The following is a 57,348-nucleotide window of genomic DNA, read 5'->3' as shown; positions in this document are numbered from 1 at the left end:
TAGAAACTGTAAACGATGAACTCAAGAACATCTGTCAAGTCGAACATTCCAGACATAGGTCTTTCGAAAACTTCATCACCAACCTTATTTCAGGATTGATTGCCTACTCCTTCTTCCCCAAAAAGCCTGCAATCAAATATCAACCCGTCAAAACAAGCCAATTAGCCGCTTTTTAAAATCGAACTCAGGTTGATAAGCATTCTCCTTGGCGGAGTGGCTGGGTTTATCCTTTCGCTGTTTGCTGAGGGTGGCATCATAGCGAAAGTCGGGTTCAACTTGCTGGCCATCACCTGGCTGCTTACCTCCTGGTTGGCTTACAGCAGCATACGAAATCGAGACATTGAAGCCCACCGGCACTGGATGATCAGGAGCTATGCAGCCTGCTGTGCCGCTATTGCGCTCAGGATGATTTTACCCTTTGAGCTAGCAGTACTTCAAATGGACTTCAACACTGCCTATCAAATTGTGGCCTGGGCCTGCTGGGTACCGAATATGATATTGGCAGAGATGTATATCAGGAGTCAAAAGCAAGTGCAATTCGCCTGACGGGAACCGCAGCACCTGTTGATTAATCATCAAATCCCCTGCGGGAGCTAGAAGTGCATAGTATGGGAGAACTCCATAACTCTGCCACGGAGCGAAGGAAGGCAGTTGGTTGCTTATAAAAAAGCAAAAGGTCCAAGCCTATCCGACTGGAGAAGCCCGGCCTGGCGGGACGCATTGAACCAGTTTTGCTTTTTTATTTAGCCAAACAGTAACTTCTACCTGCCATATGGGACAGCCAGTTTGGCTCTGATGGAAAGCTCGACTCTGATGGAATCCCAGGAATTCCATTTTGATATTAGTAGGCCCTTACTGCCACTCCCCTCATGAAGTTGATGAAGGCCCGATTCACCACTCCGTTGCCGCCTGGAGTTGGATAGTCGCCTGTGAAATACCAGTCGCCTGAATGACCTGGAATAGCTTTATGCAGGTTGGGTACGGTCTGGTACAACACCTCTACTTCCGCCTTCAGCGTTTTTGGCTTTACTATCTCAGAAATCTTTTCAGAAATCTGATCGTCAGTAAACGGATCGTACAATTCTTTTACAAAGTTGGGAGCTTCCTTATTATCCGCATGCATCACGCATTTTTCGTACACCTCGTCCAGCAAATGCTCTTTGCTATAGTCTTCCAATAGCTTCAACACTGCCCTGAAAGCGATGAAGTCCTTCATCTTGCTCATGTCGATGCCATAACAATCTGGAAAACGGATTTGAGGGGCAGAAGACACCACCACAATTTTCTTTGGCTCCAGCCTGTCGAGCAAAGTCAAAATGCTTTTCTCAAGCGTGGTGCCTCTCACGATACTGTCGTCAATCACCACCAGCGTATCTACCTTTTTCTTTACCACCTCATAGGTAGTATCATAAACGTTCGCTACAAGATCATCACGGTGCTGGTCGTCGGTAATAAAAGTACGCAGCTTGGCATCTTTGATCACCAGCTTTTCCACCCTTGGCCTGAACGACAGAATTTCTTCCAGCTTCCTGGGGTCGGTGATCTTCTCTTTCAAAATCACTTTCTTCCTTTGCTTGATCAGGTATTTCTCCATACCCGCCATCAGCCCAAGAAATGCAGTTTCAGCGGTATTTGGGATATAACTGAAAACTGTGTTTTGCAAATCGTGGTCAATGGCCTTCAGTACCTGAGGCACCAGTAGCTCGCCCAGCATTTTTCTTTCCTGGTAAATATCAGGGTCGGAGCCCCGGCTAAAGTAGATGCGCTCGAAAGAGCATGACTTCTTCGGCAGTTTTTTGATAAACTTTTCTTCCCGGTAGCTTCCATCCTTCTCGATGATCAACGCACTGCCGGGTTCTATCTCCTTAATATCAGAATAGTTGACACCAAAAGCAGTTTTGATGGCAGGCTTCTCTGAGGCCACCACCACCACTTCGTCGTCGGCATAGTAGTAGGCGGGTCTGATACCCGCAGGATCCCGGGCCACAAACGCCGAGCCGTGCCCAATAAGGCCCGCCATGGCATAGCCACCGTCAAAGTCTTTGCATGAGCGCTTCAATACCCTTTTCAGGTCGAGCTTCTCTTCTATGATATCAGTAATTTCCTGGTTGCTGAAATCGTCTTTGTACTTATCAAAAAGCAGCTGGTTTTCTTCATCAAGGAAATGGCCCATTTTCTCCATTACCGTTACCGTGTCGGTCTTCTCCTTGGGGTGCTGCCCAAGCTCGATCAGCTTTTTAAAAAGCTCATCCACGTTGGTCATATTGAAATTTCCGGCCACCACCAGGTTGCGGCTTCTCCAGTTATTCTGGCGCAAAAATGGGTGACACTTTTCTATACTATTGACGCCGTGCGTGCCATACCTCAGGTGCCCCAGCCAAAGCTCACCGGTAAATCCATAGTTCTTTTTCAGCCATTCAGCATCGAAGTATTTCTCTCCGCCCTCTCTCTCGGCCTTCTTGTACTTCTTCATCACCTTGTCGAAAATCAGAGAAACAGCTTGATTTTCGATAGACCGGTATCGGCTGATATACCTGTAGCCGGGCTCAATATTTATTTTGATATTGGCTACCCCGGCACCATCCTGCCCTCTGTTGTGCTGCTTTTCCATCAGCAGATAGAGCTTGCTGGCTCCGTAGGCCGGCGACTGGTACTTATCAATATAATATTGAAGAGGTTTTCTGAGCCTGATGAGCGCTATACCGCACTCGTGTTTAATTTGATCACTCATAATTGGGTTACCGGGAAGGGTATTTGCTGAATTACTTGGATTAAACTGTCAGGCTTTAAAAAAAAGAACACCAGCATAAAAACAAGAAGGCAAGCCGTCATGATCTGGCCTGCCGTAAGTGTTTCCATTTCGGAAGTGTCTTTTTCCTCCACCTTCAAAAACATGAAGTAGGGTATCTTTAAGTAATAAAATAGTGCAACCACAGTGTTTCCTGCTGCTATCAGGAGAACAATTAACAACAAACTCCCCGAAGAAGTTTGCCATTCGTTCCAAAGTGATGAAAAAATGTAAAGCTTTCCGGTAAACCCAGCCAGCGGGGGAAAGCCCACCAGCGACATCATGGCGACCAGAAATGCGACGGCAAGGAAAGAATGTTTTTTACCAAGACCCTTGTAGTCATTGAAAGAGAACTTTTGCTCCCTTTCCATATGATCTACCAGATAAAAGGCCAAGTAATTCATAAAGAGATAAATGAAGATGTAAAAGTAAAAACTTGTTACCGCAAATCCATCATTTATAGCAATTGGTAATACTAAAAATCCTGCCTGAGCTATCGACGAGTACGCCAGCATCCGTCGCACGTTGCTCTGGTTCAATGCCGCCATATTGCCAAAAACAATAGAAACGCTGGCCATAAAAATCAAAAACTGACTGTAACTGCTAACCGCCGAAAAGCCTTCTGTGAGCCTTAGAAGCACAACCAGGCCGCCGATTTTAGGCACTACAGAAAAAATGGCCGCTACAGGCACTGGAGCGGTTTGGTAAATATCCGGCGTCCAAAGGTGCATGGGAAACAGAGCGATCTTGAAGAAAATGCCCATCAACAGGAGTACTATCGAAAACAAGGCCAGTGGTTCGCTGGCTTGTTGTAGCTGTGTGAAAAAAGCTTCTGTAGTAAATGCCAGTGACCCGGTGAGGCCATATAGCAAGGAGATGCCATACAACATCAGGCCGCTGGCGAATGCCCCAAACAACAAATACTTGATCCCTGCCTCAAAGTTGAGTTTTTTGAACCCAAACACCGTAAGAATATAACCGCTGATCGAGGTAAGTTCAAGCCCCAGGTATACTGAAAGCAATGTAGTGCTGCTCACCATGAGCATGCCACCCAATGCAAGCGAAAGAAGCATATAGTAGTATTCGGTCCGAAGCTGCAGGCCGGTTCCAAAAAGAAGGGTGAGCGCCAGGGCAAGAAGAATAATGGCTTTGGAAAACAATGCATGCCGGTCGGCTACCAGCTGCCCGGAAAATAGCAAGCCTCCATCAGGCATTTGCACCCACAAAGGCAAAATGAGCCACAGCGCTACGAATGCAAAAAGCATCGAAAGCACCAGCAACAATAACGGCCGCTTGCCCGATGTGATCAGGTCAACTATAAGAAGTAGTATTATTCCAGCACCGATTGCTAACTCAGGCCCCACCTGATTGAGGCTTCCCAGGGCTTCCAGCAACTGAAACGATAGGCCTTCCTTGTGCATAGTTAGCTGCCTTCTGAATTAAGTGACTGGATGATGGTATTTCCATTTTCGAAAACCAGCTCTTTTAGCTGGTTAATGCTTCCGTTCATTAAGTCGAGAAGGAAATGAGGAAAAATACCAAGCAAAAGCACGATAAAAATCAATGGTATGAACATCAGCCACTCCCGGTTGGTAAGTTCGGTCAGCATATCCTTCCAGGCCACCTCCCTAAGCGCTAACCTGCCGTAGAACATGCGCTGTAGCGTCCAGAGGTAGTAAGCAGCGGAAAGCACCAGGCCAAAGGTGGCCAGCACGGCCATCCATTGTGGCACCTGACCATTGATGGACGAGGACTGAAAAGCACCAAGGAAAACCAGCAGTTCACCAATAAAACCAGAAAGGCCAGGTAGGCCCAGAGAAGCAAAGAAGAAGAAGACCGTAACAGCTGTAAAATAGGGCATTTTCTCTGCCAGGCCGCTGTAGTTCTCTATCATTCTGTCGTGCGTACGGTCGTAGAGCACTCCAGCAATCAGGAAGAGTGCCGCTGAAATGAACCCGTGGCTCACCATTTGAAATACAGCACCAGCATATCCTTCAGTGGTACCGGCGGCGATCCCCAGCAGCACGAAACCCATATGGGAAACAGAAGAGTAAGCGATCAACTTTTTTAAATCGGACTGGGCCATGGCATTGAATCCCCCGTAGATAATGGCTATCACCCCTAAGAAACCTACCCACCAGGAGTAGTCCAGCGCCGCTTCCGGAAAAATGGGATAGGCTGTCCTCAATAACCCATAGCCTCCAATCTTCAGCAAGATGCCCGCCAGCACAACCGACACAGGCGTAGGTGCTTCCACGTGGGCATCAGGTAACCACGTGTGAAAAGGAACGGCTGGTAGCTTGATAATGAAGCCAACGAAAAGGAATAAAAACGCCAGCGATCGAATAGATACGCCTCCCCACTCCTTGAGGTAGCTTGGATCCAAAATGCTTCCTGCAATAAAGTTGGCGGGGTCGCTCATGTGCAGAAGATTGAAAGTCCTGACCAGCCTGCCATCAGCTAATATCTCGGTTGGATCAGACACCGAGATATAAAGGCCTATCATGGCGACCAGGATCAGCACTGAGCCAACCAGCGTATATAAAAAGAATTTTATCGACGCATATTCTCTCCTGATACCTCCCCAAATACCGATAAGGAAGTACATGGGCAAGAGCATAAATTCGAAGAAAATGTAGAAGAGAAAAAAGTCGAGGGCCACAAAGCAACCAATAATGGAACTGCTCAACAGCAGGTACAAGGCAAAATAGCCTTTCTCCTGTTTGGTGATCGACCACGAGCTGATCATGCCTATTACCAAAATGAGTGTGGACATCCACAGCAGCGGCACACTCAGTCCATCAACGCCGAGCAGGTAGTCGATAGACAACACGCCCCAGCTTCCCAAGTCCATAGTGATCCAATCTGCTTTTTCCACAAATTGAAAGCTTTCAATGGAATAGCTTCCGCTGCTTTCTGGAGATTGGTAAAACTGAAACAGCAGGATACTGCTGCCTGCCAGCTGCAATAGCACCGCTCCCAATGATATCCATCGAATGGCAGTGGCTTGCCTGTCTTTCATCAGTAACACTATCAGCGCTCCTGCAACAGGTGTCCATATAATTAGCGATAACAGATAGTTCATCATTGGCTTACTTAATCAAGATCCAGGTAACGACCAACAAGGTGAAAAATAATGACCACGCAATGTATTTCTGCACAGCTCCTCCCTGGAAAGATCGTGCAATGTTACCAAAAAATTCAGTGATTCGAACCGTTAGCAGTACCAGGCCATCCACCACTTTCTTATCAAACCACCCTACTACTACCGAGGCTACCACCATCAAAACACCTGTCAAATTGATCAGGGGATCTATCACTCGCCGATCAGCCCAGGATGACGCTTTCGTTAGTTGGTTGAAAGAATAGACAACCGTTTGATCATACAGCTCGTTGAGGTACCAATTATTAAAAGACAACTCACTCCAAAAACCAGGCTTCGTTGTCGTTTCTTCAAGTTCTGCAATAGTCTGATGTTCATCTTCGTCGTACATCACGTACCCCAGGCCGACGCCCGTGAGAGAAGCCAATATCGAAATAATAGCTATTGTCTTATGCGGAATCTCGTTGGTAGTCTCAAGATAAAGGCCAGAAATGGTGGAACGGCCAGTGGCTACCAGATCCATCAGCCAACTGCCTTGTCCGAAGGGGTTCCAGTTGAACCAAATCCAAAGACTGCCTCCCGCCAATACCATTAAAGGAATGGTGATCAGTTTGCCATTTTCTGTCAGGCCGCTCTTCTCGCCCAATCCTGGTGTTTTATTGCTTCCGAAAAAAACCAGCATGACCAGCCGACTCATATAAAAGGCCGTTAGGAACGCACTGAACAGCGCAAGTATTGGCACCAACCATCTTACCCCACCCTCGGCTGAGGCCCATGAAAAGGCTTTTGTAATAATCGCATCCTTTGACAGAAAACCTGAGAACATAGGAATGCCCGAAATGGCCAATGCGAGTAAAAGGAAAACCAGAAAGGTGGTAGGCATATATTTTTTGATGCCCCCCATCAGCCGCATGTCCTGCGCATCGAAGTGGGCGTGGGTTTCATGAGCAAAACGGTGCATAGCATGGATAATACTGCCTGCGGCGAGAAAAAGTCCTGCCTTGAATGCTGCATGAGTGGCCAAATGGAAGAGGCCTTCCTCTCTCCCACCAACCCCGAGCGCCAGCACCATGAACCCTAGTTGTGAGATGGTGGAGAAAGCCAGTACCTTCTTGATGTCATATTGAGAAATGGCTGCCACAGCACCCATCACAGCAGTGATGGCACCAATAAAAGCCACTATAAACAGAGCAGGTGGTGTAAAGAGGAAAAATACCCTTGCGACAAAGTAAATCCCCGCCGCCACCATGGTAGCAGCGTGAATGAGAGCAGATACTGGTGTGGGGCCTTCCATAGCGTCTGGCAGCCACACCTGCAAAGGAAACTGTGCAGACTTGCCTACCGCCCCACCTAAGAGGCAAATGGAAATTACCGTGAACATAAACGGTGACGAGGTTATCAACTCACCATTCCTTTCAAAATTAAAGACCTCTCCTTTCCATTGCACCGCATCCACCATCGTCTGTAGCTCACTGATGCTTAGTGTTCTAAAAATGGCATAGATCAAACAGATACCTATCAGAAAACCAAGATCGCCTACCCGGTTGACAAGAAAAGCCTTAAAGGAAGCAAGGGCGGCCGACTCCTTTTTGTACCAAAACCCAATGAGGAAGTATGAAGAAGTGCCCACCAACTCCCAAAAACAAAAAATCAATAGTAAACTGTCGGACAACACTATACCCAGCATGGAAAAGGTAAACAAACCGAGACAGGCGAAATAGCGGTTTTTCCCCGGGTCATCCTTCATGTATTCCAGCGAGTACACATGCACGAGCAAAGACACCGTGTTGACAATGACCAGCAAGAGCTGTGTAATACCTGAAAGAGCCAGTGAAAACGAGAATTCGGTAGTCCCCACCTTCCACCATGAAAGAGAGAGCAACGACTCGGGAACACCAAAGTTGATGCCGAAAATAAGCCACGACAAAAGGGTGCTAACCGCCAGGAGTGAAGTGGAAAATTTTCCCAGGCCACTCTTTCTTTTTCGCCACAACACCAGCCCTATTACAAATGACAGCAAAGGTAGCAGCCACAAGACAGCTATGGCACTCCAAATCCATATGTTGGTAGGTTGCTGTTCCATCTATTCTTCCACCAGGCTGCTTATTTCGTCGAGATTAGTCGTATGATATGTTCTGTAAAGCTTCAATATAATTGCCAGCGCCAACGCCGTTTCGGCAGCGGCAATAGTAATCACCACGAGGGCAAAAAACTGACCATCGAGCCTTTCAGGGTACAAGGCGTTGAAATAGACAAAGTTGATATTGGCAGAATTGAACACAAGTTCCACTCCTATCAGTACGGCAATCACATTCTGTCGGGTGAGCACCAGGGCCACACCAGCCGAGAAAACGAAGGCGGATAGTAAAATGTAAATAGAGTTACCCATGTCCCTCCCCTTTGAACCGTGCGATTGTGGCGGCACCCACCAGCGCCACAAGCAGTAATACTCCTACAATTTCGAACAGAATGAAATAATCTGTGAGGATGGCCATTCCCAGGCGCTGTATGGCATGAGGTGCCGCAACGATTTCCGTAGTTTGAAACCCTTGTGTAAGGTACACGATACTAGCGAAAAGTGCTACAGAAAATAATACCCCCAACACTGTTCGGTTAAGCTGAGTTAGTATCGGCTGACCAGCTACCCTATTGGTGAGCATGATACCGAAAACAAGTAGAATCAATACACCCCCGATGTAAATCATAAGCTGCGTGACTGCCACGAAATCGGCCTGTGCCAAAACAAACAATCCTGCCACGCCCAAAAACGTCAGCACCAAAAGAAAGGCCGCATAAAGCAGGTTTCTGGTGACAAGGATTCCCAGCACAGAAAGCACTACGAGTGCCGCAAAAATATAGTGAATAATACCAATGTCCATCAGTCGTCTTTTTTCGGTTTCATGATGGGCTTGGGCCTGAACACAGGTTTTTTAGCTTCCTCCGGTTTTTTCTCTTCCTCGCCCTCCTGAGGCTCAGGTTTCTTCATCACAGGTTTCATGACAGGCATTTTGGGCTTCATTACCGGTTTCTTGGCTGCATTCGGCGACGACTCCCCACCGGTGTCAGCCTTTGGTGTCGCCTTTTCTTCCTCCTCAGCACTCTTTGGTGTTACGGGTTTCATCACCGGCATCTTCGGTCGGAAAACTGGTTTTTTTTGAGCTTCTGAAGCAGTTTGAGATACCTCTTCGCCGGCGTCGGGCTCTTTTTTGGGCATCTGCGGCTTTATCGCCGGCATTTTTGGTCTGAACACCGGCTTGGCTGAAGCGGCTGCTCCTGATGTTTCGGCAGTGCTGGCCTCTTTCGGCTGTCCCTGCTGCTTGGCTAGCTGCATTTCCTCAAAGGCCTTTTTCTTCTCGAGAATCTCCAACGGTGTCATTTCCGCAAAAGCAAAATTATGCTCCTTTACAGAAAAAGTACTGAAATCATACTCGCTGGTCATGGTGAGGCACTCCGTGGGGCATACTGTGGTGCAGAGTCCGCAGAAGCAACACTTGGCCATGTCGATATCGAACTTAGCAGCGTAAATGCGTTTGGAGGTGCCGTCCGAAGTCTTTCCTATTTCCTCCACTGCCCGCACTGGTTCTATGTCTATGCAATTGACCGGGCAAATCTTGGCACACTTGTCACACACAATACAGTCATCAATTTCATTGTGGAGCTTGTATCTTCCATTATCGGGCACGGGCAGCTTTTCCTTTGGGTACTGCAGGGTCACCAGTCCTTCTCCCTCCCTGAAATAATTGTCTTTAGCCACGGAGCCCAAAGCCCACTTTCCCGTCGATTTTTTCAGATGTCGGATAGAAAGTTGCAACCCTTCCAGCAAGGTCTGGGTGCTGGTTTTTATATCCGACCAATAAGTAGTTTTTTCGTCTCTCATGCGATCATCCATAATCTCCAGATTCCACATAACAAAAGCAAGAGGATAGATGCCGGGGTGAGGTATTTCCAGCTCAGGTTCATGAGTTGGTCGATACGCAAACGGGGGTAGGTCCACCTGATCCACATGTGCATAAACATGCCAATAAGGGCTTTCGACAATAGCCAAAACACTCCCCAAATATAGCTCATGAAGGAGCCTGGAGCCCCTGTTGTCCAGTCTGCCAGCTTCACCACGCCCATATTGGGTAGTGGCGTATTCCATGCCCCAAAGAACAAAATAGCTGCCAGCATACTCACCAGCATCATCATGCCATATTCCGCCAGCATAAAAAAGGCCCACCTGAATCCCGAATATTCTGTGTGGTAACCAGCGATCAATTCTGATTCTGCTTCCGGCAGGTCAAAAGGTGCCCGATTGCATTCTGCCAGCGAGGCAATAAAGAAAATGACAAATACCGGTATGAGCAACGGTGCCTGCACAATGTTCCAGGCAAAAACACCTCCCCATTGGCTTACATCCATAGACTTCACCACACCGAACAAATAGACTGCGTTGGGTGACTGAAGCCCTTGTGATAATGAGATTTCCTGCAAATCGAGTGACTGTGTGATCATGACAACACACAGGACTGAGAGGCCCAGCGGCACTTCATAGGAAATAATTTGAGCGACCGACCGAAGTGCTCCAAACAAAGAAAACTTGCTGTTGGACCCCCATCCGGCCATCAAAATACCAAGAACGTCGAGAGAAATGATAGCCAGCAGATAGAAAACGCCAATTTCAAGGCCTGCTCCATCCCAGGCTCCACTTAGTGGTATCACAGCAAAGCCAGAAAATACAGCGGTAAATATGATGACAGGGGCCAGCTTGAAAAGCTTCCAGTCGGCGGCGGCTGGCACTATATCCTCTTTTTGGATGAGCTTAACGATGTCGGCCGTGGTTTGTAGAATGCCGAACTTCCCGGTTTCCATGGGCCCCATTCTGTCCTGAATAAAGGCAGAAATCTTCCGTTCCGCATAAATGCCGAGCACAGCGTTGGTGAGAATGAGCGGTAAAAAGAAGAGAAAAGTGGTCATAGGGTGCTGGTTTCTCCGGTTATGCGAATATAAGATGAAGAGATGAGTAATCCTTATGAATCAAAGATGGGTTGGCTAAATCTGTAGTCTTGGCACATGTTCGGACTGCGTAGCTGTTTTATGATGAAAACGATATCCTTTTGGTGTCTCTCGAAGAGGACGCTGAAAGGGTTGGCTGGCGTTAGTGACTTTTTATTAACCCCCCTCAATGTTCCCGCCGGAGACCTCAAAGGGGACTCTCTTCTATACAAACTTATCATGAAAACGATATCCTTTTGGTGTCTCTCGAAGAGGACACTGAAAGGGTTGGCTAGCGTTAGTGACTTTTGGAACAGACTCTCAGGAAAGATTGAAGTGATGTCGCCAACTCCCTCNCTCTCGAAGAGGACGCTGAAAGGGTTGGCTGGCGTTAGTGACTTTTTATTAACCCCCCTCAATGTTCCCGCCGGAGACCTCAAAGGGGACTCTCTTCTATACAAACTTATCATGAAAACGATATCCTTTTGGTGTCTCTCGAAGAGGACACTGAAAGGGTTGGCTAGCGTTAGTGACTTTTGGAACAGACTCTCAGGAAAGATTGAAGTGATGTCGCCAACTCCCTCAGGGTCCCGGGACGGAGACCCCAAGGGGATTCTTTTCCAAATAAGCTTATCGTGAAAACAATATCCTTTTGGTGTCTCTCGAAGAGGACACTGAAAGGGTTGGCTAGCGTTAGTGACTTTTGGAACAGATTCTCAGGAAAGATTGAAGTGATGTCGCCAACTCCCTCAGGGTCCCTGCGGAGACCCCAAAGGGAAGCTTTTCCAAAGAAACTTATAATGAAAACGATATCCTTTACTAACTCCCTCAGGGTCCCTGACGGAGACCCCAAGGGGATTGCGCTACCCAGAGAACCTGGAGGAGACCCCAAGGCTCCTACTGGTTGTGCTAACTCCCTCACGGCACCTGGCGGAGACCACAAGGGGATGCTTTTTCCCAAACAAGCCTATGATGAAAACGATAGCCTTTTGGTGTCTCTCAAAGAGGACACTGAAAGGGTTGGTTAGCGTTAGTGACTTTTGGAACAGACTCTCAGGAAAGATTGAAGTGATGTCGCCAACTCCCTCAGGGTCCCTGCGGAGACCCCAAGGGGATTCTTTTCCAAATAAGCTTATCGTGAAAACGATAGCCTTTCGGTGTCTCTCGAAGAGGACACTGAAAGGGTTGAGTGGCAATGAAATCACTGCCAAGAACTCAAATGAATTCCCGGTAGTGCCTTATGTGAGAATTATTCTCCCCTAATTCATAAAAACTCGCACTGGAATACGGATAGAGTACCCAATCGTCCACCAACTTCCATTTCCCTTTAACAGGGTTCTTATGAATGTAATCTAACTTAGTCTCAACCATTTCTCTATTGAAACAAAGTTTACCATCAAACGAGGGTATGAACACCACATGTTTACTGCCTCGCACCATCTCCCTTTTAGAACGACCACTTTCCAGCTTAATCAACAGATCATCCGAATTTTGCTCCTTCAGCTTCTTAATAATTTCGTAAGCAAGAAAACGCTTTCCATTTGCAACAAGTTGATTGATGGTCTTTTCCGAATTCTCATCAACATATATCAATCCATGAAAGTGATTTGGCATGATAACATATCCTAGTAGACAAGCCTTTTGACTTACCAGATACTCAAACCACTTATTGAAGTGCATATAACAGGATGTCTCATGGATCAATGGCAACCACTGAAAGCATGTGAATGTGACGAAATATATCGCATTGCTGTCCGGAAGTGTTCGATGGATCGACATTAGCTCAAAATAAGTGTTTTTAAAACAATGAGCAAGTGGAGAAAAAAAGCAAAAACGACTCCCTCAGTATCCCTGACGGAGACCCCAAAGAGAAGCTTTTCCAAACAAACTTATCATGAAAACGATATCCTTTTGGTGTCTCTCGAAGAGGACACTGAAAGGGTTGGCTAGCGTTAGTGACTTTTGGAACAGACTCTCAGGAAAGATTGAAGTGATGTCGCCAACTCCCTCAGGGTCCCGGGACGGAGACCCCAAGGGGATTCTTTTCCAAATAAGCTTATCGTGAAAACAATATCCTTTTGGGATCTCTCGAAGAGGACAAATCTGTAGTCTTGGCACATGTTTGGACTGCGCAGCTGATTTATCATGAAAACGACAGCCTTTTGGTGTCTCTCGCAGAGGGCACTGAAAGCGTTGGATAAACTGTGGTTGTGCCGACTCCCTCAGGGTCCCTGGCGGAGACCCCAAGGGGATGCTTTTCTAAACAAGCTTATCATGAAAACGATAGCCTTTTGGTGTCTCTCGAAGAGGACACTGAAAGGGTTGGATCAAACATGGTCGTGCTAACTCCCTCAGGGTCCCGGGACGGAGACCCCAAGGGGATTCTTTTCCAAATAAGCTTATCGTGAAAACGATAGCCTTTTGGTGTCTCTCGAAGAGGACAAATCTGTAGTCTTGGCACATGTTTGGACTGCGCAGCTGATTTATCATGAAAACGACAGCCTTTTGGTGTCTCTCGAAGAGGACACTGAAAGGGTTGGGTTGGACAGAATATCAGGGTCTATGGCGGAGACCCCAAAGGCTCCTACTCCCAGAGATCAAACTTTTCCAACCTCACCTCCTCACCGAAGAACAGTCGGGTGGTTCCCTCAAAAGAAGCTGTGTAGTCCGACACAAAGAACTGGTTTTCCTGAGTCCGGCTAGCCGCCTTCAGATTATGAAGCTCCAAAAACCCCTTCAAAGCCCTGGCAACTGTCACCGAAGAATCGATTACCTGCACTTTTCCATTATAGTAGGCTTCCACCTCCTTTTTAATCAATGGATAGTGCGTGCAACCTAAAATCAACGCCGATATGTCGGACAGCATTGCCGACGATAGATACTGCTCAATGATGTCATGACTGATGCGGTTGTGCAGAAAGCCTTCTTCTATCATGGGAACGAGCAACGGCGTTGCCAGCGCTTTGCACTGATTTTTATTGCCCAGGCTTTCAATCTTTTGCTGGTACACGTCACTTTGTACGGTAGCCTTAGTCCCTATCAGACCAATGGATGCATCAACGTAGGTTTCCCGCACGTAGTCTACCACCGGGTCGATCACGTTAAATACCTGGGCTTTTTTGCCAGCATACTCTTTCACCAGGTCGTAGGCTGCAGCACTGGCTGAGTTGCAGGCAATCAGAATAAGCTTACACCCCCGCTGAATGAGGAAATCGGTAATGCGAACACTATAGGCCTGAATAGCCGCCACAGACTTCTCGCCATAAGGGAGGTGGGCTGTGTCGCCGAAGTAAATGAGCTGCTCGTCAGGCAGTAGGTCTTTAACGGCACGGGCAACGGTAAGGCCTCCTATGCCGCTGTCGAAGATACCAATGGGTGAAGATGAGCGCATGATGCAATTTTGACGCAATATGGGTTTTCTCGGGATGAGTTCATTGAGGAATAGAGAAGAATTTGAGGAGGTTGGGGACTGAAGCGTTGAGGAGGCTGAAGGGGTTGAACAGGTTTATTCCACCAAAGCCGCAGACATGGAGCAAACAAACTTTGCGGCCGGCGCCAGCAGGCCTTCGACTTTGCGAGAGACAAAAAGAAGAAACTCCAACCACCACAGAGAGAGGGAGAGCCACAGAGAAAGAGTCCCGTAGGGACGGAATGTGGGTAACACCAACGGTGGCAACCTGCAACAAGGCTAAAAGTGCCGTAGGTACGACATATAAAAACAACAATACAACCGTGGAGCCACTAATCCCCATGAGGGGGAAAACACCAAGGCGCAAAGAAAAAGAGGAAGGTTGAACCCTTGATGAAGTGTTTCAAGGTGCGTGAAGGCACGGCACCTTAACCTCATGGTGCGTAAGACGGAGCAAGAAAGCTTTACGGCATGCCCAGGCAGACTTGCGGCGTTGTGTGAGATAAAAAAGAAGCTACGAAAAAGTATCTCAAGGTGTGTGAAGACACGACAACTTAACCTTTGGGTGCGTGACGGCGACGTACCCTAACCTACAGCCAAAAAAATCCCGACAGGTGTTGACCCATCGGGATTGCAAGTAAAGAGGTGAGTAATTTAAATTGAAATATCAAGGTAAAAAGACTACCGGACACTTCAAAGATAATTATTAGCTTAGCGTGTCAGCGCCATCAAAAGATCATGCTCAGTAATGATGTGCACTTTGTTCGCTTCATCTCTCACCAAAAGCGCCTTATTGTCTTTGTTGATGAGAGAAGAAAGCACATCGACTGTGTTGTCCATGCCAACAAATTGGAAAGACGGATCCATTACCTCACTTACAGGCTTGTCTTTGATGCTCGGATCCTGGATCAAGCTATTTAGCAGCTTAGTCTCGTGCACACTACCTACAAAATGATCTTTATCCGCCACTGGAAGCTGTGAAATGCCATCAATATTGAAAACTCCGATCACATCGCCCACTTTCATATTCTTGTTGACTGTCGTCAGCTTAGTATAGCCATTGCGGCGCTTGATAATGTCTCTGGCAGTAGCAAATATCCTCTCTTCCAGAAACCCATGGTTGCGCATCCATGCATCGTTGTACACCTTCCCCAGATAGCGAGTGCCGTGGTCTGGCAGTATGATCACCATCACGTCGCCGTCTTTCAAATGCTCTTTTGCGTATTCAAGCGCACCGTATGCAGCCGAGCCACACGACCAGCCCACGAAAAGCCCTTCTTCTCTGGCTAATCGCCGTGTCATGATGGCAGCATCCTTGTCTGTTACTTTCACAAAGTGGTCGATGGTTGAGAAATCAACATTCTTGGGCAAGATGTCCTCCCCAATACCTTCAGTGAGGTAAGGATACACCTCGTTGGAATCAAAAATGCCAGTCTCTTTGTATTTTTTGAACACTGACCCGTAGGTATCAATACCTACTGTGACAATGTCAGCCTTTTGCTCTTTCAGGTATTTGCTGGTACCGCTAATGGTTCCTCCTGTGCCGACGCCAGCAGCATAATGCGTTATTTTACCGGCTGTGTCTTTCCAAATCTCCGGTCCAGTTGACTCATAGTGAGCCTTGTAGTTGGAAAGATTGTCGTACTGATTGGGGTAAAGTGAGTTTGGAATCTCCTTGTTGAGCTTTTTTGCCACAGAGTAGTACGACCGTGGGTCCTCAGGTTCTACATTGGTGGGGCAAACGACCACTTCCGCCCCTACGGCTCTCAGGATGTCTATTTTTTCCTGCGACTGCTTGTCGGCCATGGTAAAGATGCAGCGATAACCTTTGGCGATGGCAACCAGCGCAAGGCCCATGCCCGTGTTCCCGCTCGTGCCTTCTATGATAGTGCCTCCGGGCTTGAGCAGGCCTTCCTTCTCCGCATCTTCGATCATTTTCAATGCAATCCTGTCCTTCACAGAGTTACCAGGATTCATGTATTCGACCTTCACCAGGATGGTACCTTTTATGCCTGCCGATACCTTGTTTAGCTTCACCAATGGGGTGTTTCCTATGGTCTCAACGATATGGTTATAGTAGTTCATCAATTTTGGATTTGTTAAACAAAGTTAGGCAAAACTCATCGGGTTGCGAAAAAGAAATCGGTAACAAATGGTTAAATTGGATAGCGGCACGTGCTGTCTGCGCATTCTTTATATTTGCACACAGAAGCAACGAACATGCGACAAACTTTGACTATAGCCGTGGACTTTGACGGCACCATTGTAGAACATGCTTATCCGAAAATCGGCAAACCCATCCTGTTTGCCGTCGAGACACTCAAAGCGCTGCAAAATCGCAATCACCGGCTAGTGCTTTGGACAATAAGGGAAGGCAAGTATCTGGAAGACGCCATTGCTTACTGTAAAAACCAGGGCCTTACTTTTTATGCAGTTAATGAGACTTTCCCCGGAGAAGGATTTGAAGAAGGACAAAGTCGAAAAGTGAATGTTGATCTATTTATCGACGACCGTAATGTTGGCGGACTTCCTCCCTGGGGTGAAATATGGAAGATGATTGAAGGGGATGAGATGGAAATGGCAAAGGAGGCTTCAAAGAAGGGATTTTTACAACGGATTTTTGGCGGCTAAGCAGGTAGAGCCAAAGTAGCACTATATCCTTTCGGTGTCTCTCGAAGAGGACGCTGAAAGGCTTGGATCAAACATGGTCGTGCTAACTCCCCCAGGGTCCCTGGCGGAGACCCCAAGGGGATGCTTTTCTAAACAAACTTATCATGAAAACGATAGCCTTTTGGTGTCTCTCGAAGAGGACGCTGAAAGGGTTGGATCAAACATGGTCGTGCTAACTCCCTCAGGGTCCCTGGCGGAGACCCCAAGGGGAAGCTTTTCTAAACAAGCTTATCATGAAACGATATCCTTTCGGTGTCTCTCGAAGAGGACACTGAAAGGCTTGGATCAAACATGGTCGTGCTAACTCCCTCAGTGCTCTGGCGGAGAGCCCAAGGGTAAGTTTTGTGAAAGCATTAGGTGAAAGACGAGCAAAGAATGCCGTTACTACACAAAAAAAGGCCAGCACTGCGCTGACCTTTCATTCTAATATTCTTGTATAACTAGTCGCCTTTTATCTCCTGCGGCCTACTTTATAGTTGCCTCTATATCTTGAGGAAGCACTTCTTCGGCGGCCTCTTGGCTCAAAGCGAAGATTTACTTTTAGTGAAACGATAGGGCCGGTAATTGACACCGTTTCCACCGTGAAGCTGTTAGGATCTTCCGTAACCGTCGAAAAGGCCTGCTTGTAGCTCCCGATTGGGAATCTGCCTTCAAGCCCAACATCTATATAGTTGGTTACATTGTAAGATACACCTACAAGGGGGTAAAACGAATTCGCCCTCCCTGTATCGGAGCCCTCTTCATCGAGGCCTGTGTTGGCACTCCTTTTATAGGTTCGTTGGATAAAGTTGATCGAAGCACCAGCGCCCACATACGGAAAAATTTTGTCTTTGGCGAGTGTCTGAAATTCATACAAAAAATCAAGAGAAACGGGCATAATCTTGATCTTCAGGTACTCTTCCCTACTGAGTCCGCCAAGGTTGATGGGGTCAGATTGGTCGCTGGTGGAGAACTGGCCCACCGAAAGCCTGCCAAAATAACTATCGTACACCCGGAAACCAACACCTCCACCATAGTACAAACCTCCACCCAGCTTCATATCGAAACCTGTTAGATAGGAGTCATTGTTCCAATAGCCCAGGGAAGGCTTATAGTATCCCCCTTCCACATTGAGGTAGGTAAGAGAGGCCTGTCCAAAGGCAACTTGCCCGGCAAAAATAAAAAGCACTAGTAAGGCTGGTATAAATCCACGCATACATTTAAAAGTAAGTGGTTTCAATATCTTCTTATCCATTTCAAATCTAACATCAATCGCCGCCTGAAGCACCGCCTTGATTGTGACACGTATTTAAGCCGTCATTCAGCCTATCTGTAGCTTCCTTAATAGCAGCATTTCTTTTGGTGTTTGCCTCATTGGTCATCGTGGTTTTGGCGGCCGCCGCTTTTGCAAGGTTAGCTGCCAGCTGGTTCGAAATGGCCGTCAATTCGAGATTCAGCAGCAATGTGCTATTATATAAGTTAATGGCGTACATCAACGTATTCAAAATGTTCAATAATTCTACCTCAGCCGGTGTAAAAACAGTGGAGCTGGCTATGCTGGCTGCGAAAGCATCATATTGTGACCTAAAGAATAGGTTTCTCTCCGTGTAGCGGGTGTTTGCCGCTGCGATGCTCGTTGTGCGTAGAGCAATGGCTGCTTGAATATTTTCCGAATCTTTGTTACTAACCAACACTAGCTGAGCATTGTAGGCTGAATCGATTTCAGCTACAGTAGTGTTATACGCCCGTCGTGCTGCTGCTTCGCAATCAAGCTCTAAAGCATTTACTGCAAATACTTTCGTTTCAATCAACGGCACAGTAATTTCCAATAAACGGCCTCCATCGTTCAATACCCGGCCCCCAGTGGGCAATGTCATGGTTGGCACAAGCGGAGCTAGCTGAGGGTATTCTTTCAAAAGACCCTGAATAGTTGCAATCAATGATATCAGGTTACTGTTGGGGTCGCTCACTCCATCCTTTACTTGTGTGGGCAGCGAGTTGACATTCAAGCCTTTGATGGCATTCTTTTGAGAGGTTGAGAGCGCCTGTGTCAATGTTGTGAGCTGGTCACGGACAGCAGCGAGAGCTGCAGGATTGGTATTAACGTTTGCCAGGTTGTTACCAAATGAGGTTTGCCCGTCTGTATTCATGGCACCCGGAGTGATGTCATCGGGTGTTACATCTTCCAATGTCACGTCACCCACATCAATCCCCCCTGATGGGAACTCATAATCAAAATTGGGCACGGGGCCTACGATCTGCTGCTCGCAGTCCGAAAAAATGAGCAGCATCGCCACCAATACCGACCCCTTTAAAAGTATTCGTTTCATTGACTTTGAATTTTGACCCCAACCGACACCCCTCGATGAAGAACAATTGGTTGAGCCAGTTGATAATAACAACTTTCAATGCGCAATTTACTAGTAATTTGCTTCTTAAGTTGCAATCTTATCGGATAAATTATAATATTTTAAGTAATGATAATAAATGATTTTTAATAAAAGAAGGATGCAAAGCCCTAAGTGACCTGTCTGTTTGCCGGTACTTCATCAGGCTTTCTCCATCGTTTTGGTTGCGGAGATACTCATAGGTGAACAAAAACTGATTGGCGGGCCGCACCTGAACGTATTTGTTTCTATAGAATGCCTTTGGAAAAAGTGGCATCGCCCATTGGACGCCCCCATTGAAGCCCCTGGCAGAGGCTGTCATATACAGTCCCATCTCGTTGTTGCCAAACTGACGAAACAATTCTATGCGAGAACCATAGTCTTCATAGAGAAACCGTTCGAAGGAAACCTTCGTCCAGAGGTCGTGTTGTGGAAAGGAATGCATCCACCACACCCCCCCGCTTACATACTCTAGTGGCTCCCGGTACAGCACCCGCTCATCGTAGGCATAGGAGGCCGATAAATTAACAACCACCCCGAAATAGTTCCTCCCAGCTCTGATTACGTAGTCTGCGCTTGCTCCATACTGTCTGTTGAGGAACGTACCGGCAGAGGCGACGAAAAGGTGGTTGGGAACAAAAGATTTGGTATAACTCAGGCTGACCTGCCCCGGCCTGCTGCTGAAGCCCAGCCTGCGCTCGAAGTCGTTTTGAATGGGGAAGATCCACTGCACATCGGCGCTGAGGCCAAAAGGCAACAAATAATTGATTTTGGGGGCTAGTGCCAGTTGCGTACGAAATATATCGAACTCGTCACCAAATTCAGCAAAAACCACCGGGGCTATGGAGATATCCAGCTTATAAGGCCATCCGCCGGCAACCGATGGCTTTGTTCTTCTCAACGATCTATCATCTTTCGTAGCAGCCGTCACATTGCCTCCGCTCAGGGTTGTCCATGGGCTGCCGTACCACATGAGCGTGAGGGCTACCGTGTCCGATTTCACCACCCAATCAGGCAGCTCATTGAGCAGCACCACCGGATTGCGGTGCAGACGGTACTCTAACGTATAATGTCCTCTTCCCTGCTCGTCTTTGAAATATTGAATGTTCTCCGCACCTTTGGTTTGCAACAGCTCTCTGAGTGAATCAGCAGGCTGAGCAAGCGCCTCCGAAAAGGCAAAGAGCATAACCAACCCTATTGTGATAAAAATATTGCTTCCCAAAAGGCGCATGAAAATTGGATTTCTACTCACAAGTATACTGCTTTTTGCAGGAACCCTGCGCCCCTGTCGGGCACAATTTACCCTTACGGGGCAATCTGGCAACTTCCTTGTGCCGGAAGCCCGGGTGATTGGAGATAAAAAAATTGCCTTTGGCAGCAGCTTCAACCCACAAAAAGAGGCCCTCATTCTCTATCCCAGCAGACGAGGGACACACGAAATTCACAACTTTGTTACCCTTGGTTTCCTCCCATTTATGGAGCTTACGTTCAACCTCACTCCTATCATTGATGCTCCCTTAGACTATGGCATAGGTGATCGATCCGGGAGCATGAGATTCCTACTCAAAAAAGAGACCGGTAAGTTTCCAGCTTTGCTTTTTGGAATGTATATCCCGCTGGGCACGAGCAATTTTGTCGATTCCAACTTTATTACAGGCACTAAGCATTTCAATTTAGGTGGCAAGGAGCTCACCCTGTCAGCAGGGGTTGGTATTCCCTGGGTAGTGAGAACGCTGATATTCACAGGATTTGATTCGATCGATATTGTAAGAAAAGAGAATGATTACCAGGTAGGCTTTTTTGGTTCAGCCAGGGTGCCATTATCAAGCTTTTTGCTAGTCTCGGCAGAGTACGAATCCCGCAATGTGAATGTGGGTCTGATGGGGAAGCTTTTTAATGACAAGTGTTTCGCCAAATTGTATACCCTTAACTTCAAAACTGTTGGTTTTGGGGTGAGTTATAGTGGGACGGTGAAGTGAGAGGATGGTTAATGGTTAATGGTTAATGGTTAATGGTTAATGAACCAACGATGGTCCCCTGTTAGCGTTTCTTGAAGGGAAGGCGGAAGGCAATCGGAAAGTAGCAGGAAGGAAAGAGGGGTCTGAATACGGAACACCGGAGACAGGCATCGGTACGGCTAGTACACCTATTTCGCTGAGACGCCAGACGCCGACGAGAGGAGGAAGGGACTCTATCAAACCTGTGTCTTACGGCACTTGCAGGGGGCTAGTGCCCGTACAGACACCTACTTGCAAGTGCTGAAGGGTGTTATATCTACAGTATGGCCATGACAGCCCCATCCTGAAAAGGTACGTGAAGACACCATAGCCGTCAACCTAAGCAAAAAAGGCCTGGGAAAAGAAACTGAACACGGTTTTGGGCCGAAAAATCAAGAATTTCTCCAATTACCTCTCAAGATTTGTTTCTGATGAGCGTATTGAGGCCATTGCAAAAGCATCATCCTTCAAAAAGCGTAATTCTGCCATCTCACCAAAGGCATTTCTGGATGTGGTTTTCTTTTGCAATAGTGACAAAAGCCCTTCACTGTCTGAATACAGTATAGATCTTGAACATCAGCATGGCGTTAGTGTTTCCAAACAAGCTCTCGACAAGCGTTTCAATGAAAACACGAAACAGATGCTTAAAGACCTTCTCCAAGAGGTTTTGACAAAGCAAATGGCCAATAATTCCGTAAAAAGCATTTCCTCCAGTTGGTTTACTGACATCCGCATCATGGATAGTTCAGAGTTTAAAGTATCTAAAAGGGCAGCAGATACTTTTCCTGGGTATGGAGGGGAGGGCAGGGAAGCCAGTGTTCAAATCCAATTTGAGTATCAGCTGCTAAGCTCCATGGTCACCGAACTTTCAATTGGCTCATCACGGGATTCTGATAGCATTGAGGGGATGAAGAATATTAAGAAGGTGCCTCCCAAAACATTGTTGCTGAGAGATTTAGGATATTTTCCTCCTAAGGCATTTGAAGAGCTAAGTAGCAAAGGTATCTACTTCATCAGCAGGGCAAAGTCACAATGGAATTTCTATACTCTCAAGGGTGGGGAATACTCACTACTTTCAACTGCCTCCATTATCAGCTTGCTAAAAGACCAGAAAGAAAAGTACCTGGATATGGAAGTATATGTTGGACAAAAAGCCTGCATGAAGGTAAGGCTTGTAGCCAACTTGCTCACAGAAGAGCAAAAGCAAAAACGTTTAAAGAATAAATCAGCCCGCAGAAAACTGGGGCCTGATGCCCTAGAGGCAATTGGTATAAATCTTTTTGTGACCAACGTGGAATCGGAAAAATGTACTGCCTCCCAGGTATATGATCTTTACTCATTGAGGTGGCAGGTAGAGCTTGTCTTTAAAACTTGGAAAAGCGTGATGAAATTGCATAAAATACACCCAATGAATGCGACCCGTTTAGAATGCATCATTCTGATCAAGCTGTTGTGGGTCATGTTAAATTGGACTTTTCTTAATCACTTGAAGAGGCTCACCCAAATGGATCTGAGCTTTCATAAGTTAGTCACAACGTTGCAAGGACGATCTAAATCATTAGCGTTACCTGTGTTGCAAAATAGTCACCTGCTCTTCGAATGGCTGACGGGTTTGTATCGGATCAGTAAGGTATTCCACGAAAAAGAGTACAAGAAAGGACGGAAAAAAGTATCAGATATTCTCGCTAGAACATGTCAAAATGTGCCCTAAAACTATTAAATTAGATCAACAAAAACGGCTGGCCATTCCGATAAATGGCTTTCAAAAAACATGGAAAATAAAACTTGGCCATGTCCAATGGCCTTGCCATGTTCAGCAATTCTTTCTTAGGTTGACGGCTATGGTGAAGACACGACACCCTAACAATTATCAAAACCAGGTTGTTCGGCATTTGAAGTCTCGTGATGGGTAGAGACCAGAACGACACCTACTTCCGTTCAGCCTAGGCTCTGTCTGGATGTACAAGATACCCCCACTACGATATGACAGACCATAGTATGCAGTGATGAGCCATCAATTTTCATCGATTCCGTGTCTCACGGCACTTGCAGGGTTGGCCAGTGGCCGTGCCGACACCTACCCCTCCTTCACGCCGGCCAGCAGGTACAGCACTGCCATACGGATGGCCACGCCATTTTCCACCTGGCCCAGTATAATCGAGTGGTCGGAGTCGGCTACGTCGCTGTTGAGTTCTACTCCCCTGTTGATGGGCCCCGGGTGCATGATCACAATCTCTTTGTTGAGGGTGTCGAGCAGCTGCTTATTGATGCCGTAGTATATTGAATACTCCCGCAGCGAGGGGAAGTACTTGATTTGCTGCCTTTCGAGCTGAATGCGTAGCACGTTGGCGACATCGCACCATTCCAGGGCCTTTTTGACATCATACTCTACCTTCACTCCCAGCTCGCCGATGAATTTAGGTATCAGCGTAATGGGACCACACACCATCACCTCAGCGCCAAGTTTTTTAAGGCAGAAGATATTGGAAAGAGCCACTCTTGAATGCAGGATGTCGCCCATAATGGCTACCTTCTTCCCGGCTACATCGCCAAGTTTTTCTCTTATAGAGAAAGCATCGAGCAGCGCCTGCGTGGGGTGCTCGTGGGTGCCGTCGCCAGCATTGATGATGTTGGCCTTTACGTGTTTTGACAGGAAGTGCGGCGCTCCCGGGCTGCTGTGCCGCATTACCACCATGTCCACTTTCATGGCCAGGATATTGTTGACCGTATCGAGCAGGGTTTCCCCTTTTTTGACGGAGCTGGAGGAAGAGGAGAAATTAACAACGTCGGCAGAAAGTCTTTTTTCCGCCAGCTCAAAAGAAAGCCTTGTGCGGGTGGAATTTTCGAAGAAAACGTTGGCCACGGTGATGTCTCGTAAAGAAGGTACCTTCTTGATTGGCCGGTTGAGTACGTCTTTAAAGTTGTCGGCCGTTTGGAAAATGAGCTGAATATCCTCTTCCGTGATATCTTTGATGCCCAACAAATGGCGGGTACTCAGCTTGCTCATGCCTCGTCCTCCTTTTCCATGATCCAGATATTGTCTTCGGGCATGCCCTGTTCTTTTAGTTCTACTAATATTCGCTGGCTCCTTACCGTGTTGACTCTTCTGCCTACATAAGTTGCCTCCACGGGAATATCCCTGCTGTACATTCGGTCGATCAACGTTAGCAGCTCCACTTTCTCCGGCCTTCCAAAGCTCACCATAGCGTCGAGGGCTGCCCGCACAGACCTGCCGGTGAACAATACGTCGTCGATCAGAATGACTTTTTTGCCCTCAATGACAAAGTTTACTTTGGTTTCGTGGGGAGCGATAGGGGCGTCCCGGCGACGGAAGTCATCCCTGTGGAAGGTAGTATCCAGGTAGCCAAGAAGGATTTTTTTGTTCAGGAGGGTCTCAAGACTGGTGCTGATTCTTTCAGCAAGAAAGATGCCTCTGGGCTGTAAGCCCATTAAAACGGAGTTGGTAAAATCGCCGTGATTTTCAATAAGTTGCTGACAAAGCCTGTTGATGGTGAACTGTAAAAGACGTCCGTCGAAGAGCAACCGTTTTTGCATGGGGCGAAGTTATGAAAAAATGATTTGATTACGGATTACGGATTAGGGATTTATGATAGAGACGGATTTCGGATAATCAGATTTTCAGACATTCAGACATTCAGACGGTCGGATGTTCGGATGTTCAGAGTGTTGGACTGTCTGAGTGTCTGAGTGTCTGACTGTCCTACCTATAAACAACCTTATTAATAAAAAATACGTTGCGGTTGAGGTTCACCCGGTTGTCCTTCAGGTTTTTGATGTCCTGGATGCCGTAGGTGTAAAAGGTTTTTCCATACCACACCGACAAGCCACCCACCTCGTTGTCGTTCACCCTGACCTCATCATCTTCAAATGTGAGTTCAATATCATTGAAAGTTTTGCCTTCGATGATCTCATCAGACTTTATGATTTTGGATCGGATCACATTTTCGAACATGTACAACAAAGCCACCTCGTCACCCGATGTGCTTACATGCACAAACTGCTGCAGATCGTAGCTGGTTACGTCATTGATTTCAAAGGAATTGTCCCATAGCAACTTACCCGACTTATCGAACGTCATGACAACGGCGTGCGTGTATTTGTATCCCAGAAAATTGGGATTGAAGTAGGTATTGCTCCGACCATAGGTGTAGCCTCCAAACCGCTCATAGCCGCTGTAATTAGAATACCTGGGGTAGTAGGCCTCACCGTACAAGGTGTATTTGTCGCCGTCCTGAATAATGTCGTGCACCAGCAACCGATAGTTGAATTTCACCCGCTTGCCTTGCACCTTCCGTCGGCTGATCTTCTCTTTGATCCGCTGCTCACGCTTGGCTCGCATGTAGGAGAAGAAGTTTTCCAGGTCGGCATAGTTGTAATAGTCTATCTTCTGCTGCCCATCGCTGCCCACGGTGGCGATATAAAGCCCCCTGGAATAGGTCGATCGCTTGTGACCGTAGGTGCCGGCAATAAACTGCCGATCCATTTCGAGGTGGGCAGGGGCTCCGTTGATCAGGCTCTTGGACTCATCTGGTTGCAACAAAATATTCCTGATCATGTCTCCACTTTCCGAAAATGACCGCACCGAAATGGTGGTGCGCTTGTCAGTCGTTTTTTCACTCATGGTCACCGTGAAAGTCCTGAGGCGGTCGTCAGTTTCCAGTCGCAGGATTTCAGCATAGTCGGCATAAAACCCCGGAACCACCTGCGGTCGCTGGTCAAAAAGGTTGTATCGGATGATCACTGGCCGGTAGTTGGTGTAGCCACCCATCAAAATGGTGCTTCCCACTACTTCAAATTGTGTCAGGTTAACAGGGAACACCGTATTGATGTTGAACTTGGTAGTGTCACCTTTTTCCAGGTCCATCCTCATCACCAGTAGCTCCTCCTGCTTGTACTGCTTTTCCCGAATGAGGTAATACATAAAGCCGGGTGAATAATCGTAGCCAATGATGCGGGACGCAAAAGGAAGATACAGCTCCCTTCTCCATTTCATGTCAAGAGCGGTGTCGAGTTTGATAAACTCCCACAAGTAGCCATCTTTATTTTTGTGTTCGGTTTGGTGGTACACCGACAGCCCCTCCTCCTCGCAACTATAAACCACGTAGTCCTCGTAGTTAGTGTTTTTTATCTCAAACTCCACTCTTTTGGGTTGCTCAATAAGCTCACTGGCCTTCTTCTCATCTTTTTTTCGATCCTGAGCCAGCACACCGGCCCCCGTAAGACAGCAAAAAGCCAGCAACGCCGTTAATTGTTTGAGTCGCATGTTGACAATAGTCACGTCATCAAAACATTTCATAAAAGCTTGTCCCCAAAAAAAGATTTATGCACGCAAAACACTACTCTTCCGATTTCTGAATAATTATATCAAATTCTTCCTTTTTCACCGGCTGCACCGACAGTCTCGAAAGCTTAATAAGTGCCATTTCGGACAGTCGCTCGTCTTTCTTGATCTCTCCAAGGCTCACAGGCCTTTTGAGCTTTTGCACCGGCACAAAATCAACCACGACCCAGGTATCTTTTTCTTCAGGCCTGGCCGTCGGGTCAGGGTAATGCTCCTTCGCTACCTTTGCTAATCCCACACACGACTTTTCTTTGACACTGTGATAAAAAAGAGCCAGGTCCCCTACCTTCATGTCTTTCATGAAGTTGCGGGCAGCGTAGTTTCTCACACCGTCCCACATGTCGCCTCCCATGCTCACGAATTTGTCCCAGGAAAAAGTTTCGGGTTCAGATTTTATCAGCCAATAGTTCATTTCTATGTTCTTTTTTTGGTTTCACTAGTCAAATGTAACAGACAAAAGTCTCTTCGGTAAACCAGGCGTATGGTATTGCGTAACAAATTCCTTTACCAGGATGTTTTCCTCCGCACGTAGTTTCTCTTTTTTGTTTATAGTAATCTAAGGAATTTTGCCTTAGGAAAATTACTTTTACAATGCCAGTTAACCAAAAACACCTCTCATTTTGGACAACAAAGAAATAATCTCACAGTTCCGCCTCATGGCTTCGCTCATGGAGCTTCATGATGAAAATCAGTTTAAAATTCGTGGCTACACCGGTGCGGTTTTCAACCTTGAAAAGGTAGACAAACCCATCGCCGCTATGACTGCAGAGGAAATCGGAGCCCTGGACGGGATCGGCAAGTCGATGGCCGCCAACATCCATCAGCTACTCGAAAAAGGAACGTTTGATGCGCTGGAGGAGCTTCGAGCAGCTACGCCCGCCGGGGTGGTAGAAATGCTTTCCATCAAAGGCATTGGCCCGAAGAAAATAAGGCTGATCTGGAAAGAGCTGGAAATTGAAAGTTTGGACGCCCTGCAAAAAGCCTGTGAGGAAGGAAGGGTCGCCAGCGTGAAGGGTTTTGGTGAGAAGACACAGCAGACTATTCTTGATGGTTTAAAATACAGAAAGGCGAATGTTGGTAAGCTTCATTTTTCAGAGGCAGAAATTGCGGCCAACCAGCTGATTGACATCATAAATAAAGAATTGGGAGAGAAGGTGCCGATGAGTTTTGTCGGCCCGTTAAGGCGTTTGCTGGAGGTGATCGACACGCTGGAACTATTGGTTGGGTCGCTGAATAATGAGGTGATCATAAAGGCGGTTGAGAAAAGTGGTCTGGGAGAAATCAGCCTTCAGGAATCAGGCCCTTATTCCATCAGGGGCCACATGAACGAACCCTATATTACTTTCCATATCAGGCTATGCAACGAAAAGCAATTCACAGAGAAGCTTTTGCTGTACACCGCCGCACCGCTGCACCTTAACCAAACACTTGCCGAAGGCGCTGTGCTGCGTGATAAACTGACAGAACGGGCCTTTGCCAGCGAGGAGGAGGCGTATAAGCACGCTGGCCTGGCCTACATAGCCCCGGAGCTAAGAGAAGGATCTTTCGAAATAGCCCTGGCACAGGAAAACAAGCTGCCCAAGCTGGTAGAAATGAACGACCTCAAGGGAATTCTTCACAATCATTCCACCTACAGCGACGGAAAGAACACCCTTAAAGAAATGGCCGCCTACTGCAAAGAGCTGGGCTATGAGTACCTGGGCATCAGCGACCACAGCCGCTCAGCCTTTTATGCCAGCGGCCTGGAGGCCAACAGGGTGAAAGACCAGCAGGTAGAGATCGATGCGCTCAATAAAGAGATGGCGCCGTTCCGTATCTTCAAAGGCATAGAATCTGACATTCTACCTGACGGCTCCCTCGACTATGAAACGGAGGTGTTGGCGTCGTTCGACTTTATCGTGGCCTCGGTGCACTCGGTACTCAACATGGACTTGCAGAAAGCCACCACCCGTTTGCTAAAAGCCATCAAAAACCCATTTACCACCATGCTTGGCCACCCCACTGGCCGACTACTGCTTGAACGTAAGGGATACCCCATCGACCACAAAACCGTGATTGATGCCTGCGCTGAAGAGGGTGTGATCATCGAAATCAATGCCCACCCCTGGCGGCTCGACCTCGACTGGCGCTGGGTGCACTATGCCATCGAGAAAGGCGTGATGCTTAGCATAAACCCCGACGCCCATGAAACCGAAGGCTACCACGACATGCGTTACGGGCTTTTGGTGGGTAGAAAAGGTGGCCTCACGAAAGAAATGACCTTCAATGCGTTGTCGACAGCGGAGGTGGCTGCCCATTTTGAGAAAAGAAAGAAGCGAGCGGCTGAGATGGTAAAGGCATAAAGGCTCATTCTCCATCAGGGTCCCTAACGGAGACCCCAATGGGCTTGAACAGCGTTGAGACCATCAGGGTTCCTGGCGGAGACCCCAATGGGAATGGAATGTGGTGAAGACACCTCCATCAGGGTCCCTGGCGGAGACCCCAATGGGCTTAGCGTTCTCCATCAGGATTCCTGGTGGAGACACCAATGGGCTTGCATTGAACAAGGTATGTTGCCCGTACAAATAAAAGAAATAGTGAATGTCCTCCAAATGTTGAAAGTATTGCAAGCCATCTTCGCCAAATCAGCTAAATGAAAGTACTCATCCTAAGGTTTTCGTCTATTGGAGATATTGTACTCACCAGTCCGGTGCCAAGGGTGTTAAAAACCCAACTCGACGATGTGGAAGTGCACTATGCCACCATGGCCCGGTTCAAATTTCTCCTGAAAGAGAATCCATATATTGATAAAATCCACGTTCTGGAGAAGGGGGACAAGCAGCTGATTGAAACACTTAAGAAAGAAAACTTCGACTACATCATTGACCTCCACCACAACTTAAGGACGCTGAGGATCAAGTGGGCGCTGAAGGCAAAGGCCTATGCTGTGGACAAGCTCAACTGGCAAAAGTACCTGATGGTCAATTTCAAAGTAAATAAATTGCCCAACCGCCATATTGTTGACCGCTACCTCGACACACTACAGCCATTGGGTGCCAAACCTGATCAGCTGGGCCTCGACTATTTTATTCCGGACAAAGACGAGGTAGATATTACCTGGCTGCCAGAAAGCCACCGCAACGGGTTTATTACCTACGCTATCGGTGGCCAGCACGGCACCAAAAAACTACCGGTAAAGCGCATGATTGAGCTTTGCGACCGAATCAACAAACCTGTGATTCTTTTGGGAGGAAAGGAAGATGCTGAGGCTGGCGAGGAAATAGCACGGTTCTTCGAACGCACAAAAAACTCAAGTGGCTATGAGGAGTCGTTGAAAGAGCTGGGTAAAAAAACAGAAATATTCAATGGCTGTGGTAAATTCAACTTTAACCAGTCGGCTTCATTGGTCAAGCAATCCAGCGTTGTTTTTTCGCACGATACCGGACTTATGCACGTGGCGGCAGCTTTTGGAAAAACGGTCTATAGCATTTGGGGCAACACCATTCCGTCGTTTGGCATGTACCCCTACCGAACAAAATTTATTGTATTTGAAAATAACAAGATCAAGTGCAGGCCCTGCTCCAAGATAGGTTTTGACAAATGCCCAAAGGGTCATTTTAAGTGTATGAACGACCTCGTTTTTGATTTCTATATTCCCTAGTTTGGCTCCACGATATGAAGACGATCTATCTGGTACGGCACGCAAAATCGAGTTGGGACTTCCCCGAACTGGACGACTTTCAAAGGCCATTAAGCAGCCGGGGCAAGGCAGATGCTCCAAGAATGGGGAAGTTCCTCAACGATCAGCAAGTTCACCCCGACCTGATCGTCAGTAGCCCTGCGGAAAGGGGCATCAAAACTGCCAAAAAGGTGGCTGCGGAGCTTGGCATTGACAAAAGAGAAATCGTCACTGACAAATCTGTTTATCATGCCTGGCCAGACAGGTTGCTGAAGGTGGTGGTTGAGTTGGATGACCAGCACACGTCAGTAATGTTATTTGGGCACAACCCCGGCCTGACAGAGTTTGCTAACCAACTGGCGGGAGCGTCTATCGAGAATATCCCAACTGCGGGGGCCGTGGGTGTTTCTTTTGAGGTCAACTACTGGCGGGACATTGGCTACGAGGCAGGGAAGTTGCTCTTTTTTCATTATCCGAAAGGCTTGCCAGAGGGGTATTGAGCGTTGCTTTCTAAAAGAAAGGAGTTTTTTTAAAAAAAGCAGGACCATGGGTGGTACATGTCAAATTGATGACGTTTTCTTACGTGAAGTAAAGAGGGCGCTCTTGTGCTGACGGAGAGTGCGACCTCTTTACCCGGGGCTGCCGATGACGTTTTCCTAGTGAAAAGTAAAGAGGGCGCTCTTGTACTGACGGAGAGAGGGACCTCTTTACCCGGACTGCCGACGACGTGTTCTTGCGGGAAGTAAAGAGGGCGTTCTTGTGCTGACGGAGAGAGCGACCTCTTTACCAGGGCTGCCGAAGAAGATTGCTTACTAAAGGATATACCTGCTCAAGTCCTTGTTCTTCACCAGTCCTGAGAGCTTCTCATTCACCATCTCTTTGGTAATGACCAGCTTAGAATTCGGGCCGATTTTGTCGGGGATATCAAATAGAAACTCATTCAACAATCGGCTCATCACGGTGTGCAGCCTCCTGGCACCTATGTTCTCCACCTCGGAGTTGATGGTGAAAGCAGTGTCGGCTAACTCCTCGAGTGCTTCATCGCTGAAGGTGAGTTCCACATCTTCTGACTTCAGCAAGGCTTCATATTGTTTAGTCAGTGCATTTTTTGGCTCTCTCAGAATACGAAGGAAATCTCCTTTGGTAAGGTTTTCAAGCTCCACTCTGATAGGGAAGCGACCCTGAAGTTCGGGAATAAGGTCTGAGGGCTTTGACACGTGAAAAGCTCCTGCAGCCATGAAAAGGATGTGCTCAGTATTAATGACGCCGTACTTTGTATTCACAGCACTTCCCTCCACAATCGGCAGGAGATCTCGCTGCACACCTTCCCGGCTTACATCGGCACCACCGCCTTTGCCCGCACTGCTGGCGATCTTGTCAATCTCGTCGATGAAGATAATACCGGAGTTCTGCGCCTTTTCGATGGCTTCTTCCTTCACCTCGTCCATGTCGATCAGCTTGTGCACCTCTTCCTCCAACAGTAGCTTCTTGGCTTCCGCTATCGTCACTTTTCTTTTCTTGTTCTTTTTCGGCAGCATATTACCCAGCATCTCCTGTAGGTTCATCATGCTCACCTCATCCATCATGCCACCGCCAATCATGCCCACATTCCCCTGACCAGGCGCCTTCACATTGATTTCTATTTTGCGGTCGTCGAGCTCACCGTTCCTTATCTTCTCACGGAACCTCTCACGGGTTCTTTCATTGAGCTCTTCGTCATTTTCAGGTGTAATGTCAATGGAATTGTCTGTGCCTGAAGCGCCAGCCGGCTGCCTCGAAGGAGCTGACTTCATCGGAGGTATCAAAGCATCGAGGATAATGCCTTCGACAGCAAGTTCTGCTTTCCCTTTTACCTCTTCTTTTTTGCTCTGCTTCACCATGTTAACGGCCTGCTCCACCAGGTCTCGCACCATGCTTTCCACATCACGGCCCACATAACCCACTTCGGTAAACTTGGATGCCTCTACTTTGGTAAAAGGAGCATCGGCAAGCTTGGCCAGGCGGCGGGCAATTTCTGTTTTACCAACGCCCGTGGCGCCAATCATCAGGATATTGTTAGGCACAATTTCTCCTTTGATGTCTTCATGGCTATGCATGCGTCGCCATCTGTTTCTGAGCGCAATTGCCACGTTTCTCTTGGCGTCGTCCTGGCCTATGATGTACTTATCGAGCTCGGCTACAATTTGCCTCGGGGTCAAATATTTGTTCTGATCTATCATGATGCTGATTTTCGCTTATGAAATAGTCGGTTCACATTGTGGCTGACAGTAAAGTGAGTATTTCCACCCACCACGTGGTAGTGCGACCGGGCCACTGTTAATTCAAATGATTTAATTTTTATCCAAACGCCAACTGAAAAGCCGGGACTTCCACCCGCTTGCTCCAGTTTTAGTTCTCTTCTTATTCTGTGGTTGTATCCAGCCAATACGTGGAAATTAGGGCCAAACAAGAATTCGGCACCAATGTTCACCCTGCTGAATATTTTGGTAAACGTGCCCGGCGCAGCTTCGTTGAAGTTTACCCTGCTGTCAGGTTCAAAGTATACCAGGTTCTGCTTGGGGAGATTGGTGCCCGTGAATGAGAAAATCACCGGCATTTGCTCAGGTTTGAAGCTCATTCCCAGCTGAACATCAAAAGGTAGTCTGGTTTTTTCCTCTGCATACCTTCCAAGTGCAAAGCCAGCGTTTTTTACCACCAAACCAACACTTAACTGCTTGTGGGGGTGCTGAAATACACCACCAATATCTGCCATGAGTGCTGAAGAACGGAAGCCAGCAATGCTCGATACAGCCAGTTGCGGAGCCACCCCCATCAGAAAAGGGCCCATTCTGTGGCTCAACGATACCCTCACAGCATATTCGCTGGCATTGAAAGTGCCCAGGTAGTTGCCAGCCTCGTCGTAGCTATCGAAGTTTCCATGGCTGAGGTGCGTGAGGCCAACTGCCGCTTTCCCAACCGCTTTGGTGTCAAAAGCATAGGCCACCTGACTATATTTGCTGCCCCCGTAAAAGTTGACGTAGGAAATAGAAATATCACCGGCTGCTACCGAGTCGAGCAGTGCCGGGTTATAAAAAACCCAGTTCAGGTCGCCCCGATTTTGGGATACATTGTAGCCCCCAAGCGCAGCTGCTCTCGCATTTACGGGCGTATTGAGGAATTGAAAGGAGTCTTTGCCACCAATTTGCGCATACCCCGCATCCATCATTACTAGCAAAAGCAACAAAATGATACCCAGGGTATTTAGGTGGCTCCCTCTCATAAATCCTCAACGGTGGCCATTTCTTTGGCCAATCCTTTAATAGGCCAAAGATGCGTAGCCCCTTCCACCTTCGATTTGAGCAGCGCTAGCTTCAACACTTCGTCTACATTGTCGACGTAGTTAATCTTAAGGTTCTCAATATAATTAGGCTCAATTTCTTCAATGTCCTTGCGGTTGCGACTGCTCAGGATGATCTCCTCTATGCCAGCACGCCTGGCTGCAAGTATTTTCTCCTTGATGCCTCCCACAGGAAGCACCTTTCCCCTGAGGGTGATTTCTCCGGTCATGGCCAGCTTGTCTTTCACTCTTCGCTGTGTATAAATCGACGCCAGCGATGTCAGCATGGTAATCCCTGCCGACGGCCCGTCCTTTGGCACCGCACCAGCTGGCACGTGCACATGCAAGTCGTAATGATCAAAAACCTGGTGGTCGATGTCGAGCTTATGGGCGTTCGACTTCAGGTATGATAACGCAGCCACGGCTGACTCCTTCATCACGTCGCCTAGTTGGCCAGACAGTGTCAATTTGCCTTTGCCCCTGCTCAGCGACGACTCGATGAACAAGATCTCCCCTCCTACCTGTGTCCAGGCCAGGCCTGTGACTACACCCGGGTGCGTGTTGTCGGAATAGACCTCTTTATCAAAGATTTCAGCTCCCAAAATTTTGCGTACTTCCTTTCCTTTGATAGTCTTGGTGTAGGCCTCCTCCATGGCGATCGATTTGGCAGTATTTCTGATCACCGTAGCAATTCTCCGCTCAAGTGTTCGTACGCCAGATTCTCTCGTATAGTCATCTATAATTTTTCCAACAGCCTCGTCGGTAAATTTAATCTGAGACGCCTTTACGCCATGCTCTTTTCGCTGCTTGGGAATCAGGTGTTGCTTGGCGATTTCTATTTTCTCCTCGAGGGTGTACCCCGTGATCTCTATGATCTCCATCCTGTCTCTCAAAGCAGGTTGGATGGTCTCCAGTGTGTTGGCAGTAGCGATAAACAGCACCTTTGATAGATCGTAGCCCACTTCAAGGTAGTTGTCAGTGAAGCTATTGTTTTGCTCCGGATCGAGCACCTCCAAAAGTGCGGAAGATGGATCGCCCCGAAAATTTGAGCTTACTTTATCGATTTCATCAAGGATAAAAACAGGGTTTGACGATTTGGCCTTCGATACGTTGCCAACAATCTTGCCCGGCATGGCACCAATATAAGTTTTTCTGTGGCCCCTGACTTCTGCCTCGTCGTGCACACCACCCAGCGACATCCTGACATAATGTCGGTCGAGCGACCTGGCGATTGACCTTCCCAACGAAGTTTTCCCGACACCAGGGGGGCCATAAAGACAAAGGATAGGGCTTTTCATGTCTCCTTTGAGCTTCAACACAGCCAGGTATTCAAGGATTCTCTCCTTCACCTTTTTCATCCCGTAGTGATCTTCGTCGAGAATCTTCCGGGCTCTTTTCAGGTCAAAATTGTCCTGCGTATACTCATTCCAGGGCAAGTGAACCATAAAATCGACATAGTTCATCGCCACAGGAAACTCAGCTGCGGCGGGGTTCATCCTGGAAATTTTGTCAAGCTCTTTGAAGAAGTGCTGCTTCACCTCCTCATCCCATTTTTTCTCTGCACCCAGCTTTCTCAGCTCCTGAATATCTTTTTCCGGACCGTCGTACCCCAATTCGTTTTGGAGCACCTTGATTTGCTGGCGGAGGTAATAGTCTCGCTGCTGTTGATCGATATCGGAATGTACCTTATTTTGGATCTCCTGCTTGATCTCAAGCATTTGAATGTCCTTTAGCATGTACTCCAACAGCAATTCAGCCCTTTTTATACCCTCGTGGGTTTCCAGTAGTTTCTGCTTATCAGCTACATCGGCATTTACATTGGAGGAAAGAAAATGGGTGAGAAAACTGCCGTTGTCGATATTCCCAAGGGCTGCATGGGCCTCCTTAGGTATCTCAGGATTCAGCTTCATTACTTTATAAGCTGCATCCTTTAGCGACTGAATAAGCGCTTTGGTTTCTTTGCTCGACTTGCCAGGAAACTTCTCTGCAAGCAGCTTAACCCTGGCACTGATATAGGGATCCTCCTGAATAATGCTTTCTACCTCAAACCGGCTCTTGCCTTGAATAATGATGGTCGTGTTGCCATCTGGCATAACGAGCATTTTCAATATGCGGGCAATGGTACCCACAGTATATAGATCGTCTGATTTAGGCTCTTCAGCTTTTCTGTTCTTCTGAGCCAGCACACCAATAATTTTGCTGCCTTTATAGGCTTTTTTCACCAGCCGGATCGACTTCTGCCGACTCACCGTGATCGGAATAACCACCCCCGGATACAAAACGGTGTTTTTTATCGGCAGAATAGGCACCTCATCAGGCACATCCTCCGGCTTCAAATCCTCCTCCAGGTCAGCTGACACTAGCTGTATAATATCCCCTGATTCGTCTTCTTGTATTTCCGACAAAAAAGCTACTGCTAGTTCTTTCTCTTTATTGCTGTTCATAATTATCTAACGCTCTCGATATGCCAATCTGACATTAAATGACCCAGATAGGTGTAAAATTCACTCGGCCCGTATAAATTGCAAGAGATATGCCAAAAAATAGTAGGCAGCCCCTGGCGACCCTTTCTATTTCTCATCAACCAATGTACTTGACGAAACCATCCAATAGATTCTATAATTTCTCCGACCGTTTCCAGCCTTCTGCGAAATGGTGGCTTGCTGCGCTGTTGACCATTTTTATGCTTGGTTCTGTTGCTTTCCCGGCACTCGCCCAAAGGAACAAGAGGAAGAAAGCCACCCCTTCAAACGTTGAAACCAGCCTTGATACGCTGACTGTGCCTTCTGAGATAAATGTGTTTGAGTTTCCGAACATTAACAAGGTGGCTGATTATGTAGACAAAAGCAAGCTGGAGCGCATCCAGAAACTTGAAGCCAATAAAGAGTGGGAGGCGTTGTATCCGGCATTGAAATATTATGTCAGAAACTTTGGTGTACAGAATTTCTATAAAGACACCTACCTGATTTGGCGACTGGCCAAATTGACAGAACTATTTGACGGACTTGAGGAAGCAAAGCCGCTTTACAAAATGTTACTGCGCCACCACCACAAGGATATTAACCTGCGAGAGATTGAGCTCTACTACGATTCGCTTAACAAGCAGGAGGTTGATTTATATGTGCCACTCGACTATTACTACGAATTGGTGGAACACAGAAAAGCCATAGACACACTTAGGCCCCCAAGAGGTGTTTTGCTCAATATGGGCGGTAACGTAAATAGCCGCAATGCTGATTATGGGCCTACTTTGAACATCAATGGAGACATCCTGCTTTTTACCTCGCAAAGGAATGAAATCAGGAGAAGCCTGAATACGCAAAACAATGAAGACCTTTTTATTGCCAGAAAGGAAGGGCAGTATTGGCAGGAGGCCGTTGCCCTTCGGGAAATCAATACAAAGTTCAATGAGGGGTCGGCTACGCTGAGTCGTGATGGGAAAACTCTTTATTTTGCCAGGTGTGATGCCCCGGAATGTATCGGCAGTTGCGATATTTTTGTTGCCAAACTACAAGCCGACAGCACCTGGGGCAATATTCAAAACCTTGGAGCCAAAGTAAACAGCCTGAGTTGGGACAGCCATCCAGCCCTGTCGCACACCGAAGACACACTCTTTTTTGCCTCCGACCGTATAGGCGGCTTCGGACTTTCCGATATTTATTTTTCCTACAAGCTTAAAGGTGGTGGCTGGGCTCCTGCTCAAAACCTCGGGCCCATAGTGAATACCCGAAGCAATGAGGTCAGCCCCTTTTTCCACCCGAGATACAATATTCTTTATTTCAGTTCCAACGGCCAACTCTACAATTTCGGCGAGTTCGACATCTATAAATCTTACAAGATGGACAACATTTGGGGCGAGCCAGTCAATATCGGGCCGCTGGTGAATGGCAGAGGAAGCGAGTTCTATTTTACCATCGACGCCGAATCAAAAGACTTGTTCTACGCACGGTCGGCCAACAGAGATTTAAACATGCAGGATCTCTACTCCTTTCCCCTGCCCATGGAAGCACAGCCGGGCTCAATAACAAAGGTGAAGGGTTCATTGACCGACAGCCTGACAGGAAAACCTTTCAACGGGATTGTCTCTATCATCGACCTCGACGATGGGATTGAAGTGGCCCCCAGGTTTCTGAAACCCGACGGCAGCTTTGAGTTCGACCTTATCAACAACAACAACTACCTGCTGGTGATTCAGGGCGACGACTTTTTCAGAATAGAGGAAATGTTTTACCTCAATGGGCCGATGGAATTAAATAGAACCACCGACCCCATAGCCAGTAAGGTCAAATTCGAGTCTATTGAATTCGAAAATGGTAAGTCCGATCTTCGAACAGAAATGTATGGCGACCTTAATAAGATTGTGAACTTTCTGTACGACAATCCAGACTTTAAGCTGCGGATCTCAGGACATACTGATTCGGATGGCTCACCAGCATTTAATCTTGCCCTGTCTAAGTCGAGAGCTCAGAACATCAGAGACTACATGGTCATATTTGGTGGTGTCGACGAGCGACGGGTAGAGTTTGAAGGCTACGGAAGCAGCCAACCGATTGTAGAAGAGAAAACAGAGCAAGACAAAACCCTGAACAGAAGGGTAGAATTCGAAATATTCAGGCCCGGTGTAAAAAAGGAAGGTGATCAGGGGTCTGGAAACTGAGCCGTCTAATCACCTTCATGCCAAAATACCTTCTTTAACGTTAGTTCGATATAAAAATGTCGTCATTCCGGAAAATATTGGCCTAAAATGAAAATGGGCCAATATTTATCCCAGGCGGGCAGCCCGGAATCTCAAATGTCTTGAGGCGGAGATTGCGCCGACGTGGAACGGATAATTTTCTTCAGATCAGAAAAATATCTGAAGAAAATTTCCGCAATGACGCCCCTTGGTGATGTTTTGCAACATTTTTATATCGAACTAACGTTTCTTTACGTTTTAGATTTTCAGGATATCGTTGAAGATGGCAAAGACCATTATCGACAGCAATAACACCATGCCGACCTTCTGTGCATTTTCCAGAAATTTATCTGATGGCTTACGACCAGAAACAATTTCGTAAGTCAGGAACATCACGTGCCCTCCATCGAGTGCGGGAATCGGCAGAAAGTTCATAAACGCAAGCACCATTGACAGGAAGCCCAGCTTTTGCCAGAAATTCGTCCAGTTCCAGGTGCCCCCAAAAATCTTGGCAATACCGATAGGGCCGCTAACCGCTTTTGAAGCAGACACCTCACCACTGAATATTTTCCCAAAGCCTCTGATGTTCAGCCAAACCCATCCAAAAGCCTCGTTAGTTCCAGCCACCAAACTCTCCCCAAAGGTAAAATCACGGTGAGCAACGTCGACCAACAGGGTACGCACAAAGCCAACCGTACCATCGGTATCGATGGGAATATGCAGCTCAGTTGTCGTAAACATTCCTTCTTTTTCGATGGTTGCCTCTCCTATCCGCCGCTCCACAACAGCCAGCACTGTATCACCAGCGTTCTCGGTCGCAATCTCCTTGAAGTCAGCAAAGTATCTCGCTGGCCGACCATTGATAGTAACAAACCTGTCACCTTCCTTCAACCCTGCCACATCTCCGCCTGAGCCACTGGCGACTTCACCAACAGCAAACGGAAGTCTGTAGTCAATAAAGCGACTTACAGCATCCTTATCAGATAATTTGTCGAGGAAGCCAGTTGGTATTTTCACAGTTACAATCTGCCCATCACGATCAACAGTGTAGGTGCTTCCCGCTTCCATGATCACATCAGGGTTCATCACCTCATTGAAGTCTTCAAAATCCTTTCCGTTGATTTTAAGAATCTTGTCTCCAGTCTTAAACCCGATCTCCTGCCCCAACTCATAGGCCACAATGCCATACTTGTTGGCCTCGTCCCTCGAAATATAGGTGTCGCCATTGAAAAAGGTCAGCAACACGAAAATTACGATGCCAGTTATCACGTTTACTATGATTCCACCCATCATCACGATGAGGCGCTGCCAGGCTGGCTTTGCTCTGAACTCGTAGGGCTCCGGCTCTTTGTTTAAGTGCTCGGTGTCCATCGATTCGTCGATCATCCCTGATATTTTCACAAAACCTCCCAGAGGAATCGCCCCGATAGAGTATTCCGTGCCACGGTAGTCGAACCCAAAAATTTTAGGCGGAAATCCTATGGAATATTTTTCGACCCGCATGCCAAAGAACTTGGCTGTGAGTAAGTGGCCGAATTCATGCAATCCGACTAAAATAGAAAGTCCCAGCAAGAGCTGGGCGGTCATAATAAGTGCCTCCATTAAGCTATTAAATCTAAAGCGATGTTTCTTGTTTCTGTATCTGTATCAACGTAGTCCTGATAATCAGGGCTTGAAATATAGGGTATTTTAACCAAACACTTCTCCACTATATCCGACATTTCCATAAAACCAATCTTGTCATTCAGGAAAGACTCCACTGCCACTTCATTAGCGGCATTCAGCACACATGGCTTATTGCCACCCTCCTTTAAAGCGTCAAACGACAGCTGAAGGTTCCTGAAGGTTTCCAAATCTGGTTTTTCGAAAGTCAGGGAGGGATATTCTGCAAAGTTAAACCTTGGGAAGTCGGATTTCAACCTTTCCGGGTAAGTCAGAGCAAACTGGATGGGTATACGCATGTCGGGCAACCCAAGTTGTGCTTTTATGGAGCCATCTTCAAATTGCACCATGGAGTGAACTATGGATTGAGGATGAACTACCACATCAATTTTGTCGGCTGGAATGCCAAATAACCACCGTGCTTCTATCACTTCAAGCCCCTTGTTCATCAATGAGGCTGAGTCGATGGTGATTTTGGCCCCCATGTCCCAATTGGGATGTTTCAGCGCCATTTCCTTGGTCACTTTCAGTAGTTCACTTCTTGTCTTTCCACGGAAAGGTCCACCCGAAGCAGTTAGAATAATCTTTTCTATCGGGTTGTGGAACTCACCCACTATGCACTGAAAAATAGCAGAATGCTCGGAGTCAATAGGAAAGATGTTGACAGCTTTTTCTTGTGCCATTTTGGTAATAAGCTCGCCGGCCACCACCATAGTCTCTTTGTTGGCAAGAGCGATTGGCTTTCCTGCCGCAATGGCGTTCATGGTAGGTTTCAACCCCGAATAGCCGACAAGCGCCGTCAGCACCATGTCAATGGTGTCCATTTGCACGATCTGAGAAAGCGCATCGAGCCCGGCAAAAACCTTGATGTCTTTTGGTAACAAGGCATCGGCTACTTGCTGGTACAAAGATTCGTTACCAATCACAACCGCATTGGGTATGAACTCCAGGGCCTGACGAATCAACAGATCGGCGTTGTTCTGGGCAGTTAGCACCTCTACTTCGAAGGCTTCAGGGTGCCTTTTTATCACATCAAGCGACTGAACGCCAATGGAACCGGTGCTACCAAGGATAGCAACCCTTTTTTTCGGTCTTTCTTGTGTCAAGGTGTTCTGTTTATTCTTTGTACTTCAGCAGTTCTTCTGCAATCTTTCTGTCGTTCGAAAGCCTTGGTAATTTGTTTTGCCCCCCGAGTTTCCCGATTGAGCGCATGTAATCTATGAAGGCGTTCTTTTTAACTGGAATGATATGAAGTTGTTCGAGAATATTGCCTGAAATAAGGTCGAAGTAATAGCTATTCAGCTTTTGGAGCGAATTGTCGAGCGATGACTTAAAGGCCGTAATGTCGGCAGGCATTTTACTGAACTCGATATACCACTCATGCCTTGGAAGTCCCTGTTGAGGCGTCACGTTGGGCGCTACAGTAAATTCCACGATATCGGCCTCAGGAAAGCTCTCCAAAGTCTTCTTCATTGAATTTTCTACTTCCTCACCGATGACGTGCTCCCCAAACGCTGAGATAAAATGCTTGATCCTCCCAGTTACCAATAACTTGTAAGGATTCTTCGAAATAAACTTCACTGTGTCGCCAATAGAATAGCCCCATAAGCCTGCATTGCTGTTGATAATCAGAGCATAATTGGTGTTGAGCTCCACCTCATCAAGGCTCAATCGTGTCGGTGACTCATTGAAATACTCATCAGCCGGAATGAATTCGAAGAAAATTCCGCTGTTGGCCAGCAATAGCAGCCCAGGGTCATCTTGCCTGTCCTGAAAAGCGATGAAGCCCTCAGAGGCTGGGTAAGTTTCCACCGAGTCTACCTTTTTCCCAATGGTATCAAAAAGCTTCTGCCGATAGGGCTCAAAGTTGACCCCACCATATATAAATAGCGAAAAGTTTTTGAAAACGTCCTTCACCGGCAGCTGCTTTTTCTCCACAATCCTGTCGAAATACATTTGCACCCACGGCGGAATACCTGAGATCAGCGTCATGTCCTGGTCAATGGTCTCCTCCACTATCTTGTCGACCTTCGCTTCCCAATCCTCCATGCAATTGGTGGCATAGGACGGTAGCTGATTGGTACGTAAGTAGCCCGGCACATGGTGGTTCACAATGCCGGACAGACGGCCGGTGTTGATACCCGCCTTTTGATCGAGCACAGGACTACCAGAAAGAAAAATGAGCTTGCCGTCCAAAAACTTCGCATTTCCTGTTTCATGCACATAATTCAGTATGGCATTGCGGGCGCTATTGATGTGATTAGGAATCGACTCTTTGGTGATGGGAATATATTTGGTGCCAGAGGTAGTGCCCGATGTTTTTGCAAAATAGGCAGGCTTTCCCGGCCAAAGCACGTCATTTTGTCCGGTTAGCATTTTTTCCACGTAAGGCTTCAGGGCCTCGTAATCCCGGACAGGCACCTGCTTTTTGAAGTCATCGTAAGTGTGGATATCCTTGAAACCGTGGTCACTTCCAAAAACCGTCTTGCTGGCTTTGCTAACAAGGTTTGTAAGTGTTTTATGCTGATAATCAGGGGCTTTTTGCTCCCATTCTCTCTGCTCCCGCACAACGAAGGCGGCGAATGGCTTGCTAAGAACTGATCTGATTCCCATAATTAATTGATAAAGGCGCAAAATAAGTAAATGACCTTTCTAAAACCTAAGCAAGCCTCTTTCGTTTTTATTTTGCACAGTTTTTGACGATACGCAATGCACTGACGTTTAGGTAACAGCACAACACTGTTGACTTCTTAACACTTAAAACCTGATGTTATGAAAAAATTTATTGGAATTGCAGTCTTGAGTTTTCTGGGAGGCATAGGAGGAGCATATGTATATGAAACGCAGCTCTCGGCCAAAATTGCCTCCAACAACTTACAGGATCCGGACTTCTATTTCTCAAAGAATGTTAGCCACGGCGAAACCAACAATTTTTCACCGGCAGTAGCTGAGCCCTTCCGGAGCGACGCAGCCGCAATAAACGACTTACCAGACCTGGTCAGTGCATCGGCACGAAGCACCAAGAGCGTTGTGTTCGTAAAAACCGTGAGCGAAACCGACTACCGCACCGGTAGCTGGATGGATTGGTTTTTCGGAGGGCCCAGCCAGTCAGTTAGCTCTGGGTCAGGAGTGGTCTATTCCAAGGATGGCTATATAGTGACCAACAACCACGTGATCAACGATGCCGATATTATTCAGGTGATTCTGGACAAGAGAACCTACGACGCCACGCTGATAGGCACGGATCCTTCCACCGATTTGGCTGTAATAAAAATTGAGGGCAATAATCTCCCTGCCATTGAGGTGTCGACCTCAGCCAATGTGCGGGTGGGTGACTGGGTGTTGGCGGTGGGTAATCCGTTCAATCTTACCTCCACCGTCACCGCTGGTATTGTGAGTGCCAAAGGCCGTAGCATCAATATACTGAAAGACCGGTTCCCCATTGAGTCATTCATTCAAACCGACGCAGCCATTAATCCTGGAAACAGTGGCGGGGCACTGGTCAACACTTCAGGCCAGCTAATAGGCATCAACACAGCCATCTTGTCTCAAACGGGCACTTATTCCGGCTATGGTTTTGCTGTGCCTGTCGACATTGTAAAAAAAGTGGTGAACGACATCATTAACTACGGACAGGTGCAAAAGGCCTTTATTGGGGCAGAGTTCATCGACATAGATAGTGACATTGCCGGCAAGCTCAGTCTGAGCAACCTGGATGGTGTGATCACCTCTTATGTACAAAGGGGAAGCGCCGCCGACAAGGCAGGACTGGAAAAAGGTGATGTAATCATCCGGGTGAACGACAAGTCGCTCAACAACAAAACTGAGCTTGAGGAGCTGATGGGCTACCATTACCCTGGTGACAAATTCGTTCTGGACATCAAGCGAGGCGATAATGTAGTAAGGAAACAAGTAACACTTCTCAATGGCGAAGGGAATACCGAGGTGCTAAGAAGTAGTGTCTACTTCTCAGAGAAGCTGGGCGTGGAGTTTGAAAAGGTGTCGAAGGTAGAGAGAGACCTTTTGAAAATTGACAATGGCGTTCGGGTGAAAAAAATAAGGAATGGTTTTTTCAGACAATTGGAAATTCCGGAAGGCTTCATTATCACCAACATCAATAACCGGCCGGTGGAAACACCTGAGGAGCTGGCCAACATCCTCGAGAAAATCAAAGGAAAGGTGGTCATCGACGGCATTACCTCTAAAGGTCGGAGAGTGTACATCCCTTACAGGTTCGATTGATAAGGCATAAAAAAGGGCGGGGTCTCCAATATTGGAGACCCCGCCCTTTTTTATCAACTGCCAGTTGAAGCTAGACAGTTCTCATTTTAAGTCTTTTCTTCAGTTCATCAACTGAATACCTGAATTTGGCATCGGTATCAATCATGTCGTTGACTGCCTGCACTGCGTGAATTACGGTGGAGTGGTCACGACCACCAAAGTGGTAGCCAATAGATTTCAGTGAATGGTTGGTGTAGTCTTTTGAGAAGTACATGGCCACCTGGCGGGCAATTACAATTTCCTTCTTACGGGTTTTGGCTTTCAAGTCTTCCAACGCCACGTTGAAGTAATCAGACACTGCTTTTTGGATATAGTCAATACCCACCTCAGTATCGTAGTCGTTAACGATGTTTTTTATGATCTGCTTAGCCAACTCAAGGTCGATCTCTCGTTTTACCAACGAAGAATGGGCGATAAGTGAAATCATCACTCCTTCCAACTCTCTGATATTGCTATCGATGGTGTAAGCCAGGTACTCAAGCACATCCTCGGGAATGATAATTCCCTCCGCTTGTGTCTTCTTTTGGATGATAGCCACCCTTGTCTCAAAGTCTGGCGTTTGAATGTCGGCGGTGAGGCCCCACTTGAATCTTGACACCAGTCTTTCCTGAAGGCCCTTTAGCTCTCTTGGAGGACAATCAGACGTCATGATGATTTGCTTACCACTTTGATGAAGGTGATTGAAGATGTGAAAAAAGATTTCCTGCGTTCTCTCCTTGTCACGAAGAAACTGTACATCATCGATGATCAACACATCGACTTTCTGGTAGAAATTGATGAAATCCTGAACAGCATTATTTCTCAAAGACTCAATGAATTGGTTGGTGAACTTCTCCGATGCTACATAAAGCACCTTGGCATCCGGATTGCTTTCCATGATCTGGTTACCAACCGCCTGAACAAGGTGTGTTTTTCCAAGACCAACCCCCCCGTATATCATCAGTGGATTGAAGGAGGTAACACCAGGCCTTTGCGCCACAGCATAACCAGCTGAGCGGGCCAATCTATTGCAGTCACCTTCTATATAGGAATCGAAAACATAGATAGGATTCAATTTGCCTGTCAATGTTAAGAATTCTGGCGTCACTGCGGGGCTTTGTTGCACATTTTGTCCATTTCCAACATGATTTTGTCCAAAACGGCCAGGAGCCTTGTTTACCGGATAATTAACAGTCAAAGGCTTTGCCTGCTCATTTCCTCTATCTATCACCACGGAATATTCCAATCTTCCGCTGGGCCCTAATTCCTGAAGTATTGCCTTCCTTAAAATATGAACATAATTATCCTCAAGCCATTCGTAGAAAAACTGGCTAGGCACCTGTATGGTCAAAACACTTTTGTCTAATTTTATTGGTGTAATGGGCAGAAACCACGTTTTGAAGCTTTGTTCCTGTATCTCATGCTTAACTAAATTCAGACAGTTTTCCCAGATTTGTTGATGCATGGTGGATTAAAAAATGTTGTTATTGTTGCAGTGATTCTCCTTTCTGAACAGGAGGTAACATCAAAGGTGTCAAAAAAAAAAGTAATAAAAAAACACTACGACGCTTGACTTTTTGGATTGTCGAATTGTCAAATAAAAACAGCGTTTATCGGTGAAAATTCTTTAAAAAATACAATTATTACCTAAATGTTATGAAACAAACTTAAATCTCTTTTTTGGCAATTCAAAGAGCCCGCCTGTCTATATAAATTTAATGTTCGTCCCACTCAAAATACTTTATCTTTGCTAACACTTGACTCAAAAATAAGAATAGCTTATGAGTAAATGGGACATGTCCAATTTCCCTCCATCCAATCATTCTCTTTGGAAAGAAAATGCATTGAAAGAATTGAAGCCAAAGCAATTAGATTCTTTGCAATGGCACTACGACCCCGATGTTATTATTCAACCTTATTATGAGAAAACTGACGCTTTCTTCTCCCTTGCCGGGAACGCCAATGCCGAGTTACTGCCTGACCAACAGATGGGAAGGCTTTGGCACTACCTCGACTCAATAACCATAGACACTCAAGTCGCTGATAATAAAGACGCTAACGAAATAGCCCTGGAATCTTTGGGTCAGGGAGCTGATGGGATTTTGTGGAAACTAAAAGAAATTGATCAGTCGGCCCATGTTACTTTATTTAAAGATATTGCCTTTGAGTATTGTCAGAATGCCTTTCAGGTGTATCAATGGGGTGAGGCTGAGGAAGCATTTTTTCAGCGTTTTTTTTCGGGTTCCTTCCTGAAAAAAGACATTCTTCCCGGCTTTTTGTTTTACGACCCTGTGTCTGATTCAGACGAGATACTGAGAATTGAGGCGCTTTTTCCTCAAGGGAAATCGTTTCGCCCCCATTGCTTTGACGCCACATCAGAACTTACCAGTTCACTTTCACCAACAGGTCAGATCGCATACCTTCTGTTGGCGTTCATTGAAAGATGCAAAAAGCTGAGCAGCGCTGGTGTCTCTATTGATAGCATTGTAGACAGAACGATTGTCTGTGTAAGCATCGGCAGAGACTTCTTTCATGAGATGGCTAAAATCAAAGCCATCAAAGTTGTTCTCTCTCAGGCTGCCAATCATTTTGATGGTAGCAAAGTGTCTCCCGCAGATATCAAGATATATAGCCAGCCGAATGTCAATACACACTCGGTTGTTGATCCCTATGTCAACCTTATTCGTATGACATCTGCTGCAATGGCTGGCGTAAATGGAGGGGCCAGCTATCTTTCAATGCCTGGCTTCGATAGCAGAAATCCCTTCTCGCTTGGCCAATTTTCCCGGAGAATTTCAAGAAATATCTCGAACCTTCTCCGGGACGAAAGCTATTTCGACAAAAACTGTGACCCCATGGCGGGGTCTTACTTTCTCGAGAAATTAAGTGAAGAATTGGCCAGCGAAGGCTGGACAAAGATGCAAAAAATAGAATCTTCAGGCGGTTTTTCGAGCTCACTTGCGGGCGGCTATTGGCAGAACGAAGCAAATAAGTTTCAAGAAAAAGAGAGAGCGTTGATTGCCAGTCGAAAGCTGAACGTTGTTGGCGTAAATAATTTCTGCGACCTGAGCCTTTTTGAGTCTTTTCCCACCCTCAAAAGGTACAACGGCGACGGCTCGCTGCTCTCCTCGTTTGAACGCCTCCGGATCAAGATGGAGGGCTACCTCGCAAAGCAGTCCGGGCAGTCCAGACCTGCTGCTATGGCTGTTTTCTTTGGTGACAAGCAGGCTTCGCTGGCGAGGTATAATTTTGTAAAAGGAGTATTGCCCGCCGCTGGCATAGACGTAGCCGAATGGGTGCCATGGTCACCGCAGCATTCTGCGCCTTTTTCTGCCGACACCCGACTCATCATCGCTTGCAGCTCCGATCAAGATTACATTGAGTCAGGCCCGTCCGTATTTCAAGCCTTGAAAGAACAGTGCCCAGATGCTCATATAGTGCTGGCGGGTAATCCAGCGGACAATAAAGAGCAACTGACCAAAGCAGGCATAGACAGCTTCATCCATCTTAAATCCGATTTTGTCAAAACGCTCTCCTCCTACCAAAAGCTATTTGGCATATGAAAACACCTGACTTCACAAAAATTCCATTTAACCCCGAGTCTGCTCCACGGAAACAACCTTCTGCAGGGATAGCCACCTGGAAAAGTGCAGAAGGTATTGATGTGCCATCCATGTTCGGCAAAGAGCATCGAGAAAAAGTCATTCAGGGCGCTTTTGCGGCCGGACTGCCTCCATTTCTCAGAGGCCCCTACAGCACGATGTACACAAGCAGACCCTGGACGATCAGGCAATATGCGGGTTTCTCAACAGCCGAAGACTCCAATGCCTTTTACCGGAAGAACCTGGCCATGGGGCAAAAAGGCCTTTCGGTGGCTTTCGACCTGGCCACCCACAGGGGCTACGACTCCGATCACCCTCGAGTAGAGGGGGATGTAGGTAAGGCTGGTGTAGCCATTGATTCGGTGGAAGACATGAAGATCCTTTTCGACCAAATTCCCCTGGATAAGATTTCAGTGTCGATGACCATGAACGGAGCTGTTCTCCCGATCATGGCATTCTACATAGTAGCGGCAGAAGAACAAGGGATAAAGCCTAACGAACTAAGCGGTACTATCCAAAATGACATCCTCAAGGAGTTTATGGTGAGAAATACCTACATCTACCCTCCTGTACCGTCCATGCGAATTGTTGGAGATATTTTTGAATATACGGCCAGGCACATGCCTCGCTTCAACAGCATTTCGATCAGTGGCTACCATATGCACGAGGCGGGTGCTCCTGCTGACCTGGAGCTGGCTTACACCCTGGCCGATGGCCTGGAATACATAAGAACAGGGCTGGAGGCCGGGCTCAAAATTGATGAGTTTGCGCCACGGCTCTCTTTTTTTTGGGGCATAGGCATGAATCACTTCATGGAAATCGCCAAACTAAGAGCAGCCAGGGTGCTGTGGGCACAGCTGGTAAGTCAATTCAGTCCTGGCAACAGCAAGTCGCTTTCGTTGCGAACGCACTGCCAAACCTCCGGATGGAGCCTTACCGAACAAGATCCGTTCAATAATGTGGCCCGGACAACCATTGAGGCAATGGCAGCGGTGTTTGGTGGCACACAGTCGCTGCATACCAATGCCCTCGACGAAGCTATTGCTCTGCCGACAGACTTCTCGGCCCGAATAGCGAGAAACACCCAGCTATATCTACAGGAAGAAACCAACGTCACCAAAGTAGTCGACCCGTGGGGAGGCTCTCACTATGTAGAATACCTAACCAACGAATTAATTGAAAAAAGCTGGGCGCTGATAGAAGAGGTGGAGGCACTTGGTGGCATGACCAAAGCCATCGAAAGCGGCCTGCCTAAAATGAGAATAGAAGAAGCTGCTGCAAAAAAACAAGCGAGGATTGACTCGCAGCAAGATATAATTGTAGGAATTAATAGGTATATTACGAAAGAAAAAACTGATATAGAGCTACTTGAGGTTGACAATGCGGCTGTAAGAGCGAAGCAAATCCAAAGACTTGCCAGACTCAAATCGAGCAGAAATGACTCCAAGGTTGCTGTGGTTTTAGAAGATTTGACCAAATGTGCTCAGACCGGCAAGGGCAATCTTCTGGAAAAAGCGGTAAACGCTGCCCGGTTGAGAGCTACCCTCGGTGAAATCTCCTCTGCTATGGAAGAAGCATTTGGCAGACATAAGGCGGTCATCAAATCGATAGCTGGCGTTTATGCCAGCGAATCGGGTTCCAGCAATGACATAACGACGGCAAGGAAGTTAACCGATCAGTTTGAAGAACTGGATGGGAGAAGGCCTCGGATTCTGGTGGCAAAAATGGGACAGGATGGTCATGACAGGGGTGCCAAAGTGATTGCTACAAGCTTTGCCGATCTTGGGTTCGACGTAGATATTGGCCCACTGTTTCAAACGCCCGAGGAAGTAGCCATGCAGGCAGCCGAAAACGACGTCCACGTCATTGGCGTTTCGACCCTGGCAGGCGGGCACAAGACGCTCGTTCCAAAGTTGATTCACCAGCTAAAGGTAATTGGAAGGAGCGACATCAAAGTAGTGGCCGGGGGTGTAATCCCGACGAAAGATTTTGATTTTTTATATAGTGAAGGCGTTATTGACATATTTGGCCCGGGAACAGTGATCCCAAAAGCGGCCATCTCAATTCTCAGGAAATTAATGAGCATTTGACTTTACACATCATCAACTTTTTGAAGCATGAAAAATTCATTCAAGCATTTACTTTCTCTTACTGTCTTTTTGCTTTGCGCTGGGCTAAATAGCAACGTTTTTGCCCAGAACTGGCCAAAATTATTTAAAAAAGCCAATGACTCCTATGCGGTAGGCGACTACCCTAAGGCTAAAAAGTCGGCCAGTAAAATCGTTAAAAAGACCACCAAAAAATTGGGAGCAGAAAACAAGTATCTGGCGAGTGCGCTGGTGCTTGAGGCACAAATAGACTGGGCTGCGGGGCTACACAAGGACATGGCCGATAAGATAGCTAGAGGAGTGGCCATGAGCGCTAAGGTAAATGGAGAAAGCTCTGCGGATCATGGTCTTCTGCTTTACGAAGCAGCACATGTTTGGGCGGACTATGGGCATTTCGTCAACTCGAAGGAACTTCTTACAAAAGCCACGGCGGTGTTAGAAGCAAGTGGTGCCTCCAATGAGGAAATGAAAATAAAGCTGGCTTTGCTTCAAACAAGAATACTGAAAGGCAAAGGCTTTTATGCCGATGTAGTCAAATATATCAACAGCAATCTGACTACTGCGCAAACGGCATACCAGTCGGCCAGCGGTAAAGAGCTCATTGCCAGCCTAAAAGGTGCTTATGGTGAATTATTGATGCACAAGGCTGATGCGTTCAGACTCATGGGAGACTATATCAGATCAGATTCGGCCTTTATTTTTACTCAGCAATGGATTGGAAAGGAGTTGGGCAAGAATCCGCTTATTTATAGCCAAACGCTTTACCTCAATGCGAAGCTGTTGGAGGAAAATGGAATCGATCCCTCTGCCCTGCCCGACCTGTATGAGGATGCCCTTAAAAATACGATGCGGATTCACTCAGCGTCACATATCGCCAGGCTGGACATGATGGAAAGCCTGATTCGCTCGTATTGGAGAATCGACAATTATTCAAAGACAAGCAACAACACCAATCAGTTTAGAGCCATCCTTAATAAAAGTTTTGAAAAGGGAAGCCTCAATCGTGCACGGCTTGAAACCCTGCCAATGGACATCAATGCACCAAGTACGAAGGTTTTCGGACAGGAAAAAGATGCTGCCTCCAAAGCTTACGGTAGCCTTTACCCTGAAATTCACCCTGAGAGACGAAGGATACTTGAATTTGCCTACCGTGCTGCCCAGCTAAACAATAATGCGGAAAATGCGGAAAAGTACCTTCTTGATATCCTTAAAATTGAAAAGGACATGCTCGGTGCCGATGCCCCAGAGTATCACTTGTCGAGAGTGCTGCAAGCCAACTACCTGGTCGAATACTCGGACAAGTTTGCTGAGGCAAAGAAAATATATGATGAGAGCTTCCATGGAGTGATTGAAAAGGAGTTTTCTCAAGGCCATGTTGAATATGTGAACACCCTCAACCATTTGGCGCAGTTTTATGAGGAAAATGACGATTTCAGTAATGCATCAAAAACACTTGACAAAGCACTGAATGTATCCCGTGTGAAATACGACAACAAGGATGTAAACTATGGCGTTGAGTTGAATAAGATTGCGTCTCTGCAAATGAATATTGGAGAATATGAGAAAGCAGAAAAAAACATTCAGGAAGCAACAAATATTCTCGCCAAACCTTCCTCCCTTGAGGAAACACTTCACTATACCAACCTATTGACTACCAAAGCGAGATTAATGGTTATTCAAGGCCTCTACGACGAGGCGGAAGACCTTCTTTTCGAGTCAGAACGAATCAAAATTAAGAGTGGACTGAACCGACTGGGCTCTGCCGGACAAAACACGGAAGACCTTGCCGAACTGTACTATCATTTGGGCAGATACAGCGATGCAACAGATTTGGTCGATAAATACCTGACGAATACAGAAAAACAGTTTGGTGCCACAAGCAGGCACCTTTTGCGCCCGCTGGTTTTGAAGGCACAATTGAAGCTGGCTGCCGGCGAGTATACCGATGCGGAGTCGTTCGCAAGAAGATCTCTTAACATAGCAACAGCTGTATTTCCAGCCTCTTCCTCCAAGCTAGCCAGCAGCTTAATAACCTTATCCCGACTCTACACAACGATTGGAGATTATGAAAAGGCGGAGCAATTTATTTCTCAGGCGATTACCAATCAGGAAAAACAATTTGGGCGAAGCCATGTAGATGTAGGCCGTTCGCTTGCCCAGCTGGGAATGATCAAATTTTACGATGGTGCCAGTTTCAAGCAGCAACAAGCCCTGCTTGTTGAAGCAGAAAAAATCGTTGGAACCAAGCTGGGAAGTAAAAACCCACTCTATGCTGAAGTATTGAAAGATTTGGCTACTGTGAGTATTTATGCGGGCGAATATGACATTTCCCTACAGTATCTCGAAGAGGCGTGGACGATCTGGAAAGACCGAATAGGAAAGCGGAATAACGTTAATGCTGCTGTAGTCAACACGCTGAAAGGTGACATCCAGTACCAAAAGAGGCAATACGACAGGGCAGACAATTTTTACCAGGATGCCCTAAAGACGTACGCCAAATTTTTCTCCACTTCTCACCCGGAGTATGTGAAAGTGCTGTCGAAGCTTGCTAAAACTTACTACATGAATGGGGACATTAGAAAGGCCCAGAATACTATTGAAGAGACACTGGCCAACTATCAGGAGTTTATAAAGACCTACTTCCCCGCTCTAAGTGAAAGAGAAAAAGCCAAATTTTGGAACACCATCAAGTCCGATTACGAGTTCTACAACACATTGGCGCTTACACGGATCGACAAGAAAGAGGACCTGATAGGTGACATTTACAATAACGCTTTGCTCACCAAGGCACTCCTGCTGAATACCTCAATAAAAATCAGAACCCGTATTCTTTCCAGCGGAGACAGCACGTTGATAAATATGTACAGCAGCTGGATAGCCAAAAAAGCACAGCTAACCAATGCCCTTTCCATGTCAAACGATCAGCTGCTGGAGAACAATGTGAATCCGGCTCAACTGGTACAAGAAATGGAAGCGCTGGAGAAACAGCTCAGCTTGAAGTCCGAAGTATTTGGAGAAGGTGTCGACAACAATGTTGTCACGTGGCAGGATGTAAAAGCAGCCCTGGGCGAGAATGAAAAGGGGGTTGAAATTGTGAGGTTCCGTTACTTCGACCATGATTTTACTGATTCGGTAATGTACGCTGTCATCTATGTCGACAATGAAAAGCGCAGCAAACCACAGCTGGTGCTGCTGCGAAACGGCGCAGCCCTCGAAGGCAGGTACATGAAGCTGTATCGAAACAGTATTAAATTTAAAATTGAGGATGAGTATTCCTATGATCAGTTCTGGAAGCCTATCGTTGAAGCTGTTGGGCAAACCTCTACGATCTACCTTTCGGCCGACGGTGTTTATAATCAAATTAATTTGGAGGCTATACCAACTGGCGATGGCAAATACGTACTCGATAATTCCAATATAATCCTGGTAAGTAATACCAGGGATCTTGTAAACAGAAATAAGAAAAAGAAGGCACAGGCACCCGCTGAGAACCTGGCGTTGATGTTTGGGGATCCTATTTTTTATGTAAAATCGGAAGGAGCATCTTCCGGCAACGACAACTTAACCAAAAGTATTGGCATGAGTGAAGTACAGCGACTTCCTGGCACGCATGAAGAAGTTGTTGAACTCAAAAAGCTGCTTAACGACAATGGCTGGAAAACCCAGGACTATCTTGAGATGAAGGCGGGTGAGGATCAGGTTAAGCTGATGAAAAGCCCAAAAGTATTTCACATTGCCACACACGGTTTCTTCCAGCCAGCGATCGAGGAAAATAACATATTTGCCGGACTCAACGAATCGAAAGCATATGACAACCCTTTGCTGCGTTCCGGACTGCTCATGGCAGGTGCTGGCGATATTTTGAACGAAAGCGCCTACAACTACAATAGCCAGAGTGGTATCCTAACTGCCTATGAAGCCATGAACCTCAACCTGGATCAAACTGACCTGGTGGTGTTGAGCGCTTGCGAAACGGGCTTAGGTGAAATGGAAGCCGGAGAAGGCGTGTATGGATTGCAACGAGCATTTCTGGTTGCGGGAGCCAAAACAATCATCATGAGTTTGTTCAAAGTATCTGATGAAGCCACACAGCAGCTCATGGTGAAGTTTTACCAGAAATGGATCACTACCGGCGACAAGCGCAGGGCTTTCATTGATGCTAAGAAAGAGATAAGAAATGAGTATCGTGACCCAATCTATTGGGGGCCTTTTGTAATGATAGGATTGGATTGATCTCTATTACATGATCGAACTTGAGGGAGACTGTCGAAAGGCAGCCTCTTTTTTTTGTTGTTAGCCTGGTCTCTGGTGGGGCTCAACAACCCATAGCTTTAGAGTGACAACAGTGGCAGTCTGATGAACAGCTACCTGTAGATTTTTGGACGTGTCTCGCTAGCCGGAAGGGGGCTGGTCGCTAAGGAGTTGTTTTGCAATCAGGTCGATCAACTGGAACCAGTTCAGAATTTCTGGGACTGGACGCTTAACATGACCATTGCCCTAATAATTCCGTTTCTATTGTTCGCCTCTCTTGCCTCAATCCAGCCGCTTTCATTTTGTCAGAATATGGGCATAAAAAAAAGGGCTTGCGCCCCTTTTTTTATCTTTTTTACACTTCGCCTTAGTTAGCAGTGGCAACAAGGCCGTTCTTTACAAGGAAGCTCTGATACATGTCCTGGAAGTCCTGTACTTCGGGAGACATCTCGATAGCCTCTTCATACTTGGTAAGCGCATCAAGCACAAGGTTGTTTTCTTCGAAGAAAGAAGCATAAATGATCTTATTCAGCGGCGTTTCTTCGTTTACTTCACTCTTCAGTCCTTTGATGTTTTCGTTCACCTTAGCAGACTCAGTGTTTGAAAGGCGTTTGATACCGTAGTCAGACGACTTCATGTCTTCATCACCTTTCACTTTTACATTAAGTATCACTAGTCTCTCCTGTGCAAGCTTAGGGTTGGTAAAATCAAGCTCATAAGCTGTCTGATCAGTTTCGATTTTGGCTACTTCCTCATCAAAAATGTTCTTCACAGTTACTATGTACGTTGTGTTATCTTCACCTATAGCTTTCCAGCGAACAATAGCGTTGTCACCATAAAAGTCAACAGAATTAGGAAGCATTACGTTGATAGCAGACGTTAAAGCTCTTTCAACAGCACCAGTCGCTTTCATGTTTGACCGGTAGTTTCCGCCACCGTCACTTTCGTTCATTTTAGCAGCTATGTAGTTAGCATAACGGCTGGCGGTTGTAGAACTAGTGGCAGAAATTTTCGCCGACAAATCGTCGATCTTTACAGTGCCAGGAGTTCTTATCTCGGTGGTTTTACCACTGCTGTGCACCAGTCCGATGTAAGCGCCATTTGCAGCGATGATTTGATCACCTTTCGCAAGCGTTGCGCCAGTTTTCAAGGTCTCTGCCTGACTTGCACCAGCCTTTTTTACTTGGTTTTCACCTTTATTAGCCAATACACGAAACTCATAACCCTGAGCCAATACATTGCTGCTCAAAAAACTCAGCAATACCAAGAACGTCAAAAGAATTGTTCTCATTTTCATAGGTCTAATTTTTAATGTTTTACAATTTAATTTTTCTTTTTCTACTTTTAAAAAGCCCGGTGACTGAATTCTTCACCACGCTGTAATATACTTCCAGAGAATCACCGGCAAGGGCTATTGCTACCATGCCAATGGTTAACTCCGGTTTATAATTGAACTTGTCCAATACATAAACATTCATAAAGCTGATGCCCAAAACTTCCACCAGCTGTATCAATTTAGTGGCACCGTCGTACCATTTGGAATACACTCTGTATATGTAAGAAAAAGCCGCTACATTGATTAAACACAACAGCACACCAATTATAGCGCCGGTTGCATCATCCATGGCATCAATGTAATCCTCATTGAGAATCATGGCCACAATGTTGGCATGCACAACTCCCCCAAACATATCCGGGTAGGATCTTCCTGCAAACTGCGAGTTAATCGGCGAATAGTACTTGTCTTCTATTGTCAGTCTATCACCAAGATACTCACCTAAGAAGCAGAAGATCACAATTTTATCCTTGATCAGAGATGGATCGAAGTTCTGATCAAAAACTTGATTAACGTCCAGTGCGAAAAACATCGTACCATACACCGACGCACCGAAGTCCATCACATTGCCTCGGTAATTAATCGTCTCTCGCTCGTTGCCTCTTTTCAACAACCTGTCTACCTTTTCAGGTTCCAAATACTGAGCCAGCTTTACAGCAAATGCCAGTTCTTGTTGCCCTGCCACCATCTCCTTGGGAGTGAACTCCCGGGTCATTTTCAACTCTTCCTGAGTTTGGGCATCTGTTATAAAATTAACAAAACCCGTCTCAGCATGCTGAGTGAATCTTGGAAGAGATTTCCCCAGAGAATCAAATTCCAGCTTCTCTTCATTAAAGTTCTGAAGAATGCTACCAATTACCAGGTTATCAACCCTCGAAAAAGCATCCTCCATAATGGCATCGACAGCAGAATCTTTGGGCGTTCTGAAATAGGTATCGAGGCCAATTACCTTTGGTTCATATTGATTGACAATATCAATCATATACCCAATATCTGCCCTGTTTACCCTGCCCAGGTTGACCAGCACAATCCTGTCGTCAGGAACTGCCGGCTCCCTTAGCTGGGAGAATACCACATCAGTGAGCTCTACGTCGCCGAGAGCGTCTCCAATCGGATCAAATAAGTCAAAGACCTTAAATGCGGTTACGGAATAAAACGTCCACATCAGTAAGAATATGAAGGCTGTTCCAAAAATCGAGTCCAGCCAAAATTCTCTTCTGTTTGCTTTCATAGTAGATTAGTTGCTTTGCCAACTGGTAAGTAACTAAATATTCACGAACCAACGATACAAACATAAGTAAAAGCCAAATTAAACTTAAAATAGAACAATTCTTTTTTTGGTTCTTTCGACGAAAGGAATTATTTGAAGGACGAACGTATATTGCTGTCGGTTTAAACCACTGTGACTTTTTCTTCGATGTCAACGAATATACCAAAAAGGCCAACACCAGAGGAACTGATTAGCGGAATAATCAGGAGCGACAGGGTGGCTCTGGCCAGGGGTATTACGCTCGTGGAAAGCAAACTACCATCTGACAGAGCGCTTGCTGAGCAACTGATAGACAGATTGTTAAGCAAAACGGGCAAGGCAACAAGAATTGGTGTATCAGGCATACCGGGAGTTGGGAAAAGCACCTTTATAGAAGCCTTTGGCGAATACCTGGTCAGCGTAGGAAAAAAGGTGGCCGTATTGGCAGTTGATCCGTCAAGCAAGCAGACCAAAGGTAGCATCCTGGGCGACAAAACCAGGATGAACAAGCTGGCCGTCAACCCAAATGCCTATATAAGGCCCACTCCTACGGGCTCAACTC

At 46.7% G+C, this 57,348-nt stretch carries 44 protein-coding genes (1 of these 44 cut by a window edge); 17 read left to right on the top strand and 27 right to left on the bottom strand.

What is annotated here, in order from left to right:
• Both GC130_RS17905 and GC130_RS17900 read left to right on the top strand, forming a co-directional pair.
• Nucleotides 1-176: transposase (locus GC130_RS17905; protein WP_304599205.1), on the top strand; the 176-nt coding region annotated here is incomplete at its 5' end.
• A 13-nt stretch (nt 177-189) separates the two neighbouring features.
• The gene (locus GC130_RS17900; RefSeq protein WP_193217900.1) at nt 190-546 is read left to right on the top strand and encodes a DUF2306 domain-containing protein; all 357 of its coding nucleotides are present in this window, start codon (nt 190-192) and stop codon (nt 544-546) included.
• A gap of 295 nt (nt 547-841) precedes the next feature.
• On the opposite strand, the gene GC130_RS17895 is transcribed toward GC130_RS17900, so the two are convergent.
• The 8 genes from GC130_RS17895 to GC130_RS17860 are packed head-to-tail and all read right to left on the bottom strand — an operon-like array spanning nt 842 to nt 10,847.
• Nucleotides 842-2,731, bottom strand: a complete 1,890-nt coding sequence (locus tag GC130_RS17895; RefSeq protein WP_151999713.1) for an amidophosphoribosyltransferase — start codon at nt 2,729-2,731, stop codon at nt 842-844.
• Entirely contained in the window at nt 2,728-4,209 is a 1,482-nt protein-coding gene (locus GC130_RS17890; protein WP_151999712.1) for an NADH-quinone oxidoreductase subunit N, read from the bottom strand. The genes GC130_RS17895 and GC130_RS17890 overlap by 4 nt, the downstream gene beginning before the upstream one ends.
• Nucleotides 4,210-4,211: 2 nt before the next feature.
• Nucleotides 4,212-5,876 (bottom strand): NuoM family protein, encoded by a 1,665-nt coding sequence (locus tag GC130_RS17885; RefSeq protein ID WP_151999711.1) that lies wholly within the window; start codon nt 5,874-5,876, stop codon nt 4,212-4,214.
• A 4-nt stretch (nt 5,877-5,880) separates the two neighbouring features.
• Entirely contained in the window at nt 5,881-7,974 is a 2,094-nt protein-coding gene (gene nuoL, locus GC130_RS17880) for an NADH-quinone oxidoreductase subunit L (protein WP_151999710.1), read from the bottom strand.
• Entirely contained in the window at nt 7,975-8,280 is a 306-nt protein-coding gene (nuoK, locus tag GC130_RS17875; RefSeq protein ID WP_151999709.1) for an NADH-quinone oxidoreductase subunit NuoK, read from the bottom strand.
• Complete coding sequence (locus tag GC130_RS17870; protein ID WP_151999708.1) at nt 8,273-8,770, bottom strand: NADH-quinone oxidoreductase subunit J; 498 nt, start codon at nt 8,768-8,770, stop codon at nt 8,273-8,275. The genes nuoK and GC130_RS17870 overlap by 8 nt, the downstream gene beginning before the upstream one ends.
• Complete coding sequence (locus GC130_RS17865) at nt 8,770-9,780, bottom strand: 4Fe-4S dicluster domain-containing protein (protein ID WP_226940539.1); 1,011 nt, start codon at nt 9,778-9,780, stop codon at nt 8,770-8,772. The genes GC130_RS17870 and GC130_RS17865 overlap by 1 nt, the downstream gene beginning before the upstream one ends.
• Complete coding sequence (locus GC130_RS17860; RefSeq protein ID WP_151999707.1) at nt 9,765-10,847, bottom strand: complex I subunit 1 family protein; 1,083 nt, start codon at nt 10,845-10,847, stop codon at nt 9,765-9,767. The genes GC130_RS17865 and GC130_RS17860 overlap by 16 nt, the downstream gene beginning before the upstream one ends.
• A gap of 375 nt (nt 10,848-11,222) precedes the next feature.
• On the opposite strand from GC130_RS17860, the gene GC130_RS17855 reads away from it, so the two are divergent.
• A partial coding sequence (locus tag GC130_RS17855; RefSeq protein WP_226940538.1) for a hypothetical protein occupies nt 11,223-11,504 on the top strand: 282 nt, incomplete at its 5' end.
• Nucleotides 11,505-11,665: 161 nt separating this feature from the next.
• Nucleotides 11,666-11,893 carry a hypothetical protein gene (locus GC130_RS17850; protein WP_151999705.1) on the top strand — a complete coding sequence of 76 codons (228 nt, stop codon included), beginning with the start codon at nt 11,666-11,668 and terminating at the stop codon, nt 11,891-11,893.
• 187 nt (nt 11,894-12,080) lie between these two features.
• Here the strand turns inward: GC130_RS17850 and GC130_RS17845 are convergent, their stop codons facing one another.
• Nucleotides 12,081-12,479, bottom strand: a complete 399-nt coding sequence (locus GC130_RS17845; RefSeq protein ID WP_151999704.1) for a hypothetical protein — start codon at nt 12,477-12,479, stop codon at nt 12,081-12,083.
• A 280-nt stretch (nt 12,480-12,759) separates the two neighbouring features.
• Here GC130_RS17845 and GC130_RS28640 point away from each other — a divergent pair, with 280 nt between their 5' ends.
• Complete coding sequence (locus GC130_RS28640; protein ID WP_193217899.1) at nt 12,760-12,930, top strand: hypothetical protein; 171 nt, start codon at nt 12,760-12,762, stop codon at nt 12,928-12,930.
• Nucleotides 12,931-13,449: 519 nt separating this feature from the next.
• Here the strand turns inward: GC130_RS28640 and murI are convergent.
• The gene (gene murI, locus GC130_RS17840) at nt 13,450-14,256 is read right to left on the bottom strand and encodes a glutamate racemase (protein ID WP_151999703.1); all 807 of its coding nucleotides are present in this window, start codon (nt 14,254-14,256) and stop codon (nt 13,450-13,452) included.
• Nucleotides 14,257-14,985: 729 nt separating this feature from the next.
• Nucleotides 14,986-16,359: a cystathionine beta-synthase gene (locus GC130_RS17835; protein ID WP_151999702.1), complete on the bottom strand. Its 1,374-nt coding sequence runs from the start codon at nt 16,357-16,359 to the stop codon at nt 14,986-14,988.
• 135 nt (nt 16,360-16,494) lie between these two features.
• On the opposite strand from GC130_RS17835, the gene GC130_RS17830 reads away from it, so the two are divergent.
• Complete coding sequence (locus tag GC130_RS17830) at nt 16,495-16,905, top strand: BT0820 family HAD-type phosphatase (protein WP_151999701.1); 411 nt, start codon at nt 16,495-16,497, stop codon at nt 16,903-16,905.
• A gap of 490 nt (nt 16,906-17,395) precedes the next feature.
• Here the strand turns inward: GC130_RS17830 and GC130_RS17825 are convergent, their stop codons facing one another.
• The 3 genes from GC130_RS17825 to GC130_RS17815 form a co-directional block, all read right to left on the bottom strand.
• A complete protein-coding gene (locus tag GC130_RS17825) occupies nt 17,396-18,139 on the bottom strand; it encodes an outer membrane beta-barrel protein (protein WP_151999700.1) in 744 nt (247 codons plus the stop codon).
• Nucleotides 18,140-18,191: 52 nt separating this feature from the next.
• Nucleotides 18,192-19,253, bottom strand: a complete 1,062-nt coding sequence (locus GC130_RS17820; protein ID WP_151999699.1) for a hypothetical protein — start codon at nt 19,251-19,253, stop codon at nt 18,192-18,194.
• A 130-nt stretch (nt 19,254-19,383) separates the two neighbouring features.
• A complete protein-coding gene (locus GC130_RS17815; protein WP_151999698.1) occupies nt 19,384-20,541 on the bottom strand; it encodes a hypothetical protein in 1,158 nt (385 codons plus the stop codon).
• On the opposite strand from GC130_RS17815, the gene GC130_RS17810 reads away from it, so the two are divergent.
• The gene (locus tag GC130_RS17810) at nt 20,540-21,289 is read left to right on the top strand and encodes a YjbH domain-containing protein (protein WP_151999697.1); all 750 of its coding nucleotides are present in this window, start codon (nt 20,540-20,542) and stop codon (nt 21,287-21,289) included. The two genes, GC130_RS17815 and GC130_RS17810, sit on opposite strands and share 2 nt — an antisense overlap.
• Before the next feature lie 397 nt (nt 21,290-21,686).
• Nucleotides 21,687-23,018 (top strand): IS4 family transposase, encoded by a 1,332-nt coding sequence (locus GC130_RS17805; RefSeq protein ID WP_193217898.1) that lies wholly within the window; start codon nt 21,687-21,689, stop codon nt 23,016-23,018.
• A 366-nt stretch (nt 23,019-23,384) separates the two neighbouring features.
• Here GC130_RS17805 and GC130_RS17800 read toward each other — a convergent pair whose 3' ends face one another.
• The 4 genes from GC130_RS17800 to GC130_RS17785 all read right to left on the bottom strand — a co-directional run bounded on the left by GC130_RS17800 (nt 23,385) and on the right by GC130_RS17785 (nt 27,081).
• Nucleotides 23,385-24,314, bottom strand: coding sequence for an aspartate carbamoyltransferase catalytic subunit (locus GC130_RS17800; RefSeq protein WP_151999695.1), 930 nt, complete (start codon nt 24,312-24,314; stop codon nt 23,385-23,387).
• On the bottom strand, nt 24,311-24,862 hold the full coding sequence (gene pyrR / locus GC130_RS17795; RefSeq protein ID WP_151999694.1) for a bifunctional pyr operon transcriptional regulator/uracil phosphoribosyltransferase PyrR: 552 nt from the start codon (nt 24,860-24,862) through the stop codon (nt 24,311-24,313). The genes GC130_RS17800 and pyrR overlap by 4 nt, the downstream gene beginning before the upstream one ends.
• A gap of 166 nt (nt 24,863-25,028) precedes the next feature.
• Entirely contained in the window at nt 25,029-26,624 is a 1,596-nt protein-coding gene (locus GC130_RS17790; protein WP_151999693.1) for a hypothetical protein, read from the bottom strand.
• Nucleotides 26,625-26,664: 40 nt separating this feature from the next.
• Complete coding sequence (locus GC130_RS17785) at nt 26,665-27,081, bottom strand: EVE domain-containing protein (RefSeq protein ID WP_151999692.1); 417 nt, start codon at nt 27,079-27,081, stop codon at nt 26,665-26,667.
• A gap of 208 nt (nt 27,082-27,289) precedes the next feature.
• Here GC130_RS17785 and GC130_RS17780 point away from each other — a divergent pair, with 208 nt between their 5' ends.
• The 3 genes from GC130_RS17780 to GC130_RS17770 all read left to right on the top strand — a co-directional run bounded on the left by GC130_RS17780 (nt 27,290) and on the right by GC130_RS17770 (nt 30,827).
• Nucleotides 27,290-29,011: a helix-hairpin-helix domain-containing protein gene (locus GC130_RS17780; protein WP_151999691.1), complete on the top strand. Its 1,722-nt coding sequence runs from the start codon at nt 27,290-27,292 to the stop codon at nt 29,009-29,011.
• Nucleotides 29,012-29,301: 290 nt separating this feature from the next.
• Complete coding sequence (locus GC130_RS17775) at nt 29,302-30,309, top strand: glycosyltransferase family 9 protein (protein ID WP_151999690.1); 1,008 nt, start codon at nt 29,302-29,304, stop codon at nt 30,307-30,309.
• Nucleotides 30,310-30,323: 14 nt separating this feature from the next.
• On the top strand, nt 30,324-30,827 hold the full coding sequence (locus tag GC130_RS17770) for a histidine phosphatase family protein (RefSeq protein ID WP_151999689.1): 504 nt from the start codon (nt 30,324-30,326) through the stop codon (nt 30,825-30,827).
• A gap of 312 nt (nt 30,828-31,139) precedes the next feature.
• On the opposite strand, the gene hslU is transcribed toward GC130_RS17770, so the two are convergent.
• Genes hslU through lon form a run of 3 tightly spaced genes read right to left on the bottom strand, consistent with a single transcriptional unit; the run spans nt 31,140 to nt 36,087 of the window.
• The gene (hslU, locus tag GC130_RS17765) at nt 31,140-32,546 is read right to left on the bottom strand and encodes an ATP-dependent protease ATPase subunit HslU (RefSeq protein ID WP_151999688.1); all 1,407 of its coding nucleotides are present in this window, start codon (nt 32,544-32,546) and stop codon (nt 31,140-31,142) included.
• A complete protein-coding gene (gene porQ / locus GC130_RS17760) occupies nt 32,543-33,586 on the bottom strand; it encodes a type IX secretion system protein PorQ (protein WP_151999687.1) in 1,044 nt (347 codons plus the stop codon). The genes hslU and porQ overlap by 4 nt, the downstream gene beginning before the upstream one ends.
• A complete protein-coding gene (gene lon / locus GC130_RS17755; protein WP_151999686.1) occupies nt 33,583-36,087 on the bottom strand; it encodes an endopeptidase La in 2,505 nt (834 codons plus the stop codon). The genes porQ and lon overlap by 4 nt, the downstream gene beginning before the upstream one ends.
• A gap of 89 nt (nt 36,088-36,176) precedes the next feature.
• Between lon and GC130_RS17750 the strand changes: the two genes are divergently transcribed.
• Nucleotides 36,177-38,300 (top strand): OmpA family protein, encoded by a 2,124-nt coding sequence (locus tag GC130_RS17750; protein WP_226940537.1) that lies wholly within the window; start codon nt 36,177-36,179, stop codon nt 38,298-38,300.
• Nucleotides 38,301-38,576: 276 nt separating this feature from the next.
• On the opposite strand, the gene rseP is transcribed toward GC130_RS17750, so the two are convergent.
• Genes rseP through GC130_RS17735 form a run of 3 tightly spaced genes read right to left on the bottom strand, consistent with a single transcriptional unit; the run spans nt 38,577 to nt 42,593 of the window.
• The gene (gene rseP / locus GC130_RS17745; RefSeq protein WP_151999685.1) at nt 38,577-39,920 is read right to left on the bottom strand and encodes an RIP metalloprotease RseP; all 1,344 of its coding nucleotides are present in this window, start codon (nt 39,918-39,920) and stop codon (nt 38,577-38,579) included.
• On the bottom strand, nt 39,920-41,086 hold the full coding sequence (locus GC130_RS17740; protein WP_151999684.1) for a 1-deoxy-D-xylulose-5-phosphate reductoisomerase: 1,167 nt from the start codon (nt 41,084-41,086) through the stop codon (nt 39,920-39,922). Before GC130_RS17740 ends, rseP begins: the two co-directional genes overlap by 1 nt.
• A 10-nt stretch (nt 41,087-41,096) precedes the next feature.
• The gene (locus GC130_RS17735) at nt 41,097-42,593 is read right to left on the bottom strand and encodes a GH3 auxin-responsive promoter family protein (RefSeq protein WP_151999683.1); all 1,497 of its coding nucleotides are present in this window, start codon (nt 42,591-42,593) and stop codon (nt 41,097-41,099) included.
• Between the two features lie 159 nt (nt 42,594-42,752).
• Here GC130_RS17735 and GC130_RS17730 point away from each other — a divergent pair, with 159 nt between their 5' ends.
• On the top strand, nt 42,753-44,222 hold the full coding sequence (locus tag GC130_RS17730; protein ID WP_151999682.1) for a S1C family serine protease: 1,470 nt from the start codon (nt 42,753-42,755) through the stop codon (nt 44,220-44,222).
• A 70-nt stretch (nt 44,223-44,292) separates the two neighbouring features.
• Here GC130_RS17730 and dnaA read toward each other — a convergent pair whose 3' ends face one another.
• Nucleotides 44,293-45,705, bottom strand: coding sequence for a chromosomal replication initiator protein DnaA (gene dnaA, locus GC130_RS17725; protein ID WP_151999681.1), 1,413 nt, complete (start codon nt 45,703-45,705; stop codon nt 44,293-44,295).
• 316 nt (nt 45,706-46,021) lie between these two features.
• Between dnaA and GC130_RS17720 the strand changes: the two genes are divergently transcribed.
• From GC130_RS17720 to GC130_RS17710, 3 genes are read left to right on the top strand one after another with little or no spacing between them, the layout of a single operon-like run.
• Nucleotides 46,022-47,803 carry a methylmalonyl-CoA mutase family protein gene (locus tag GC130_RS17720; RefSeq protein ID WP_151999680.1) on the top strand — a complete coding sequence of 594 codons (1,782 nt, stop codon included), beginning with the start codon at nt 46,022-46,024 and terminating at the stop codon, nt 47,801-47,803.
• Nucleotides 47,800-49,932: a methylmalonyl-CoA mutase gene (gene scpA / locus GC130_RS17715; protein WP_151999679.1), complete on the top strand. Its 2,133-nt coding sequence runs from the start codon at nt 47,800-47,802 to the stop codon at nt 49,930-49,932. The genes GC130_RS17720 and scpA overlap by 4 nt, the downstream gene beginning before the upstream one ends.
• A gap of 27 nt (nt 49,933-49,959) precedes the next feature.
• Nucleotides 49,960-54,183 carry a CHAT domain-containing protein gene (locus GC130_RS17710; protein ID WP_151999678.1) on the top strand — a complete coding sequence of 1,408 codons (4,224 nt, stop codon included), beginning with the start codon at nt 49,960-49,962 and terminating at the stop codon, nt 54,181-54,183.
• 385 nt (nt 54,184-54,568) lie between these two features.
• Here GC130_RS17710 and GC130_RS17705 read toward each other — a convergent pair whose 3' ends face one another.
• Nucleotides 54,569-55,498 carry a hypothetical protein gene (locus GC130_RS17705; RefSeq protein WP_151999677.1) on the bottom strand — a complete coding sequence of 310 codons (930 nt, stop codon included), beginning with the start codon at nt 55,496-55,498 and terminating at the stop codon, nt 54,569-54,571.
• 19 nt (nt 55,499-55,517) lie between these two features.
• Nucleotides 55,518-56,768: a CHASE2 domain-containing protein gene (locus GC130_RS17700; RefSeq protein WP_151999676.1), complete on the bottom strand. Its 1,251-nt coding sequence runs from the start codon at nt 56,766-56,768 to the stop codon at nt 55,518-55,520.
• Nucleotides 56,769-56,954: 186 nt separating this feature from the next.
• On the opposite strand from GC130_RS17700, the gene meaB reads away from it, so the two are divergent.
• A protein-coding gene (gene meaB / locus GC130_RS17695; RefSeq protein ID WP_151999675.1) for a methylmalonyl Co-A mutase-associated GTPase MeaB crosses the window boundary here: on the top strand, nt 56,955-57,348 show its beginning. The gene runs 605 nt beyond the window's last position; the window shows 394 of its 999 coding nt (coding positions 1-394); its start codon is at nt 56,955-56,957; its stop codon lies off the right edge, out of view.

Source organism: Imperialibacter sp. EC-SDR9 (genome assembly GCF_902498805.1).
Taxonomy (GTDB): Bacteria; Bacteroidota; Bacteroidia; order Cytophagales; family Cyclobacteriaceae; genus Imperialibacter.
This window is presented reverse-complemented; position numbering and strand designations above follow the sequence as displayed.

What these genes read in the sequence shown, in the direction of transcription:
- GC130_RS17895 (WP_151999713.1), bottom strand. Translation starts at nt 2,731, where the DNA reads ATGAGTGATCAAATTAAACACGAGTGCGGTATAGCGCTCATCAGGCTC.
- GC130_RS17890 (WP_151999712.1), bottom strand. Translation starts at nt 4,209, where the DNA reads ATGCACAAGGAAGGCCTATCGTTTCAGTTGCTGGAAGCCCTGGGAAGC.
- GC130_RS17885 (WP_151999711.1), bottom strand. Translation starts at nt 5,876, where the DNA reads ATGATGAACTATCTGTTATCGCTAATTATATGGACACCTGTTGCAGGA.
- nuoL (WP_151999710.1), bottom strand. Translation starts at nt 7,974, where the DNA reads ATGGAACAGCAACCTACCAACATATGGATTTGGAGTGCCATAGCTGTC.
- nuoK (WP_151999709.1), bottom strand. Translation starts at nt 8,280, where the DNA reads ATGGGTAACTCTATTTACATTTTACTATCCGCCTTCGTTTTCTCGGCT.
- GC130_RS17870 (WP_151999708.1), bottom strand. Translation starts at nt 8,770, where the DNA reads ATGGACATTGGTATTATTCACTATATTTTTGCGGCACTCGTAGTGCTT.
- GC130_RS17865 (WP_226940539.1), bottom strand. Translation starts at nt 9,780, where the DNA reads ATGGATGATCGCATGAGAGACGAAAAAACTACTTATTGGTCGGATATA.
- GC130_RS17860 (WP_151999707.1), bottom strand. Translation starts at nt 10,847, where the DNA reads ATGACCACTTTTCTCTTCTTTTTACCGCTCATTCTCACCAACGCTGTG.
- GC130_RS17850 (WP_151999705.1), top strand. Translation starts at nt 11,666, where the DNA reads ATGAAAACGATATCCTTTACTAACTCCCTCAGGGTCCCTGACGGAGAC.
- GC130_RS17845 (WP_151999704.1), bottom strand. Translation starts at nt 12,479, where the DNA reads ATGCCAAATCACTTTCATGGATTGATATATGTTGATGAGAATTCGGAA.
- GC130_RS28640 (WP_193217899.1), top strand. Translation starts at nt 12,760, where the DNA reads ATGAAAACGATATCCTTTTGGTGTCTCTCGAAGAGGACACTGAAAGGG.
- murI (WP_151999703.1), bottom strand. Translation starts at nt 14,256, where the DNA reads ATGCGCTCATCTTCACCCATTGGTATCTTCGACAGCGGCATAGGAGGC.
- GC130_RS17835 (WP_151999702.1), bottom strand. Translation starts at nt 16,359, where the DNA reads ATGAACTACTATAACCATATCGTTGAGACCATAGGAAACACCCCATTG.
- GC130_RS17830 (WP_151999701.1), top strand. Translation starts at nt 16,495, where the DNA reads ATGCGACAAACTTTGACTATAGCCGTGGACTTTGACGGCACCATTGTA.
- GC130_RS17825 (WP_151999700.1), bottom strand. Translation starts at nt 18,139, where the DNA reads ATGCGTGGATTTATACCAGCCTTACTAGTGCTTTTTATTTTTGCCGGG.
- GC130_RS17820 (WP_151999699.1), bottom strand. Translation starts at nt 19,253, where the DNA reads ATGAAACGAATACTTTTAAAGGGGTCGGTATTGGTGGCGATGCTGCTC.
- GC130_RS17810 (WP_151999697.1), top strand. Translation starts at nt 20,540, where the DNA reads ATGAAAATTGGATTTCTACTCACAAGTATACTGCTTTTTGCAGGAACC.
- GC130_RS17815 (WP_151999698.1), bottom strand. Translation starts at nt 20,541, where the DNA reads ATGCGCCTTTTGGGAAGCAATATTTTTATCACAATAGGGTTGGTTATG.
- GC130_RS17800 (WP_151999695.1), bottom strand. Translation starts at nt 24,314, where the DNA reads ATGAGCAAGCTGAGTACCCGCCATTTGTTGGGCATCAAAGATATCACG.
- pyrR (WP_151999694.1), bottom strand. Translation starts at nt 24,862, where the DNA reads ATGCAAAAACGGTTGCTCTTCGACGGACGTCTTTTACAGTTCACCATC.
- GC130_RS17790 (WP_151999693.1), bottom strand. Translation starts at nt 26,624, where the DNA reads ATGAAATGTTTTGATGACGTGACTATTGTCAACATGCGACTCAAACAA.
- GC130_RS17785 (WP_151999692.1), bottom strand. Translation starts at nt 27,081, where the DNA reads ATGAACTATTGGCTGATAAAATCTGAACCCGAAACTTTTTCCTGGGAC.
- GC130_RS17775 (WP_151999690.1), top strand. Translation starts at nt 29,302, where the DNA reads ATGAAAGTACTCATCCTAAGGTTTTCGTCTATTGGAGATATTGTACTC.
- GC130_RS17770 (WP_151999689.1), top strand. Translation starts at nt 30,324, where the DNA reads ATGAAGACGATCTATCTGGTACGGCACGCAAAATCGAGTTGGGACTTC.
- hslU (WP_151999688.1), bottom strand. Translation starts at nt 32,546, where the DNA reads ATGATAGATCAGAACAAATATTTGACCCCGAGGCAAATTGTAGCCGAG.
- porQ (WP_151999687.1), bottom strand. Translation starts at nt 33,586, where the DNA reads ATGAGAGGGAGCCACCTAAATACCCTGGGTATCATTTTGTTGCTTTTG.
- lon (WP_151999686.1), bottom strand. Translation starts at nt 36,087, where the DNA reads ATGAACAGCAATAAAGAGAAAGAACTAGCAGTAGCTTTTTTGTCGGAA.
- GC130_RS17750 (WP_226940537.1), top strand. Translation starts at nt 36,177, where the DNA reads ATGCCAAAAAATAGTAGGCAGCCCCTGGCGACCCTTTCTATTTCTCAT.
- rseP (WP_151999685.1), bottom strand. Translation starts at nt 39,920, where the DNA reads ATGGAGGCACTTATTATGACCGCCCAGCTCTTGCTGGGACTTTCTATT.
- GC130_RS17735 (WP_151999683.1), bottom strand. Translation starts at nt 42,593, where the DNA reads ATGGGAATCAGATCAGTTCTTAGCAAGCCATTCGCCGCCTTCGTTGTG.
- GC130_RS17730 (WP_151999682.1), top strand. Translation starts at nt 42,753, where the DNA reads ATGAAAAAATTTATTGGAATTGCAGTCTTGAGTTTTCTGGGAGGCATA.
- dnaA (WP_151999681.1), bottom strand. Translation starts at nt 45,705, where the DNA reads ATGCATCAACAAATCTGGGAAAACTGTCTGAATTTAGTTAAGCATGAG.
- GC130_RS17720 (WP_151999680.1), top strand. Translation starts at nt 46,022, where the DNA reads ATGAGTAAATGGGACATGTCCAATTTCCCTCCATCCAATCATTCTCTT.
- scpA (WP_151999679.1), top strand. Translation starts at nt 47,800, where the DNA reads ATGAAAACACCTGACTTCACAAAAATTCCATTTAACCCCGAGTCTGCT.
- GC130_RS17710 (WP_151999678.1), top strand. Translation starts at nt 49,960, where the DNA reads ATGAAAAATTCATTCAAGCATTTACTTTCTCTTACTGTCTTTTTGCTT.
- GC130_RS17705 (WP_151999677.1), bottom strand. Translation starts at nt 55,498, where the DNA reads ATGAAAATGAGAACAATTCTTTTGACGTTCTTGGTATTGCTGAGTTTT.
- GC130_RS17700 (WP_151999676.1), bottom strand. Translation starts at nt 56,768, where the DNA reads ATGAAAGCAAACAGAAGAGAATTTTGGCTGGACTCGATTTTTGGAACA.